Genomic DNA, 56,433 nt, shown 5'->3' with positions numbered 1-56,433 from the left:
TCCGAGGACTTCGTGAAGCGTCGCGGCGCCCTGCGACGCGACAAGCGCGTTGACGTCCACCTTCTCGGTGCCCTGCGGACGTGGAAGCAGGGCGACGCACGCCTCTCGGCCCTCGGCCCAGAGGGCTGCGGCAGTCTCCCGCGCGCCCGCCTCTCCGGCGCCGCTGGCCTCGGCGTCATTGCAAATGACGACGCGCCTCGCGTCGCGCGTGAGCTTCAGCAGCCGAGGAATGTCCTGCTTGCGAAAGCGCGTCGTGGCGGGAGAGAGACAAGGAATGCCCGCCTGCATGGCGCTGATGCAGTCGGTGACGCCTTCCGTAATCAGCAGCGTGTCGGCCTTGCGTGCCGCGTCCTCGTTGTAGAAGTAGTCGTTGCGGACGGTGGGTGAGACGTAGGGGTGCCGCTCCGAATGGGTGAGGAGCTTCTTGTACTTCGCCTTCTCCCACTCTTCGTCGCCCGTATATTGCGTCGCGCGGGCGATGAAGTAGACGACGCGGCCATCCTTCCAATATGGGAAGACGAGGCGCTCCCGGAAGAAGTCCTCGACGTGGCCGCCCGGCAGTTGGACGAAGAGGCCCGTCTTGAGGGCCGCCTCGCGGCTCGCGCCCATACCCTCTCTCAGGTGCGCGAAGAGGCCGCCGTCTGCCCACCCCAGCTTGAAGCTGTCCACCACCTCGTCGGTGAAGCCGTAGTGCTGTTTGAAGGACTCCTCGCGAATGTTCGCGGGCAGGTGGCGGTGGTAGTAGTCGGCGGCGGCCGTGAGGAGTCGCTCGACGTCGCGGCGCTCCACCAGCGCCTCGAGCTCACGCGCGTGGGACTCGTCATGGGGCGCGGGCAGGGGAATGCCGGCGCGCCCTGCCAGTCGGAATACCGCCTCCTTGAAGTCAACCTTCTCCCTCTCCTGGACGAAGGTGAAGACGTCTCCCCCCAGGCTGCCGCCGTTGGAGAAGTCGTGCCACGTCTGCGTGGCGGGCCACACGACGAAGGAAGGCGTCTTCTCGGGGTGAAAGGGTGAGAGTCCCTTGAGGGTGCTGCCCGAAGGGCGCAACTCGACGTGGGCGCCGACGACGTCGGTTATGTCCGAGCGGCTCCGCACCTGCTCCACGAAGACGCGAAAGCTCATGGCGCAGGCACCTGGGGGCTGCGCCTCGCCGCCGCGGAGTCCAGCCCTCGACGCACAACGGGCTGACGCGCACGCCACGCCAGCATAGCGCCGGGCTGCATCTGCCCAATGACTGTTGGGAGGCCGAGGACATGAGAGGCAACGCGCCCCTCGTCCCCGCGGCTCGCGGAGAAGGAGTCCTGCATGGGTTTCTTTCCGGGGACGTGTAGACGTGCTGCCTCGCAGCACGCCCTCGCTTGGAGGCTCAATTCACCTCGGGCTGGCGCTCAGCAGTTTCGTTCCCAAAACGCCCGGTACTCGACGGCAACCGCTTCGACGAAGGTTTGCCACTCCTCGCCGCGCATGGCTGACACGTCCCCAACCTGCTGCATTCCGAGGTGGTGGTGGAGGAGGCGCTCCACCCTCTTGCGCGGCATGGTTTTCAGTACGTCAGAGAGGTACTGCACGAGGCGCGCGTTGGGTGGCCTTGCGCCCGCGTCGCCGCGGCGCGCCGCTTCGGCTTGCGTCGCCGCGTCCACCCGGAGCCTCGCCAAGTCGTGAAGCGGCAGCCCCTGGAAGGCCTGCTGCTGCTCCGGGGACAGGCGGCGCTCGGGCTGCAGGGAGTAGCGCGTCTGCCACCAGTCCTTCGCGGCCCCGTGACGCTGGACTTCAACAGCCCACGTCTCAAGCCCAAACGTGTGCCGCATGCGCAGGGCTTCCTTGAAGAAGGCAATCCCGTACTCCAGCACCTTCACCTCGCGCGTCTCGAAGAGGGCGACGTTGTGGGTGAATCGCAGCACGGGCTTGTGTCCCTCCACCTTCAGCCTCCGGGTGAAGGGGACGAACTTGTTGTCAATGAAAGCCACGTCGCGCGGGTGCGGCTCCCCGAGGAAGACGACGACGGCGCTGTCTCCGTCATTCTCCAGCTTCAGCCAGGCGTCCCCGGCCTCCTTGGGCTGCTTCGCCAACTCCTGCGTGCGGCAGTCCTCCCTCAAGGACTGGGCTGGGGCAGGGCTGGGCGTCTGGGTAACTGGCCTGGGGGAGTCGCTCTCGTCACGCATGTGTGCCTCGGGGCCGGAGGAGGTTGTGGCCGCTGCTGCTGAGAAGCCGCTCCGTCCCTGCAGGGACAAAGGCTCGGGGCCCGCAATCGGGGACATGCTGACGCGCCCGAATTTCCACCGGGGCCTCCGACTCGCCAGGTACTCAGGTTTTGCGGGAGTCCTGGTGGCTTGCCCGGCGTCCGGCAGCACCATGAGGAGGCTGCGGCGGGCCATCCCGCATGGAGGGGCGCTCCTTCATGAGGGCGGCGATGGCCTCTGCTGGGCGGGCCTCATGCCCCTGCCTTGGACACGGGCGGAGTTCCCACCTCCTCCATTCGGACGCCCACGCTGCGCTCCAAGGGAAGAGGCCACGAGCACTCCACGAGGGGCTGGCCTACGACTGCTCGGAACGAATGAGGAGTGCGTGGGCGAGGCAACCTTTGCGCCGAAGGGCCTGGACAGCCGCCTTCCCCAGAAGCCGCTCTCGCTCGAACCAGGGCAACCCCAGCAGGACGCACGGGGTGGTGCTCACCGGTGACGCGCAACCGGCGGCCCCAGCACGACGCGAGGGCAAATAGGACGATGAAGGCGGGGAACAGGAGAGTGAGTCGCCTCACCACCTACATTCTCCCCTCCGACTCTCGCATTCCTGCCGGACTGCCGGACTTCATGCCGGACTTCCCCCGCTGAAGTCCGGCACCAAAAATCGCTGTAACTGCGAGGGGTTAAACCATCCTGCCGGACTTGCCGGACTTCCTCCCCCGTCCCGCCCCTCTACGGGGAAATATTTTCTGCGCGCTTCCCTCCCAAAATATTTTCCCTCGCGTACGTAAAAGTGGCTTTGAAGTCCGGCAAGTCCGGCAGAGTGACTCAACCCCATGAAGTTGTTACGGAAATTACTGCCGGACTTCATGCCGGACTTCTGCCGGACTTTGGAGAAGTCCGGCGGCTGAAGTCGGGGTGTTGGTGCCTTGCTTCAACTGGAGGTACAGGGCGCCTGGGTGAGACCTCGGCACCTCCGGCTTCCCTGCCCTGGTTGCTCTGGACGCCAGGGACCGGCTCAACGGATCGCATCCGGGTCGGCCAACCAGCTCGCGACTCCTGCGCTCTCAGGACTGGCCACTTGCGCCCGGTTGCCCTTCGCCTGCGCGAGGAAGGCGGGGCAAGGGCGAGAACCGTTCAGGCTTCAGCGAAGCGGCCCTTTGACGCTCCTGAGCACCCGGGCTGCTTGAGCGGAGCTGGACTTCGATTCGCGCAGGTGCCCCACAGTAGAGGGCGGCCCATGACAGTTCGAAGGCGCGGCTGTCTCGGCGGCTGCGCGAAGCCCGAAGCTGTTCGTCCAGGTGGGCCCTGGGCCAGCGACACTCCCGCGCTCGGGACGATGCCCCTCCAGCAGGCTCTCTTCCCCCCACGCCCCCCTTTGGGGCGAATCCCAAGAAAGTGAACGGGCTTCATTCCCGAGCTTGTTCACTTTCAGGCCCGTTCACTTTCACCGGACCAAGCCCCACCAGGCCAGGCTCCGCCGTGGAGCTCACCTGGCGCGCGGAAGCACACGCCTGGCGCCGCAGGTCTCGTAGTTTCGCGGGGTTGGGGCGCCAAGCCACCAGGTGCTCGAGCACCGCGGTCCGAGTCCGAGCCTGAACTCGCGCCCGGAAGTACACTCCGTCCAGCGGGCCGGACTCCAGCGCGCCATTCACTTCCCCGGCCCACCTGCCCCCTCCCCGCTGGGGTCCGCTTGCCGCCCCTGGCCCCTAGCGCGCGCCCCCGATTCAGCCCCGCGCACCAACGCCTCCTCTGCGTGGCGCCCCGTTCGTGCGCGCGTGTCCTCCAGCGCTTCGGGCCGCAGGGCTTTGTGCTCTCCGTGAGGCCCACGACTCCCCGCGACCGCCCTCGAAGCACCGGCCCGCCGTCCCGCGCGCAGCTGGGCGCGCGTGCCGTTACCAGGGCCGAGCCGAATGGCCGAAAACAGGTAAAGGCGGCCATTCGGCGTCACGGACCCCACGCTGTTTCGCGCGCTTACGAGGCCTCATAAAGGGCCGAAGCGCCGAGGCCGATTGCCGCTTTCCGCTGGTTGGGGCCGCCTGCCGCGCACCCTCGCGGCCCAGCTCCTCCCCCGTCACCGTCACTGCCTGCCCCTGCCGGGCGCCACCATGCCTACCGACGACGCCAGCACGCCTACCCCGCCTACCCCTGACGCCAGGGTGGGGGGTGGTGCGTTTTTTCGTGCGGGCCTCGCCGCCGGGGCGTGTACCTGGGGCCCTTTTCGAGAGAGTCACCTCTGAAAAAGTGAACACCCCGCGCCTGTTCATTTGCACCCGGTAAGTGAACGCCTCGCGCTGTTCACTTTCGCCGGCCGTGCCTGGGGCAGCCCGCGCGATCTCCGCGCACAACTGCCCTCACCGCCTCCGCGCGGCACCCCGGCCCAGCCAGGGGCTCTCGCGGGCGCTCAGCGCGGAGGCGGCATTCCCCATCAGCAGGGCAAGTCCTGCGTCACGCGCACCAGCTCGTCGTCCGAGGGGTGCGTGTAGATGACCGTGGAGTCGATGCTGCGCTGCCGCGCGAAGCGCTGGGTGAGGCGAATGTCCTTCGTCCGCCGGTACACCCCGGTGCACGCGGTGTGGCGCACGGCGTGGAAGTTGAGGTGCCGCTCCAGGCCCGCGCGCTGCTGCCACACCGCGAAGCCATGGCGCACCTGCCGCGTGGAAAGGCGCAGGCCCTTGCGGCTCAGGAAGAGCGGAGCCTGGGGGCCCACGTCGTGCCCCAGCGAGCGCTTCAGGCGCAACAACTTCTCCAGCTTCGCGCGCACCGTGTCCGAGAAGACGACTTCCTGGGGGCCCGGGTGCCGGCGGCAACCCTTGAAGACGCGCAGCGGTACGTGCCGGCGTGCGCGTCCGCGCTCGTCGAAGATGTCGCCGACGTTGAGGGCCACCAGCTCGTGCTCGCGCAGGCCCGATGCCAGCGCGAGGCTGTAGAGGCAGTGGTCCCTGAATCCCTCCTTGTGCAACCCCGTGGTGCGCAGCAGCAACGCCACCTCCTTCTCCGTGAGAGTGCGGGGTGCGCGCGCGACAGCAGCATAGGCAGACATGGAGACTCCTTCGTGAAGAGGACGCGGCCATGCACGCTCTGTCGCCCCCACAAGACAAGTCATTAACCACGCTGCGCATTCTTGAGTCGGGCCCCGCGCGGCCTCGGCGTTTCCCCGAAAGGAGTCGCTGTGCATCCGCTGGCCCATTTCAACTTCGAGACACACCGCATCCGTGTCTCCATGGACGAGCGGGGTGAGCCATGGTTCGTCGCCGCCGACGTCTGCGCGGCCCTCGGCATCGCCAACAGCCGGGACGCCCTGAGCCACCTGGAGGCGATGAAAGGGGTGTCGGCCCTACCACCCCCCTGGCGCTCTCCAGAGCCATGGTTAAAGACGTCGCAGCTGACCTTGAGCATCGTATGTCCAGCCCCCCATACGGACGCTTGGCCAGAGGACGAGGTCGATACGCACGTGGTGCGTACCAAGGAAGGCGGCTCAAACGGTACCCATCATCAACACCATGCATGATTACGACCACCTCGTCGCGACGTACTGGCTCGGCGCGTACACCGCTCTCGCGTGAGGACTCGAACGGCCCTCTACGAAATCACCTCGACTGAAGTCCTGCAGCGCGGCATCAGGTGCGGCAGAGACAACCGCCTTGCCCTCGACCCTCAGGAGGTGGGCGTCGCCCGGCGAGGGGACGCGGATGACAGCCTCGTCCAACTGCCCCCCTGCCCCGCCTGCCGATCCACCGAGTTCCTCACCCGCGCAGCCGAGCGCGAGCCGGGGCACCCCGTCCCAGGCAGCTTCGGGCACCTGCACCGGCTCCTCGTCGCCCACCTCCATGCCGAGCTGGTCCAGCGCGGGCGCCTGCACACGGTGCTCAAGCCCAAGGGGGGCAGCGCCGGCAAGGTGCTGATGCGGCCCCTTTCTCAGGAGGCTCGCGAGCGCTGGCTCCCCCAGGGCCTCCGAATCGCGGTCCCCGCCGACGAGCAGCCCCGCGCCCCTGAAGAGTCCAGTCAATAGACATACACTGTCGGCAAAACAGTCCCTCGCGCCGCGATGCCCCGGGGCGTCGCGAATCCCTCGTTCCTCGACTTGCTATGTCCCCAAGACAGAGCGTGTATGTCTTCACGCGCCGCCTACTGCGCGCCAGGGAGACACGCATGTTTATCGGCACTGACACCACCTACATCGGCAATGAAATCCCCGGGCTCCGGGGGCAGAGGGTCCGCATCTTCGCGGTGTTGCGAGGCAGCCTCCGCCCCGACGCCAACCCGGACGCGGACGACTACTACGTGAATGACAACGAAAAGCTGGCGCGCCTCGGGGGTGTAACGGCCGAGGACTGCATCGACGCGGCTCCCATTCACCCGGACGGAACCACCTCCTTCGTGCATGTCGACCCGCGCGCCATCGATTTGGAGTGCTTCGCGCACCTGAGCAAGCCCAACGAACAATGACTTGTCATACGCGCAAAACAGAGCGCGTATGTCTCACGCGCGCCTCCGAAAGCGTACGAAAAGACGAAACAATGACACCCCGCAAGCCCCGCCCCGCCACCGCCGCGAAGCCCACCCGGGCGCCCGAAGAAGTCCTTGAGCGCATTGCACGCCAATCGCTCAACATCGAAACCCTGAAGACACGCAACAGCGACAGCCTCGACTTCCACGACGTGGCGGTGTGGGGCCTGAAGGAGGCCCTCGAAGCGGCCTATCAGGCCGGCCTGAGCGCCGCCAACAGCGCCCGCAGCAAGTAGCACCTCCTCTCACCACCCACGCCCCGCCCAGCGGGGCACCAGCGCATGAGGGACACCGGGCCGCCCTCGTGAACGGCAGACGTGTACCCACGGCCCGGAAAGGAAAACAGCACCATGTCCCGCACCACCGCCCCGAAGAAGAAGCTGGAGTCCATGAACCTGACGGAGCTGCGCGCCCGCTACCGCGAAGTGGTGGGCGAGGAGACGCGCAGCCCGAACAAGAAGTTCCTCATCCGCCGCATCGAGGAGTCTCTCGCCGCCAAGAAGCGGCGCAGCCCCTCCCGCCGGGCGACGGCCACCGCCCCCAGCGCGCCTCCGGCGCCTGCCGCACAGCCCCCCACGTCGGTCGAGGGCACGCAGTCTGCCAACCAGCGCGGGCGCTTCGCCGGCATGTCGCTGGAAGCGTTGCAGGCGAAGTACCGCGAAGTCGTGGGGCGCCCGACGGGCAGCAGCGACATCCCTTATGTGGAGCCCGTCGATATGTGGAGTTGCGTCTCCGCGAGGCGTGTTCTCCCTCGGAGCGCGACGCGGATGACTCCACATAATCGTGCCGCGTTCAGCGGTGGAATAACCTTGAGGTTCCTGCGCCCGGAAGCCTGTATGGCGACGGGCGCTGCTTCATGGCGCTCACAAGGAGAGCGAGCATGAGCAAGGTCAAGATGAACGAGGAGTCCCTCAAGGCGTTGCGGCTGCCGGAGCTGCAGGCGAAGTACGCCGAGGTCGTCGGCGAGCCGACGCGCACGCCGAACAAGGCGTGGTTGGTTCGCAAGATTCTCCAGGCTGCGAAGGCGCGCACGGTGACGGCGAAGAAGAAGTCGACCGCGCCGAAGACGATCACGTCGACGAAGGGGCTGTCGGTCGAGGAACTGAAGGCGCGGCACCAAGAGATCATCGGGAGGCCCACGGGCTCGACCGATGTCGCGTATTTGCGATGGCGGTTGCGGCAGGCCGAGCGCGGCTTGCTCCGCGTCGGCTCCGAACCGCGTGTGGCTCACGGTGACGATGACATCTTGGTGCTGCCGCTGCGGATGCCCGCGCCCGTCGTCGAGCGCGTGGACGACGCCCGGCGACGGCTCGGTCTGTCGAGCCGCGCCGAGCTGTTTCGTCGTGCGCTGCACCGCTACTTCGTCGAGTCCGGGGAGCGCGAGGTCGCCGACTTTCTCCTACTGCGCGGCGATGGCGGCACCGGCGCGGGCGCCGTTCCCATGAGCGAGGCGAGGAGCTGATCGGGCGGGCTGAAGTTGCCCTTGCGCAGCGTGGGCAACTTCACCGCGTCGAGCGCCTCCAGCTTCTCGGTCGGGTCGGCCTGCAAGTAGATCTCGGTCGTCTGCTGGCTCGCGTGACCGAGCCAGAGGGAGACCTTCCGAATGTCGCCGGTCGCTTGCAGCAGCGTCATCGCGCACGTGTGACGGAGCACATGAGGAGACACGCGGCGCTTGGCGATCGACGGGCACTTTATCGTCGCGGTCTCGACGTGCTTCTTGAGGACGTAGTCGCAGCCCCATCGAGAGAGCGTCCCGCCACGCGCGTTGAGGAAGACCTCAGGCACGAGCGTGTCGCCGCGCACAGCGAGCCACGCACGCACGGCATCCGCGACCTCCCTCCACAAGGTGAGGCCGCGCTGCTTGCGACCTTTGCCTCGCACACGCAGCTCCAAGTACGCGCCGTCGAACGTCAGCTCGTCGAGGCGCAGCCCGATGATCTCCGAGACGCGGAGTCCACCTGCGGTGCCCATCAGCAAGATCGCGCGGTCGCGAATGCCCAGACGCGTCGTCGGGTCGGGCGCGTCGAGCAGCGCCTTCTCCTCGGCGCGGTCGATGTGGCGCACGAGCATGGTGTCGGTGCGCTGCATCGGGATCGCCAGCACGCGGCGGACCTGCTCGATCGCCGAAGGGACGCGGTACTCGACGAAGCGCATGAACGACTTGATAGCGACGAGCCGCGAGTTGCGCGTGCGCGCGCTGTTTCCTCGCTCGGCTTGGAGGTGCGCGAGGAACTCGAGGAGCAACGGCGCATCGAGCTGCTCCAGCGTCAGCGCCGAGGGAGCCACGCCAAGCCGCTTCGTCGTGAACGCGAAGAGCAGCTTGAACGTGTACGCATATGCGTCGACGGTGTGCCTGCTGGCTTGGCGCTCCTGCGGGAGCCGCTCGCGCAGGTAGGCCGTCAGATGGGGCGCCAGGAGCGTCATCGTGCGCCTCCGTTTCCAAGGGACTCGCGCACGCGATCGGCGATTCCGCGCATCAAGCGCGGCGTCGCCTGCAAGTACCAGTACGTGTCGGTCACGTGCGAGTGCCCGAGGTAGGTCGTGAGCGCGAGCATGTGCTGGGTGACGCGCTCGCGGCCCTCGGGACAGGCTTCGAGCGCACGCACCGCAAAGGTGTGCCGGATGTCGTGGATGCGAGGAGCACGGCCGTTGGCCTTCTTGACGTCGGCGACTTCGAGCATCTTCTTGAACATCGGGCGAACGCTGTTGTGGGCGAGACGACCACCGCGAAAGCCAACGAAGAGGCTCGGCGTCGTCTTCGCAGCGCGGCGGCGCTCGATGTATCGGGCAAGGCCCTGTCGTGCGGTCTCGTGCAGCGGGACGAGGCGGGTCTTCTTGAACTTCGTCTGACGGATCAGCAGGCCTTCAGGCTTCACGTCGTCGAGGTCAAGCGCAAGCGCCTCCGAGATCCGAAGCCCCGTCGCGAACATCAGGGCGAAGAAGCTCTGCGCCGTCAGCACTCGCATCGACTCAGGCGGACCAAGTGCCGTCGTCGCCGCGAGGAGCCGACGAGCCTCGTCGTCGGTGTAGATGTGAGGCACCAACTGGCGGGGCACGGCGGGGAACACGCGACTGCTCGAACCTCGTGGCGAGGGTCTTCCGCGCGCACGTGGCGGGCGAAGAGCGCAACGGCTTGGAGACGATGGTGGCGCACTCCGGCCGTGTTTCCCTTGGCGGCCCAGTCGATCGCGGTCGCCGCGAGCACATGGGACTCACCACGTTCCTTCCCGAACGCTGCGAAGTCGTTGAGCATGCGCTCCGGAGCATGGAGCTCGAAGCCGAGGGCTCGACGAGCCGCGAGGTAGTCATCGACGAGCGGCTTCAGCACGGCGACACCTCCGCGAACCAGGGCCGCAGGAACGTCTGCATCTCGGGCGTCGGTGTGCTCGGCGGCTTTGGTGACGGGGACGGCGCATCGCTGGACAACCAGGGCTGTGCGACCTGCGTGAGCAGACGCTCGTCGACGCGCGCGTAGATGACCGTCGTGTCGATCGACCGATGGCGCAGGATGGAGGCGATGCCGTCGAGCGAAGCTCCCTCGCGCAGCATCGAGGTCGCGGCCGAATGACGAAGGAGGTGCGATCCGAAGGACGGCGCGTCGACGCCAGCACGAAGGATCGCCCGCTCGACGAGCTGCGAGATCGTCGAGTTGTTTCGAATAGGCGCCCAGGGCGCGCGCGCCGTCAGGAACAGGTGCTTCTCGACGATGCGAGGTCGCCCCTTGTCGATGTACGCCAGCAGAGCGTCACCGACCTCCTGCGGCAGAGGAAGCCTCGACTCGTGGCGCCCCTTGCCGACCAGGCGAATTGTCGCCGCCTTCCAGTCCACGTCGACGAGTCGGAGCCTGAGCACATCATCCGCGCGAAGACCGAGACGCGCGAGCAGCAACATCACGGCACGATCGCGAAGACCCGTCGCCGTGCTGACGTCGCAGGTGGCCAGCAGCTTCTCGACGTCCTCCGACGACAGGTGCTTCGGCAACGTCGTCTGCGACCACTGGGCCGGGCGCGGGATGCCGTCGGCGAGATCGATGCTGCAATGCCCTCGCACCGCGAGCTGTCGGAGAAACGACCTCGTCGCCGTGGCGACCTGCTCCGCCGTTGCATCGCCGTGTCCCTCCGAGAGCGCGACGACGGCCTTTCGCAGCGCGTGGCTCGTGTACGTGCTCGGCTCGTTGCCGACACGGGAGAGCAGGCGTCGAACGACGCGCGAGAACGCCTTGATGGTCTGCTCACTCGCTCCGCGCTGGCTCCGCATCCACGTCACGAAGTCGGTGACGAGCGGATCGTCGACGACGGTCAGGGGCGGACGTGCGACCACCCCAACGTCCTGAAGGTAGCGACGGAACACCCGCACCCGCGCGAGGGCACGCTCATGGCTGCCGACGCGCTCGTCGTAGCAATCGCAGGCCGGGAAGTGCCCGACGAAGGACGAGCTCACTTCCTCGTCGAGCGCACTCAGCGGCACGCCGCGTGGATCCATCCAGCGTCCGAGGTGAACAGCGTGGCGGAGGCACGAGCCTCCTGCCTGGAACGAGTACCCCTGCGCGAGCAGCGACGTGGCGAACCCGTCGAGGTGCGAGCCCACGGGGCTCGCGCGAAAGCGCTCCAAGACGAAGCGCTTTTCGAAGAACGTCTCCAACATGTTGTCTCCTTGGTGCTCGACCGGGAGGAGCCCCGGTCGCCGGAGACAACGGCGCGATTATGTGGAGTTGTCGAGCCGCTCCGCGCGCTCAAGTTGCTGAACTTCCACGGCTTCAGGCGGCAACCCGCACCCGACTCCACATATCGACGGGCTCCACATAAGCGACGTTATGGGGAGCACACCATAACGTCTCCTACCTCAAGTGGAAGATTCGGGAGGCGGAGGCCGGACGCGTGCCGGTGGGTCCCCGTCCCGAGCGCGAGGTGAAGGTGCGCGAGGACGGCAAGCGCGTCATCCCCCTCTCCTTCGACGCGGAGGACTTGGCGGCCCTGGACAAGGCCTGGCGCGACGCGGGCATCCCGAGCCGGACTCGTTTCTTCATGCGCGCGGTCCACCGAGAACTCACGGCCATGGGCGCCACCGAAGCCGCCGCGCGCTTCGCCCCGAAAGAGGAGGAGTGAGGCCCGCATCCACTCGCCCCAGCAGGACAGCGAATAGGCCGAGAGGCCCTCCCAACCCGGACGCGCTCCGCCCCGCCGTCCACACGCGAGGCGGGCGCCAACATCGCCGTGAAGTGAAACACCGCCCGAGACCTTCGACCGGCCCCTCCTTCAACGCAGTCCCCACGGGAACAACATGAAGACACGCGAAGAATTGGAAACGATGACCGTCAAGAAACTGCGCCGCTACGTCATCGACACCGGAAACAGCTTCCCCTACTTGGGGGAAACCAAGAAGGCCAAGATCATCGACAAGCTCATGAAGATTCGAGCAGAGCGGGAGGACACGAAGCCCACGCCGACCGCCAAGGGTGCAACCTAGCCGCAGCCCCTCGCCATTCGAGGGCCTTGCCGGGCTGCGACAGGCACGTCCGGCAAGCCACTCGAAGCGGCCGAAATAGGCCCCAAGCGCGCACGCCCAGCCTCACCACCAGACACACGCTCCATCGGGAACAGCGCCCCAGCCAAACGCCAACGCCCCGCCACAGAACATACACCCCAAAGACAGCAGAGAGGACTTGATACACCCGCCCACAAGAGCGTGTATGCCCCTCGCGACGGGCACAAAAAAGCACCGCGCAATCCCACAGGAATACCGACCATGAGCGCGACGGCCATCCCTTTTCACGTTATCCCGATGAAGGTGATTGACTTCAGCAACGCCAAGCTGAGCCTCGACCTCGGCAAAAGCCGGTACGGCACGGCCCAGCCCCAACTGGACATCTTCCTTCCGCCCAGCGCAACCCACCGGCAGATGAGCGCGTTGCTCCACGCCTTCGCCGCCAGCCTGGAGCTGAGCACCCCCGCCAGCGAGCGGTGGATCGTGCAGAGCGAGCGCCTCTCGGAGCCGAACCATGGCCGCATCTACCTGGAGCTGGCCGAGGGGGACCATGCCGAGGCCATGCGCGGGATGATGCTCCTCAACACCCTGCTGGGCTGAGCGGAGAGGTCAGCGGGAGTCCGCGCCGCAGCACCGCGCAGGTTTCCCCGTCCATCCTCACCCAGTCAATCACACACACTGGAATTCCCCCACCAGCCGCAACCCAAGCGCCTGAAACACGCGCCACCCGTCGAGAGCGGACGAGAAACCCCGCATATTCTCGCGAATACTCCAGACGCCCAAATCCGCCCTTCCGGCCGTCGAAGTGGACTTGCTTCATTCGCATACAAGAGCGTGTATGTGTTTCGCAACGGGCGCCACAGCCCCGCGCGAACGCGAGAGGCAAACTCCATGAAGACGCTCCGGTTTGGAATTGAGATTGAGACGGTTGGCGCCAGCCGCCAGAAGCTGGCCCACGCGATTCAGGGCGCGGTGGGCGGGCACGTTTCCGGCGACTACCGGGGCTGGCAGGTGATGGACTCCCAGGGCCGCGCCTGGAAGGTGGTGCCGGACGGCTCGCTGAGCGGGGGCGAGTACAGCGGCGAAATCGTCTCCCCCATCCTCACCTACCAGGACCTGGAAGCCTTACAGCAGGTGGTGCGCGCCGCTCGCGAGGCCGGCGCCCGCGCCGACGCTTCCACCGGGGGCCTCATCCACGTCGATGGCAGCCGCTTCGACGCCAAGGGCGTCACCAACCTCGTCAAAATGGTGCACAAGCAGGAGCGCCTCCTGGAGACCGCCCTCGGGGTGAGCGCCGCGCGGCTGAACCGCTTCTGCAAGCCCATCGACGGGGCCTTCCTCCAGCGGCTGGAGGCCCGGCGCCCGCGCACCCTCCAGGACGTGAATGAGGCTTGGTACGGGCGCCGCAACCTCGCCCCGCAGCGCTACGACTCCAGCCGCTACCACGGCCTCAACCTCAACAGCCTCTTCTTCCGGGGCACGATTGAATTCCGATACTTCAACGGCTCGGTGCACGCGGGCGAGGTGAAGGCCTACGTCCAACTGGTGTTGGCCCTCGCCGCCCGCGCCCTGGCCTCGAAGGCCGCCTCCAGCAAGCGCCGCGACTTCAACCCCGCCACCGCGAAGTACGACTTCCGGGTGTTCTTGCTCCACCTGGGCCTGATTGGAGAGGAGTTCAAAACGGCGCGCCTGCACCTTCTCAAGCACCTGGAAGGCAGCGCCGCCTGGAAGGGCCAGCGTCGCGACGGGCGCGGGCCGGGTGGGGAAGGCACGCCCGGCAGCGAAGGCGCGCAGGGCGGCAGCGGCAGCGCCCAGGGCGGCACGAACGAGGCCCTGGCGGCCGCCTGAAGCGGACTCAACGCCGGGGCCCTTCGGGGCCCTGGTTGGCACTGACAACGGCGGGCCGCGCGCCTGCCACCCACGGGAGAATCCCCATGCTCTACTTCGCCTACGGCTCCAACCTCGACAGGGCCCAAATGCGCGTGCGCTGCCCCAACGCCACTGTCGAAGCCCGGGCCACTCTCTCCGGCCACACCCTGGTGTTCGGCGGATACAGCCGCCGCTGGGGCGGGGCCGTCGCCAGCCTCCAGCGGGTGCGCGGCGCCCACGTCGAGGGACTGCTGTACCGCCTCACTCCCGAGGACCTGCGGGCCCTCGACATCTTCGAGGGCCACCCCTTCGCGTACCGGCGCGCCATCCGGCTGGTGATGGACAGAGCTGGCCTGCGCCGCCGCGCGCTGGTGTACCTCCAGCCCGAGACTGGCTTCGAGGCCTGGCCGCCCGCTGGCCGCTACTTCCGCGTCCTCTGGCACGCCTACGGGCGCCTGGGCTTCAACCGCGCCGCGCTCGCGGGCGCCCTCGGAGGTGTGGCGTGACGCGCGCGTCGACATCGACACGCGTTTTCGTCTACGGAACGCTGCTGTCCGGCGAGCCCAATCACCGCCTCCTGCGCGGCGCACGCCTCATCGGCCCCGCGCGGACGCGTCCGCGTTTCACGCTTCACGACTACGGGCCCTTCCCCGCTCTCGCCTCCGGCGGCAAACACGCCATCGAGGGCGAAGTGTACGAAGTCGACGCGCTCATGCTGGCGGCGCTCGACAGGCTCGAGGGGCACCCTCGCTTCTACGAGCGCACGCCCATTGCCCTCGACGGTGCCGGCCGCGTCGAGGCATACCTGTTTCCCAAGGGGCGGTTGGCTGGCCGCCCCATCATCGAGTCCGGTTGCTGGCGCACTCACCTGAAGGAGAAGAAGTCATGATGATCATCATGCGCGACGGACGTGTCTTCGAGGGCACGGCCGTCCAAATCGTGAAGGGAATGCAGGACATCGCCTTCGGCGTGGAGCGCCTTTCCATTCCCGAGTACATCGACTGGGTGGTTGCCAATACCCAGCGTTTCGAGTCCGTCGCGCTGCGCGTGCAGGGCGCAACCGCCGAGGAGAAGGCCGCGTCACTCGTGGATGAAATGCTGCGCGAGGGCCTGGCGACGCGAGGGTGAGCCGGGCCGGTATGGCATGCCTCTCAGGGTATGCCCATGCGGCCCGGGCCCGTCCGCCTGCCGAAGCGCCCTGTTTCACCTGATGGTTCACGCACGTCCAGGAGGCGCGCCCCTCATGCGTGGTGCTCGCCACTGCGGAGGGGCAACTCTCTCGCCCCGCGAGTAACCCACTCCCGCAGTGCTTCCTGCTCCGGGGCGTGAGCGCACGCCGAGTCATTCGCCTCCACCAGAGCCTCAACGCATCCTCGGCGCCCAGCGCGTGCAGCGCCGCGGCCTCTGCCGTTCGGTACTCCGCCTTCGCCCTGGCCATCCGCGTCCGCGATTCGGCACTCCCGTCCATTGTCGCGTACGCTCGCTGCAACGCCACCTCCACCCGCCGCAGTGCTTCTGCGAGGGCCTCCCGCTCGCTCATCGTCATCCGCACTCCCCATAGCACGCGACGTGCCAGTTCGACGGGCGACGCATGCCAACAACCATTTCCGTGAGGTCGCTTCGTATTGTCACCAGAGGCGGGCGCTCCCTTCCTCCACTCAAGCACTGCTCGACTACGACACATGCCCAGAGGATGGTAATCATTACCCGCCGTCCCAACGCGCATTCGCCCCGAATACACAGCAATGCGAGCAAAGCCACACATGCCCAAAATCCCACGCACTCCTGCTTCGAAGGCTCACGGCACATCCTCTTCCACGAGGGAGCCGCTCCGCTCGTCCGCTCCGAAGCCCACGGGCTCTCTTGAGTCGGCCTTCCGCTCCGCCCTTGATGAGGAGTTGGCGCGCCCACTCGCCAGCCTCGTCGCGAGACTGGCCGGGGTGGCGAGGCGCCTCGCCCCGGAGCCCCAGCAGGAAGTGTCGAGCCAGCGCCCAGGCCCCGACGCGAGGCGTCCTCCCCCTACGCAACAGCAGCGCCGGCCCCCGCTCCCGCCTCCCGCGCAACAACAGCACCGGCCTCCGCTCCCGCCTCCCACGCCTACAGCCAGGGCATGCGCCGTCATCGGCTGCAAGCGCCCCCACCGCAGCCAGGGCTACTGCGGGGCGCACTACCAGAAGCGGCGCCTCATGTTGGCCACGGGGCGCCTGCACGCCGCATGGGTGGAGGACGCCGCGCCCCACAGCATCCCCGAAGTCATCCTGCCGCGCGGGCGCAGGCCCAGGGCTGACGCCGCGCCTGCTACGCCGGCTCCCGCCGTCACCCCTGCCCCTCGCATGTGGGTGCGCAAGAAGGGGGCAACGGGGGCGGACGGCGCCGCCGGCCCTGGGGCGCCCACGCCAGCCGGGCAACCCAACGCGAGTTCGGAGCAGGAGCGCGCCAAGGCCACCGTCCAGCGCTGGGCCAGCGAGTTCCGCTCGGGGAAGCGGCGCGCCTGAAGCGGCCCCGTCCGCGCCAGGCCCCCTCCTGCCCCAGGAGGGGCGCCCTTCCTGCGCGGTGACGTCAGGGCCGCCCGTCCGGTTCGACGGGGGTCAGGCGCCCGTCCATCGTGACGCGCAGCACGTGGGCGGGCGCGGACACACCAGCCCGGCCGCAGAAGACTTCGTCGAGTCGCTGATTCGTCGTCCCCACCACGAGGCTCCCCGCCTCATCCAGCGCGTGTGCCAGCGGCGCGCCTGGGAGTTCCACCCAAGGCGTGGCGCGCCACCGTCCCTCGGACGCGTCGACACGCACCAGACGCCCGTCTCCACCAAACAGGTGCGCGAGTCCCTCCACCACCACGAGGGTGCCGTGCACCCGCACGGCCAGCAGGGGGTTGGCATGTGGTTCCTCCAGCACCGTCACCCGCCCTGCCTCGTGCACTTCCAGCGTGCCGCCAAACTCCCCGGAGTCCCGGCCGACGAGGCAGGCCTCCCCCATGGCTTCGAGGACGGACGCGAAGTCCGCTCCAGGTACGTGCGCGCATGGCCCCTCTCGTGACGGCGCCTTCGGCTTGTCCCAGTGCAAATGGATGGACGTGGGGCTCTGGCACATCTGCCAATCCGGGCCGCGCCCTGGAAGCACACTGGGGGGCTCAGAAGGCGACGCCGGCTGCACCTCATCACCGGAGAGAGCCTGCAGGGCCCACCTCGCGTGGCTCCGCGCCACAGGAGAGGCATGCGTCGTCAGCACCTGATGGAACAGCGGCTCCAACTCTTCCCTATGGGCCCGGAAGGTGGAGCTGCCCAGCGCCCGGACAGCAGCGGCCTGAACTTCGCTGTGCGGCGCATACACCGCCTGGCGCAACGCATCGAGAGCGGCTGGGTCTCCCACGCGTCCAAGAGTCTCCGCCGCCCGCGCGCGCTCCCACCCCTCCTCCCCCGTGGCCAGCAGGCGCAGCAGCGGCCCCGTCGCGACTGGCCGCGCCACCGGCCCCAGGGACGCGAGGCTCGCGAGGGCCCGGGCGCGGCATTCAAGCACGGCGAGCTGCTGGAGGACCTCGGGCACCGCAGCAGGGCTGTTGAAGGCCACCAGCGCCTGCAGCGCCACGGGCGTGAGGCGCACGTCCGCCCGTTGTAGCCCCTGGAGTACCTCGGGCTCGGCCTTCGCCCCCTGGCGCTCGTAGGCCGCCAACACCGACGCCACGTAGGCCGCTCGCGGGGTACACCCGTCGAAGATGGCCTCGCAACTTGGCGCTGGAGCTGCCGGGCAGGACATCCCTGGCGGGCGCCGGAGAGTGGGCTCCGCCAGCTCTCGCGCAAGGAGCGTCCGTAGGCGCGGGACGAAATTCTCAGTGAGCATGGAGGCGCGCCGGGCGAGCACGTAGCGCACCCGCACCAGCGCCTCCCAGCTCGATTCCGGGTTCTCCAGCACGTCCAGCAGCACCGGAACCAATTTCGGCCCGAGGTGCTCCAGTGTCGACGTGGGCGACTCCATGAGGTGTCGCACCATGGCTGGAGCTGCTCGCGCGTCATCGAGTGAGGAGAGCGCGTGCAGAGCCATTCCACCGGGCTCGCGTTCATAGGCTTCGAGGAGCGCAGGCACAGCCTGCCTGGCCTTCTCTTCCATCGACGCCAGCGCGAGTGCTGCACCTCCGCGGACCCGACGCTCCCCATGGCAAAGAAGCGGAATCAGCCGGGGGACGACGTCCTCCCCCTCTCGCCCCAGCTTCCACGCAGCACACTGCTGCTCCGGCGGCAGCCATCGCTCCCCACTGTCTGGGCCGTGGACTTCCTGCAGGAGCGCAAGGCACGCGTCGGCCCCCTTGCAGCAGCCCTCCCACGTCATGACGTCGTCCCGCCTCCACGCCTGCCGGGCACACCCCAGCGACAGCGCCACCACCGCGCACACGAGCCCAGCCAGCCAGCGGGGGCGCCCGGACCTCACCTCTCCCTCCATGTCATCGCCTCTCATTCTCCCTTCGCGGTGAAGGGACTCCGAACCCAGCGCTTCAGCCAGTCACGAGCCGCGCAGCGAAGGAGCGCTGTGCGCGAGGGGCCTTCACGACGCGGGTGCCGGCCATCCAGTCGTGAAGACACCGCCGGTCCTCTCCAACGCAGAAGAGCGCGTCCACGAGGCCGAACCACCCGCAGTAGCCGCAGAGCGCAATCGGGAGCGCGTTCCTCAGCAGGGCGATCCTCCACACCTCCGCTGGACGGCCATCTCTTCGGACGACGCGGATTCCCAGGAGCCTCTTGCCGAGACTCGCCCCCGTCCCTCGAATCAGGCTCGCCTGCACGAACAACACGAGGAGCGCCGGGGCGTAGACGACCGGAGCCTTCATCGCCGCCTCGTCCGGAATGGCCAGACACCGAAGGACGCCCAGGAGCAGGGACGGCAAGAGGAGCGCGAAACCATCGACGAGGCTTGCCGCGAGCCGGGCCCTGCGCGTCGCCAACTCAGGAGCGGCGTGAAGGCACCCGAAGCACCGGCCCGCCCAGGACAAGGCACAGAAGGCACAGACGAAGGTGCCGCAACGGGTACAGGCACCGGCAACGGAGAAGCCTGGGTGCTCGGAGCATTGGGCTTCCGAAATCGATTCAGCGGCCTCGCGGAAGTCGGACATGGGGAGCCGCAGCACAGCTACCCCGCCCCAAGACGGCAAGTTCCTTCAACGAGAAGTTCCCCTTGCACCCACAAATGCAACCCAACAGGTTTAGTCCACTCGACCTTCCCAACATTCTCCTTGCCACCCACGGGTTACCGCGACGCCTGTTTCCACTGATTGGGGGAGCGTCCCGCTCAAGAAATGAACCCTTGAAGCGCACTGCTCCAGGGAAGATCCACGGCGGAGGGACCCTATATTTGGCGGGCGGAGCGACCAACCTCGATTGCTGCGCCTCGATAGCGTCAAGGCTACGCGAGGACCTGTATCATCATGGTCCAGCGAGGCGCGTGGAGAGCATTGTCGGCTTGGCGCGTCCACGGGGGCGACAACATTCCTGCCCCAAAGGGCCACTCGTTGGCACTCGCAAGGCCTCGGTGCAGGAGTCTCGGGGTAAAGAGTCAAATTCTACGCCACGGAGAGGGACACGTTATAGACCGACGTGTCCCGCAAGCCGGTGTCAATGGCGTTACGAGGATGAGCCGGGCTCGACCGGTGCCGGTGCATTCACGTCGATTCCGTCCCGGCGAAGCTCGTCCGTGCCGGCCGCAATCGCCAGTGTACCGGGCGGGTTGTCGTACCAGCCCGGGTCCGCGTAGCTCTCCAACCTTTCGCGAACCTTGAGCACGGTGAACATACCACCTGCGGTTATGTAGTCGTGCTTGCCCCGGGCCCCCAGCATGGGAATGGAGTTGGGTGGAACGGGCATCCCCATTTCGGCCATCTCCGCCATGCCCGTCTGTCCCATCGTCATGTAGCCCGGCAGCAGCGAGCGTACCTTCGCGTCCAGAGTCCCCGGATTCACGCCAATCATGTTGGGGAACTCATGGCCCATCTGGTTCATCATGTGGTGGGTCATGTGGCAGTGCAGGGCCCAGTCACCGGGCGCGTCCGCCACGAACTCGATGACACGTGTGCTGCCCACGGGGACAAGCACCGTCCCCTCCGGCTGCCGCGCAGACTCGGGGACGCGTCCGGCGTCCGTTTCGGTGATTCGGAAGTGGTGGCCGTGAAGGTGGATGGGATGGTGGTTCTGCGGGCTCAGGTTGCCCAACCGGATGCGCACCCGCTCGCCCTGGCGCACCACGAGCGGCTCCGTGCCTGGAAACGCCTTCGCGTTCATGGTGAGCACGTTGAAGTCCGTCATCTCGTTCGGATTGGGCCGCCCCGTGCCGACGTCGATGCGCCATTCATGCAACAGGATTGCGAAGTCCCGGTCGACGCGGGGCCCCGCAGGCTGGCGAGGATGGATAATGAACATCCCCGTCAGGCCGAGGCCAATCTGCGTCATCTCGTCATGATGCGAGTGGTACATGTTCGTACTCGCTTGGCGCAGGGTGAATTCGTACCGGAACGTCTCACCCGGGGGGATGGACTTCTGGCTGAGGCCCCCCACGCCGTCCATGCCGCTTGGAAGCAGGATGCCGTGCCAATGGATGGTGGTGGCCGCTGGTAGCCGGTTCGTGACGTAGATGCGCACTCGGTCACCCTCCACCGCTTCGATGGTGGGTCCGTGGACCCGGCCGTTGTAGCCCCAGCAAAAGGCTTTCAGTCCCGGAGCAAACTCGTGCTCCACCTCCTCGGCCACCAAGTGGAAGACCTTCACGCTGTCCACGACCCTCCATGGCAGCTTGGAGCCATTGGGCACCACCACGGGTCGGTAGTCCCGGTTGGGCATTCCGGGGCGCAGCCAGTCCTGCCGCGTATGGCGCTGGCCGATGTCTGCGGCGGAGCCCTCGCGGGGCCCCTGGGCCCTTGGGACGTCTGACTGAGCGCGAGCCGCAGAGCCGCTCAGCAGCAGCGCGCCTCCCGTGAGCGTGACGCCGGCCGTGGCCAGCATGCTCCGCCGCGTCAGCGTTCCCTCGGCTCCAGTCTCGGGAAGGTTTCCAGGGGGGCCCCTGCGCTCCGGAGTCCGAGGAGCGTCATCCTCGCGGCCCGGTGCGTGCTCGGTCTCAATCGTGCGGGTTCTCATGGGGAGTCTCCGTGCCGTTGGCGGTGTCCTGTCCATGCCCGGTGTGCGTCCCAGGCTGTGCTGGCTGCGAGGGTTGCGCGGGCTGGATAGGCGGCCCGGGCTGCGCTGGTGGGGCGGGCTGCACCGGCTGCGTGGGTGATGGCGTGGATGTCGCACGACCCTCCCGAAGCCGGCCGCCTACGAGCCGCTCGAGTTCGGCCCGCGCCATCCAGTAGTCGCGGACGGCCTCGATGTAGCCTCGGTACGCCTCCACCTGCTCGCGCTTGGCGGAGAGCAACTGGAAGAGGCCAATCTGCATGGCGTTGTACTGGAGTTGCGACTGCTCGACGACCTTCTCGCGCAGCGGCAGGACCACCCGCCGGTAGCGGTCCGCCACCCCGCGGAGCGCCAGCAGCCGGGCGCAGGCGGCGCGGACCTCCGAGCGGGTGTTGACGGACAGCTCCGTGAGCCGCCGCTCGCCCTGGCGGTGCTGGGCCTCCAGGCGGGCAATGAGGGCTTGGCGCTGGTCGAAGATGGGCAACTCCAGGGACAAGGTTGGGCCGAAGAGCCTCGGGCCGTCCGCGTCCTGGTGCGTGTGGACGCCCACTTCCACCCGGCCGAAAAAGCGCGTACTCCGCGCTAACTCCAGCGCGTTCCAGAGCAGCGCGGCCTGCTTCCGGGCTGCGTCGATGTCCAGCCGCTGGCGGATGGCAAGCGACTCCAGGTGTTCCAGTGGGGCTTCCTGCTCGGGCAGCGGCGGGAGCTTCTCGGACACGGTCCACTGCGTGCGTGGGCCCCACAGTCCCATGAGGCGGTTAAGGTGCTCCCGGGCCTCCACCCACGCGACCTCACCCTCCGACAGCTCGAGCCGGGCTTCCTCGGCAGCAGCCTGCTCACTGGCAAGGTCCAGTTCGGTGATGTTACCTGCGGAGCGCAGCCGCACAGCGAGGTCCGCCGCCGCTTCAGCCGCCTGAAGCGCCATGCGTCGCAGTTCCACGAGCTGCTTGAGGGCCTGCACCTCACTGTAAGCCTTCCGCACCTCGGCCGCGGTGGCCAGCGCTTCATGCGCCACGCGCAACGTGTCGGCCATGAATTGTTCCCGGGCGACGCGCTTGCGCAGGGGAAGCGTGAAGAGGTTCACGAAGTCCTGCACCAGCGAGACCTCGTACTCTTTGGAGCCAACTCCGGAGATGGGAAAACCGAAGCTCCCGTCCAACGTCGGGTTGGAGAGCAGCCCGGCCTGCACCATGTCGGCCTGCGAGACACCCAGTTCCTCGTAGGTGCCCTGGAGCGCCGGATTGTTGAGCAGGGCCACCTCCACCGCATGGTCCGAGGTGAGGTCTTCCTTCAGGAGCGCATCGAGATGGCGGGCGACCTCGGCATCCTCCGGGGTGCCCTGGTTCCAGCGCGTCTTCCTGCCCAGCCGCTCCTCGACGAGAGCCGCCACCTCCGCGTGGCCACGCTCCTTCTGGATGGACGCGCAGCCGCCCGCCATCAGCGCCGCGCCAGCGAGTACGGCCAGCCTCACGGATGCCCTCCGTGTCCATGCTCATGGCCCGCAGGCGCTGAGCCTGGCTGCCCCGCATCGGTGGCCTCCGCGCCCGAGGGCTTCTCCGGCACCAGCTTCATGCCGCACTTCGGGCAAGTGCCTGGCTTGCTGGACCGCACCTCCGGGTGCATCGGACACGTGTAGACGGTAGTCCCAGCATCCGAGGCAGAGGCTGGAGAGACGGCCCCGTGCCCGGCGTGCCCCGCGCCTTCTGGCGCCTTGGCGGGCGCGGGCACTTCCGGAGTGGGGGCCGCGAATGCGGTCGGCTGGGCAGCAGGTGGGGCCTCGGGCGCATCCGGATTCGAGGGGTCCATCGCAGCGGGAGGCCTCTTCTGCTCGGAGACGCAGGCCGCGAAGGAAAGGATGCTCGCCAGCACAACAAGGGTTCGGCGCATGGGAGACCTCGGGGACATGCAGCCATGGCATCTAGGAAGAGGCCCAATGTCGATGGCCCAGTGGTTCATGGGGTTCACAACCTCACGGCTCCGTGCAACGAGGCCGCTTCACGTTCCACCTGTGACCGAGCCGGTTACAGCGAAACCCGTCTGGGCACTCCGGACAGGGGCCTCGCCAAGACAACTCCGCCTGAACGGGCGCGTTCAGCTGCCGGCACGCGTTGTGCTCTAGCGAGCCGTACCCACAGGATGCCGGACGTCCCCGAAGGCATCCTCACTCCGGAGCAACCAACCGATGAAGAAGAGCCTGATGGGAGTCCTTGCTGCCCTCCCCCTGTTCGCCGCGGCCCCTGCGGTCGCGTGTGAGGAGCACGCCAAGCAGAGCGAGCACGCCAAGCACGGCGAGCATTCCGCACACGGAGGCACGGCCAAGGCCGCAGCGTCTACGCAGAAGCCCACCTCGGCCCCTGCCGCCAAGAACGGCCTCCAGACCGTGGCTCTCACGGTGACCTCCAAGGGCTTCGAGCCCGCGAACGTGAAGGTGAAGGCCGGCCAGCCAGTCCGCCTCGTGGTCACCCGCAAGACGGACAAGACATGCGCCACGGAGATCGTCGTGGCCAACCTGGGCATCAACCAGCCGCTCCCCCTGGACACGCCAGTGACCGTGGAGTTTACCCCCAGCGAGTCGGGCACGCTGCGCTACGCCTGCGCGATGGACCACATCAGCGGGCTCGTCACCATCCAGTAGTCCGCCGCGCCGTGGCGCGGGCCTCGCGTAGGGCCGCGCCGCAGCTAGGCATCCAGCCGTTCCGGGACGACGTTGCGCCGGGAGAACATGGTCTCCAGACAGCGTCCCCGCGCCGGTTCAGCACGCAGCTCGCGGTGTGATTCCCGGAGTTACACCGTGACTCCACGGGCTCCGACTTCCTCGGGCCCGCACGCGAATCTCCCCTGGCGCTCCGTCTCACCCACGAGGGCCTACCCATGGCACAGGCCCTGCAGCCCTCTCTATCGTGCAATCAACTCTCGACATGTCCCAGCCAGCCCTCTCCCCTGTGTGGCGATGCGGCTCGATGAGGCACGTGGCTCTCATGCTGGCGCTGCTCTCTCCGGTGGCGGCGCTGGCCCAGGAGGACGCCCGCGCGCCAGCCATGCAGGCCACCTCCATGCCGGCGCTGTTGACTGACCCAACGCTTGCGCAGCTCCTCACGGAAGCCCTTGAGGCGCGCCCTGAGCTGCGTCAGGCCAAGGCACAGGTCCAGGCGGCACAGGAGCGCGTTCCTCAGGCGGGTGCCCTTCCGGACCCGGTCCTGCAACTGGGCATCCAGAACGACGGCTTTGGCGAGCTGATGATCGGCGAGATGGAGGGCAGCTACTACAGCATCATGGCCTCACAGGCCGTGCCCTTCCCTGGCAAGCGTTCGCTGCGTACCGAGGTCGCACGCCTGGGGGCCAAGGCCGCGTCAACGCAAGTCCTGCGAGCGCGGCTGTCTATCGAGGCTGAGGTGTGCCGTGGCTACCTCGACCTGGTGCTGACGCGCGAGCGGCTCAGGCTGTTGGACCGGCTTGAGGCGCTCTGGAAGCAATCCGCCGAGACAGTCCGCATCCGCTACGAAACCGGTGAGGGCGCCCAATCCGACCTGCTGCGCTCCCAACTCGAACTCAACCGGCTGCGTCAGCGCCGGGTGGCACTGAACGCCGACGAGCGCACCCGGGTGCAGACCCTGAACCGGCTGAGTGGCCGGCCTCTTGATGCGCCCCTGCCCACCACTCTGCGCGTGCGCGACCTGGGGGTGCCGGAGTTCGGTGACGCCGAATCAGCGACGAAGGACGCGCTCGCCCGCAGCCCCGAGCTAGCCCAGGCGCGCGCAACGGTGGAGCAGGCCAGCCAGCAGGTGGCGCTGGCGCGACGTGAGCGCCTGCCCGACTTCACCGTGAGCGCGGGAGTCATGCCCCGTGGCGGCGACTTCCCACCCATGTGGCAGGCCAATGTCGGCGTCACCCTGCCCATCTTCTCCGGGAGGAAGCAAAACCGCGCGGTAGCGGAGAGCCGCGCCAATGCCGAGGCCACCACTCAGGCCACGGAGGCAGTGGAGCAGGTGCTGCGGCTGCGGGTGCTGGAGCGCCTTACCGCCCTGGCCGCGCTGCGCGACACGGTGACCCTCTTCCGCAGTGGCATCTTGATGCAGTCGTCAGCGACCGCCGAGAGCACCCTGACGCAGTACCGCGTCGGACGCGCCTCGTTCGCCTCGGTGCTGGAGGCCAACACCGGCATCATCCGCGACGAGGAGGAGTACCTGCGGACGCTCGTGGATGCGCAGCGCCTCGCCATCGCCCAGGCCGAGGTGAGCCTGGAGCCCGTCGGCTCCATCGCTGCGGGCGGCCTCGGCTCGGGCGGCATGCCCGGAGCGGGCAGCACCCCGTCGGGCCCCGCCCCCGCCGCCTCGTCTGGTGGCACTGCCGGCGCCGCTCCCGCCGCCGCCTCCTCGTCTTCCATGTCCGGAATGTAGTTCTGGAGAACCCATGTCTCTTGAGAACCCTTCGCCGTCCCCCGCGCGCCGCCGCTTCGGAGCCGCCGCGCTCGCCGCCGCGGCGCTGGCCAGCGCCGTCCTGGGCGGAGGCGCCGTGCACCTGCTGTCCCACCAGGATGAGGCGCATGAAGCCCTCGCGCCGGCTCCCTCGGCCAGCTCCACCCCATCCGCCTCCGAGCCAGCCGCCACTCGCTACCAGTGCCCGATGCACCCGAGCATCGTGCAGGACCACCCGGGCAAGTGCCCCATCTGCGGCATGGATCTGGTGGCGCTTTCGCCGGCTGCTCCCGGAGGCGAGGGAGCCGCAATGGTGCAGGGGCTGGCCCCCGTCACCATCGACGCCTCGCGCCAGCAGCTCATCGGCCTGCGCACCGCTCCGGTGACGGAGGGCAAGGTCGGGGGCACCTGGCGGACCAACGGCCGCGTGGCCGTGGACGAAACCCGCGTGCGCCGCGTCAACATGAAGGTCGCCGGCTTCGTCGAGCGCGTGCACGCGGACTTCACCGGCAAGCCCGTGCGCCAGGGTGAGCCGCTCCTCTCCCTCTACAGTCCCGAGTTGCTCGCCGCGCAGGAGGAGTACCTGCTGGCCCTGCGCACCCGCCAGGCCCTGGGCGAAGCCGAGGGAATGGCCACGGACGGCGACACGCTGGTCGCGGCGGCCCGACGCAAGCTGCTGCTGTGGGACGTGCCGCCGGCCGCCCTGGAGCGGCTCGCCCGCGCGGGCGAGGCCACCCGCACCCTCACCCTGGTGTCGCCCATCTCGGGCGTCATCACCAAGAAGGATGTCGTGGAGGGAGCGCGCCTGGAGATGGGTGCCACGCCCTATGAGGTCGTCGACCTGTCGCGCGTGTGGGTCCTCGCGGACGTGTACGAGAGCGAGCTGCGCCACGTAAAGGTGGGCATGCCCGCCAACCTCCAGCTCAAGGCCTTCCCCAACCGGGTATTCGCCGGGAAGGTGGCCTTCCTGGACCCTGTGCTGGAGCCGGCCACGCGCACCGTCAAGGTGCGCCTGGAGTTCCCCAACCCTGACGGCGACCTGCGCCCCGAGATGTTCGGTGAAGTGGTGCTCCGCGGCATGACGCGGGACGCGCTGAAGATTCCGTCCGACGCCGTCGTTCCCACCGGCACCACCCAGGTCGTCTTCCTGGCGCTCGGCGACGGGCGCTTTCAGCCCCGCGAGGTCCGCCTGGGCGAGTCGGATGGAAAGAGCGTGGAGGTGACGTCGGGCCTGAAGGCCGGCGACCAGGTCGTCACCGGCGCCAACTTCCTCGTCGACTCCGAGTCGCGCCTGCGCGCGTCGCTGGCCGTGCTGGCCTCCTCTTCATCCGGCAGCGCCACGGCAGAGCCTCCCCCCTCCTCGCCTCCGGCGAATGCTCCCCCGGCCCCCTCCGGCCACGAAGGTCACTGAGCCATGATTCGCGCCATCATCCGCTTCTCGGCGGAGAACAAGTACCTGGTCATCGCAGCCACCGTGGTGGCGCTCATCGGCGCTTGGTGGACCATGCGGAACATGCCGCTGGACGCGCTGCCCGACCTGTCCGACACCCAGGTCATCGTCTACGGCCGGTGGGACCGCAGCCCCGACATCATCGAGGACCAAGTCACCTACCCCATCACCACCGCGCTGCTGGGCGCCCCCAAGGTGAAGGCGGTGCGCGGCTTCAGCGACTTCGGCTTCAGCTACGTGTACGTCATCTTCGAGGACGGCACGGACATGTACTGGGCACGCACGCGGGTGCTTGAGTACCTGTCGAAGATAACGCCCCAGCTTCCGCAGGACGTGAAGGTGGAGCTGGGCCCGGACGCCACCAGCGTGGGCTGGGTGTTCCAGTACGCGCTCGTGGACAAGAGCGGCAAGCACCGGCTGGACGAGCTGCGCTCCTACCAGGACTGGTTCCTGCGGTATCAGATTCAAAGCGTACCCGGCGTCTCCGAGGTGGCCACCGTGGGCGGCCAGGTGCGCCAGTACCAGGTGACGGTCAACCCCAACACCCTTGCCAGTTACGGGCTGTCGCTAGACGCGGTGGTGCGCGCCGTCCGTCAGGGCAACAACGACGTGGGTGGACGGCTCGTGGAGGTGGCCGGGCGCGAGTACATGGTCCGGGGCCGTGGCTATGTGAAGAACGTGGAGGACATCGAGAAGCTCGTCCTCAAGGCCCAGGGCGGCACCACCGTCACCATCAAGGACGTGGCCAGCGTGGCGTTGGGCCCCGAGCTGCGCCGTGGCGTGGCCGACCTGGACGGTGAGGGGGATGCAGTGGGCGGCATCGTGGTGATGCGCCAGGGAGAGAACGCCCTCAACGTCATCGAGCGCATCAAGGCGAAGCTCGAGGAGCTCAAGCCTTCGCTGCCCGAGGGCGTGGAGGTCGTCACCACCTATGACCGCTCGGACCTCATCGAGCGCGCCATCGACACGGTGACGCACAAGATGGTGGAGGAGATCATCATCGTCTCCATCATCATCCTCATCTTCCTGTGGCACGCGCCTTCGGCCCTCGTACCCATCGTCACGATTCCCGTGTCGGTAGCGCTGGCGTTCATCCCCATGTACGCGATGGGGCAGAACGCCAACCTCATGTCGCTGGCCGGCATCGCCATCTCCATCGGCGTGCTCGTGGACGGCGCCATCGTCGAGGTGGAGAACGCGTACAACAAAATCCACCACTGGATTAAGGACGGGAAAAAGGGCGACTTTCACCAGGTGCGCCTGGAAGCGCTGATGGAGGTGGGGCCGGGCGTCTTCTTCAGCCTGCTCGTCATCGCCGTGGCCTTCATGCCCATCTTCACGCTGGTGGACCAGGAGGGCCGCCTCTTCCGCCCGCTGGCGTACTCGAAGAACCTGGCCATGGCCATCGCCGCGCTGTTGGCGATTACGCTCGACCCCGCGATGCGGATGCTCTTCGCCCGCGTGGAGCCCTTCCGCTTCCGCCCGAGGCTCCTGGCGTCGGTGGCCACCACGGCCCTGGTGGGCAAGTACTACTCCGAGGAGCGGCACCCCATCAGCCGGCTGATGCACCGGCTCTACGAGGGCCCCTGCCGCTTCGTGGTGCGCCACGCCAAGGCCACCATCGCCGTGAGCGTGCTGCTGGTCGCCACCACCATCCCCGTGTACCTGCACCTGGGCAGCGAGTTCATGCCGCCGCTCAACGAGGGCACCATCCTCTACATGCCCTCGGCGGTGGAGCCCGGCATGTCCGTCGCCGAGGCGCAGCGCGTGCTGCAAGTCCAGGACAAGCTGCTCATGCGCTTCCCCGAGGTGGAGCGCGTCTTCGGCAAGGCCGGCCGCGCCAACACCTCCACCGACCCCGCCCCCTTCACCATGATGGAGACGACGGTGCTGCTGCGCCCCGAGTCCCAGTGGCGCGAGGTGCCACGCTGGTACAGCAATTGGGCTCCCGAGTGGCTGAAGAGCGTCCTGCGTCCCTTCTGGCGTGACCGCATCACCCAGGCGCAGTTGGAGTCGGAGATGAACGCCGCGCTCCAACTACCGGGCATCTCCAACGCGTGGACCATGCCCATCAAGGGCCGGCTGGACATGCTGACCACCGGCATCCGCACCCCCGTGGGCATCAAGATCATGGGCGCCGACCTGGCCACCGTGGAGCGCATCGCTCGCGAGACGGAGGCCGCGGTAGCGAAGGTGGAGGGCACCCGCAGCGCGTTCGCCGAGCGCGTGGCGGGCGGCTACTTCCTGGACTTCGTCCTCAAGCGCGACGAGCTGGCTCGCTACGGCCTGAGCGTGGACGACGCGAACATGATGGTGATGACCGCGGTGGGGGGCGACAACCAGTCCACCACCGTGGAGGGTCGGGAGCGCTACGGCATCAACGTGCGCTACGCGCGGGACTACCGCGAGGACCTCCAGGCATTGAAGCGCGTGCTGCTGCCCCTCCCCGGCGGCCAGGGCCAGATCCCCATGGAGGCCATCGCGGACGTGGTGCTCGCCCATGGCCCGTCGATGATCCGCAACGAGAACGGCATGCTCACCGGCTACGTCTACGTGGACTTCGATACCTCCAAGTACGACGTGGGCGGCTTCGTGGAGCGCGCCAAGGAGGCGGTGGCCAGCGTGAAGGTGCCCCCGGGCTACTCCATGACGTGGAGCGGGCAGTACGAGAACATGCTGCGCGTCCGCGAGCGGCTCCAGCTCGTCATCCCGCTGACGCTCGTGCTGATTTTCGGGCTGCTGTACATGAACACGAAGTCAGCCTTCAAGGCGGGCCTGGTGATGCTGGCGGTGCCCTTCTCGGCCATCGGCGCGGTGTGGCTGCTCTGGGCGCTCGACTACAACGTCTCCATCGCGGTGTGGGTGGGCATGATTGCCCTGATGGGACTGGACGCGGAGACCGGCGCCTTCATGCTCCTCTTCCTCGACCTCTCACATGACGAGGCGAAGAAGCGCGGGATGCTTCGCACCGAGGGCGACCTGGTGGAGGCCATCATTCACGGGGCCGTGAAGCGCGTGCGGCCCAAGGCGATGACAGTCATGGCGGCGATGCTCGGCCTGCTGCCCATCATGTGGTCCACTGGCACGGGCGCGGACGTGATGAAGCGCATCGCAGCGCCCATGGTAGGCGGCCTCGTCACCAGCTTCCTGCTGGAACTGCTCGTCTACCCGGCCGTCTACTTCCTGTGGAAGCGCCGCGAGGTGGTTCCAGGGCCGGCAACTTCCGAGCCGGAGGTCCCTGGAACCGCAGCGGTCGCGGCCTGACGCTGTACCCGTCACAGTGTGACCATCCCAGTTACGCTCCCCACATCCCTCTCCACAGGGCCGGGGCCTGTGTCAGGAACGAATTCAGGCACTTGCTGCGAGCGCGGTGTTGGCCTGCGCATTGCTAAACTTTCATCTTCGTTCGCTGGGGGACGCTGTGTCCGGAACTGCTCGCAGGCTCCTATACGCCTTCTCGCTCCTCGTCCTGGCCTTCGGCGCAGCGGCCTATGCCGCGCTCGAAGGCATGGCGGAGATCCACGAGGCCCTGCACAGCGTGCGGAGGCAGGAGACCGCCGTGCGCACCACGTTGTCGCTCGCGACCGCAGTGCGAGACCTCTACGCTCACCTGGCCCATACCCTCATCCTCGGCAATGCCAGCCACCTGCCGCTCTACGACGGTGCCCACCGCCGCGCTCTGGCGCTCCTTGAGCAGGTCCAGGCGCAGGCGATCACCCCCGAGGAGCGAGCCCAGGTAGACACGATGCGTCGCACCACTGCGGAACTGGACCTGCTCTTCCGGGAGGCACTCGTCCCGGCCGTCCTGAAAGGGGACCGCACCACAGCGGTCCGTGAGCACTCCCGGGCACTGGAGCTCGTCGGCGTCATCCAGGAGAGCGCGGACACCCTGGCTTCGCACTACGAGCGCGCCATCGGGAATTATGAGGAGCACGCGAGCACAGTCCAACACGGCAGCTTCCAATGGACCGTCGTGATCCTGGCCGCCGCGGCCCTCCTTGCGGCGGGTGTGGGCCTCTATATCGGCCGTTCGGTAGCCCGTCCTGTCTCCCTATTGGAGGCCGGCGCGGCCCGCATCGCTGCGGGCGACCTCACCACCCGCATCGCGCTGAACCGCCCGGACGAGTTCGGAAGACTGGCACAGCAATTCAACCGGATGACCGCCGCGCTTCGTGAGCACCAGGAGCGTCTGGTGCAGAGCGAGCGGCTGGCGGGCATTGGCCGCCTGGCAGCGGGCGTGGCGCATGAAATCAACAACCCCCTGGGTGTTATCCTGGGCTACGTGCGCCTGCTTCAGCGCAAGGCGGAAGGCGCGCTGGCCGATGACCTGCGCATCATCGAAGAGGAGACGCTGCGCTGCCGTGACATCGTGGAGGGGCTGCTCGACCTGTCGCGACCGCTCCAGGTTCCGGGTGAAACGCTGGAGCTGCGAGAGCTGGTGGAGGAGGTCATCTCCCGGCTGCGAGAGTCCGCCCAACTCTCCGACGTCTCCTTGACGGTGGAAGGCGAAGCCCAGGTGGCCGGCCACCCGCAGCGGCTTCGCCAGGTGGTCACCAACCTGCTCAAGAACGCCGTGGAGGCCGCAGGGCCTTCGGGACAGGTGACGGTGGCCATTCATGCGCGCGAAGGTGAGGTGGCGCTCACGGTCCGCGACACCGGACCAGGCCTTGCTCCCGAAGCGCACGAGCGGCTCTTCGAGCCCTTCTTCACCACCAAACCTCAAGGCACCGGGCTGGGGCTGGCCGTGTCACAGGCCATCGCCCAGGCCCATGGAGGCCACATCCAGCCACGCAATCTCCCCGGACATGGCGCGGAGTTCACCCTGCATCTCCCCCGGAGTACGCCGTGACGAACAGACCGAGCGTTCTCGTCGTCGACGACAAAGAGAACATGCGTCACCTCTTCACCCGGATTCTGGGTGACGCCTACCAAGTGAGGACGGCTGAAGACGGCGGCCGTGCGCTCACTCTCATCCAGACCCAGGAGTTCGACCTCGTAGTGACGGACATCCGCATGCCGGGGGCAGACGGCTTCGAGGTGCTAAGGGCCGTCAAGCAGCACTCGCCGGCCACCGAGGTCATCATGATGACGGCGTATGCCTCCGTCCCCAAGGCAGTGGAGGCCATCAAGGAGGGGGCCTACGACTACCTGCCGAAGCCCTTCGACCCGGACGAGGCATCCCTGGTCGTGGCTCGCGCTCTTGAGCGCAAGCGGCTCAAGGAGCAGGCGGCCACATTGCGGCGCGAGTTGGAGGGCATCTACAGCTTCCAGAACATCATTGGCAGGAGCCCACCAATGCGCACGCTCTACGGCCTGCTGGAGCGCGCCGCCGAGTTGGACATCACGGTGCTCATCACCGGAGAGACGGGAACGGGCAAGGAGTTGGTGGCCCGGGCCATCCACCACCACGGCCCGCGGAAAGACCGGCCCTTCGTCGCCGTCAACTGCGGCGCGCTGCCCTCGGAGCTCATCGAGAGCGAGCTGTTCGGTCACGCCCGGGGGGCATTCACCGGCGCGGTGGAGACCAAACCCGGCCTTTTCGAATCCGCGTCGGGGGGGACCATTTTCCTGGACGAGATTGGCGAGCTGCCCCTGGCTGTCCAAGTAAAGCTCAACCGAACTCTCCAGGATAAAGAGGTCCGACGTGTCGGTGACTCGGTGGCGCGCCGCATCGACGCACGCGTCATCACCGCCACCCACCGCGACCTCAAGGCCGACGCCGCCGCAGGCCGATTCCGCGAGGACCTGTACTACCGGCTCAATGTCTTCCCAGTACATCTGCCGCCCCTGCGCGAGCGGCGCGAGGACATCCCGTTGCTGGCGATACACTTTGTGCAGAAGGCGGCGAAGACCTACCACCAGTCGGTGGACGGCTTGGAGCCGGACGCGCTACGCGCGCTGACCGGGTACAGCTGGCCCGGCAACGTGCGCCAGTTGGAGAATGCCATCGAACGCGCGGTTGCCATCGCCACGGGCTCCCGCCTGGGCCAGGGCGACCTTCCACCGGAAGTCGCGGGGGCGCCCCAGGGGGCACTGCCCGCGAGCCAGCTGGTAAAGATGCCCTTCCGTGAGGCGGTGGACCTGGCGCGGGACCACGCGTCCCGGGACTATCTCATCGCCCTGCTGAGGGAGTTCGGGGGCAACGTGACTCGAGCCGCGGAACGGGCGGGCATGGAGCGCGAGAGCCTCCATCGACTCCTCAAGCGCTATGGCCTGCGTTCCGATGACTTCAAGGAGCCAGATTGAACGTCCAGCTCACGCACGCCAAGGAACGCTTCGCCTCCAGCAACGCCACAGCAGAAATTAAATGCAACCGAGTTGCACAAACACGCAAGCACGTCTATTAGGTCCCCCCTGGTCTGACTCTTCACGCGGACATTCCGAAAGGCTCGACTGATGGAACTCCTCAAGCGGACGCTGTGGGCACTCCCTTCCCTGGCGTTACTGACCATAATCGGCTGTGACGACGACTCGGACACCTTCCCCTCCGCCGAGAAGGACGTCGTGTTCGTTGTGAATGGCGGGAGCCACTCTCTCAGCGTCATCGACGTGGAGCAGTTGGAGGTGGCGAGCACCCTCCAACTGGAAGATGTGAGTTATCCGCACCACGTCAACCTGAGCCCGGATGGAACCTCGCTCGTGGTGGCCGTCCCTGGCATGGACCTGAGTGGAGGGCACGGCGGCGGCCACGCGGGCCACACCATGCCGGGCAAAGTCCTCCTCCTGGACGCGAAGACGGGCGAGACCCGGGCCATACGGCAGTTCGACGCGATGCCCCACAACGGCGCCTTCTCGCCAGATGGCACCGAAGTCTGGACGGCGTTGATGTCGGAGCCGGGCACGGTCCTCGTACTCGACAGCCGGACGCTGGAACCAAGGCAGACGGTCACCGTGGGGGACATGTCCGCGGAGGTGACGTTCTCACAGGATGGCCGATATGCCTTCGTTGCCAACGGTGACTCCAACAGCGTCACTGTCATCAACGTTGTGACCAAAGCGGTGGAGAAGACAGTGCCCGTCGGTGCCAACCCCGTGGGGGCCTGGCCGGGGAACGACGGCCTCATGTACGTGGACAACGAGGACGGGAAGAGCCTGACCGCTATCAACTCCGGGACGCTGGAGGTCGCGCGCACCTACGGATTGGGCTTCACGCCGGCCATGGCCGCCACGGCCCCCAACGGCGACCTCTGGGTGACGGACACTGACAATGGCAAGCTCATCTTCTTCGCGGCGGGAACCACGACGCGCCAGGGGGAACTCGCCACAGGTGCCGGCGCTCATGGCATCACCTTCTCCGCCGACGGTGCCACCGCCTTCGTCACCAACCAGGCAGCGGGGACGCTGAGCGTCGTGGAGGTTGCGACCCGTACCATTCGGAAGACGCTCACTGTGGGCACCAAGCCCAACGGTCTCGTCTTCCGCAAGAACTGATTTCTTCCAACAGCAGCCCTGGCCTGAAGTCGCAGTGCGCGTTGGCTCGCCAAACCGCACAAGTAAGCCTCGCGGGCCAAGCCTGTAACCTCGCCGCTCACAGCTGACAAGGAACTGCTCCGTGCTCAGTTTCTGGTCCTGCGAGCGTTCCTAGTGCCTCGGCTCGGCGAGGCGTACAGGGCGTCGAGCGTGGAGGTTGCGAACATATGAGTTCCCCTATGCTGTGCCGCGCACTGACGGTCGTATTGCTCATGGTGGTGGCAGGCTGCGGAGACGACGAGTCGAGTTCCCATGGCATGTCCATGGGCGATGACGTCGCCCCCGAACAGCTCGTCGTGGACGGCAACTACTCCGACGAGCGGTTCATCGACATGATGGCCGCGCACCACCAGATGGCCACCGAGATGGCCATGGTCGAGGAGCAGCGCGGGACGCGCCAGGAGCTTCGGGCACTGGCGACGAAGATGATCCAGGATCAGCGGCAGGAGATTGACGAACTGAAGGCCCTCAAGCAGGCCCATTTCGGCTCCTCGGACGTGCCGACCATGATGAGCGAGTCCGAGATGCAGAACAGCGGCATGCTGATGCCCGACGAGCTTGCGCAGAAGCCGGACGTCGACAAGGCGTTCATCGACTCGATGATGCCTCACCACGCGGGCGCCATTCAGATGGCGACTGTCGCGCTCCAGCGGAGCAGCATCGCGGAGATCCGCGCCATGTCCCGGAGAATCATCGACGCGCAGGCGGAGGAGGTCGGCCAGCTGATTGAGTGGCGTAAGGCGTGGTACGGCAGTCAGCCATAGGAGAGCCGGGCGTGCTCAGGGTTGTAGGCGGCAAGCCACCGCTTACACCGCCATCCCACTTTGGCTCGGCCAAGCCATCCTCCAGCTCCGGCAGCAGCTTTTCTTTGGGGAAGCTCGAGTCAGGGAGGAAATGCCATGAGGAATTTTGGGTACAGCCTGCTCATCACCACGGGACTGCTCTTCGGACCACTCGCTGGAGCCCAAGGCACCAGTCAGGCGCCGAAGGCGGAGCGCCAGACGGACGCATCCGCGCAGCAGCAATCCGGCTGTCCCTGCGAAATGATGGGCGGCGGAATGATGGGTGGCGGCATGATGGGCCAGGGCATGGGCGGCGCGGGAATGAACTGCTCCATGCGCGGAATGGCGGACGTGAAGGTGGAGCAGACGCCGACAGGGGCCATTCTGCGGCTCACCGCAAAGAACGCCGGCCAAGTCGAGGAAGTTCAGCGCATGGCGCAGGGGATGCAGCGCTGCATGAGCGGAAGCGGCACCCAGCAGCAGGGCCAACCGGCCTCGCCCGGTCAGTAGCAGCGCTGACGACAGCGTGCTGTCTCGGTCTGGAATGTAGTGTTCCTGAGAGGCACGCTCACGGATGGAGGCGGCGAGCCACCGCCTGCACGGCCTTGAGCCCCTGCCCGAAGCGGCCCATCGCCTCGCGGTGGCGCTCCAGCTCACCGTAGGGAAGGTAGCGCACGTCGAGGTCCGCGACTCGGCGGAAGGCTGGGCGCGCGAGTTGCTGCCGGACATCCTCCTCGCGGCCGTCTGGCGCGACGAGGAACAGGCCCCTCGTGGCGGAGCCCGGGGCCCCCAGCGCCAAGTCTAGCAGCCGCACGATGCCGGAGTAGATGGACGTCGTGTGCTCCACCTCGAACGCCGCGGCCACCGCGGCGCGTCCCTTCTCCAGCCAGAGCACGTCGATGAGACGGACCGCTTCGCCCCCTGGTGCCGTCGCCACGACTGACGGCAGCTCCGCGAGGCACCCATCTCCGAGCAGGCCCGTGCCGCAGCGGCGTCCGCGGTCATTGGCGGCCACCCACACGTCGTAACCGAGTGCGGCGCCCAGGTCTCTCAGCCAGCCCTGGACCTCGGTGTGGGTGAGGTCCTCGGCCTCGGCAGCCTCGCGGGCCTTGCGTGCCCCCGCTGCCTCGGTCCGCACCTTGGCCAGGTCCGCCTCCCAGGCAGCTCGCGCCTCGACGTCCTCCTCCCCGGGCGGTGGCGCATACCGGCCACTGCCGATGTCGAAGAGCAGCCCGCCCACGGCGCCCAGGTCATTGGAGAGCAACTCGCGGTGGGTCGCATTGAGCCGGAGGACGCCCTCGCGCATGGCGAGGTACTCCTCCCACTTGCCCAGCTTCACCTTCGCACCGGTGAGCGCGTTGTAGCCGTTCACGATGGCCGTGTTGAACGGCGGCATCAGCGTGGGATGCAGGAAGTAGAGCAGGTTCGCCGCGGCGGGCCCGAGCCCCTTGATTTTCCGCTCATCGAGGGCGCGGATGGCCGCCACGAGCCCCTCACCGTCACCACAGCAGGCACACGCGGACAGGAAGCGGCCGAAGGCGCGCTGGTTCTCCGGGGACTCGTAGATGTCCGGGATGCGCAGCTTGGGCTTCCACAGAAAGGCGTGGTCCGCGCCCTTGAAGATCTGCCGCTGCTCGGACACCGAGCCCACCACGGTCTCCAGGGACGAGCCCTTGTACACGTTGCCGAAGGTGCCCTTCTCGATCTCCTCCACCACCGTGGCCAGGCCGCGGCGGATGGAGCGGAAGTTCTTCAGGCGCTCCTCCCAGAGGAACCAGGAGCGGTAGGTTCCGCCCGGGTCTTCGCGCCACCGAGAGATGAGGGAACGGAGCGGTTCGGACATGCCCTCATGTTCCAGCGCGCCCGCGGGGTTCGCAAACCGGGTGTGACCGACCTCATCAGGGTGTAACAGCACCGGTTACGCCGCGAAAGCGTACGCCTGAGCAGAATTGCGGACTTACCTCTCAGGCATGGCTGGCCTCCGGGTTGCTTGTTACCGGGATGGGGAGGCCTCCTCATCGAGAGCATCCCTCCGAAGCGGGCGGGCAGCCGTGGGCCGCCTCCAGATTCACCCGGAACTGTAAGAGGGGATGGGGTGCTTCGTGAGCACCGGTGAAAGGAAGCGCGACGATGACGACGCATCACCCCCCAGATGTCCACGCCGGGCACCACCCTCCGCACCTGCCGGAGGACAAAGTGAAGGACCCCGTCTGCGGGATGTTCGTGGACCCCCATGCCGCGAAGGGCGGTAGCCACGTGCACGAGGGGCACACCTACTTCTTCTGCAACCCGAAGTGCCGCGAGAAGTTCAAGGCGGAGCCGCAGAAGTACCTCTCCCCCGAGACCCAGCCGCCACCGGCACCTGCCCCTGCTGGCACCGCGTACATCTGCCCGATGGACCCGGAGGTGCGGCAGGACCACCCGGGCACCTGTCCGAAGTGTGGAATGGCCCTGGAGCCCGAGCAGCCAGCCGTCCAGACACGCACCGAGTACGTCTGCCCGATGCACCCTGAGATTGTTCGGCCCGAGCCCGGGACGTGTCCCATTTGCGGCATGGCGCTTGAGCCACGGACTGTCACCCTTGAGGAAGCGCCGGACCCGGAGTACCTCGATATGCGGCGGCGCTTCTGGGTGAGCCTTGCCCTCTCGCTCCCCCTGTTCGTGCTGGGTATGTCCGAGATGATTCCCGGGCAGCCCGTGCAGCGCCTCGTTCCAGGGCCGCTCATGGCCTGGGTGCAGCTCGCCCTGGCGACGCCCGTTGTGCTGTGGGGCGGCTTCCCCTTCTTTCAGCGGGGTTGGGCGTCGGTACGCAACCGGCACCTCAACATGTTCACGCTGATTGCACTGGGAACGGGCGCGGCCTACGGCTTCAGCGTCTTCGCCACCCTCTTCCCCGGCCTCCTGCCCCATTCCTTCATCGGCCACGGGGGCCACGTGCCCGTGTACTTTGAAGCCGCAGCGGTCATCACCACTCTGGTGCTGCTGGGCCAAGTGCTGGAACTCCGGGCTCGTCATGCCACCTCGGGAGCCTTGAAGGCGCTCCTCGGGCTGGCTCCGAAGACGGCACGGCTGCTGCGCGAGGACGGGCGCGAAGAGGACGTGCCGCTGGAGCGGGTCCACGTGGGTGACCGCCTCCGGGTCCGCCCTGGTGAGAAGGTGCCCGTGGATGGCATCGTCCTGGAGGGCGAGAGCGCCGTGGACGAGTCCATGGTGACGGGTGAGCCCATTCCCTCCGAGAAGGCGCCCAATAGCCGGGTGACGGGCTCGACTGTCAATGGCACGGGCAGCTTCGTGATGCGGGCGGAGCGCGTCGGCCGCGACACCCTCCTCTCACAAATCGTGCAGCGGGTGGCCGAAGCCCAGCGCAGCCGGGCCCCTATCCAGCGCATCGCAGACACCGTCTCCGGCTGGTTCGTGCCCGCAGTGGTGGGAATCGCCGTCCTGACGGCGTTCGTCTGGGGGCTGTGGGGGCCGGAGCCCCGCCTCGCCCACGCGCTGGTCAACGCGGTGGCCGTCCTCATCATCGCGTGCCCGTGCGCCCTGGGCCTGGCCACGCCCATCTCCATTGTGGTGGGCATGGGTCGCGGCGCGCAGGTCGGCGTCCTCATCCGAGACGCGTCGGCACTCGAGGAGTTGGCGAAGGTGGACACTCTCATCGTCGACAAGACGGGCACGCTCACGGAGGGCAGGCCAAGCCTCGCCACGGTGGTGCCGGCCCCCGGCTTCGACGAGGCGCGGCTGCTTCACGTGGCCGGCAGCATCGAGCGCGGGAGCGAGCACCCGCTCGCGTCCGCCATCGTGAAAGGCGCACAGGAGCGCGGTGCCGTCCTCACGGAGGCCACCGGCTTCAAGTCCGTGACGGGCCAAGGAGTGACAGGCCACGTGGGCGGTGCACAGGTGGCGCTGGGGAATGCCAGGCTCCTCGCGGGGCTCGGCATCGACGCCGAGCGACTCGTGCAGAAGGCGGAGTCCATGCGGCGGGAGGGCCAGACGGTGATGTTCGTCGCCGTGGATGGCAAGCCTGCGGGGCTATTGGGCGTGACCGACCCGGTGAAGGCCACCACGCCCGAGGCCATACAGCAGCTGCGGGCCGACGGGCTGCGCCTCGTGATGCTTACCGGCGACAGCCGGACGACGGCGGAAGCGGTGGCCCACCGCCTGGGCATTGACGAAGTTCATGCCGAGGTGCGCCCCGAGGAAAAGAACGCGTTGGTGAAGCGCCTGCAGGCCGAGGGGCAGGTGGTGGCCATGGCCGGAGACGGCGTAAATGACGCGCCCGCGCTCGCCCAGGCCAACGTGGGCATCGCGATGGGCACGGGCACCGATATCGCGATGGAGAGCGCTGCTGTCACGCTGGTGAAGGGTGACCTCCGCGGCATCGTCCGCGCCCGGCACCTCAGCCGCGGTACCGTGCACAACATCCGCCAGAACCTCTTCTTCGCGTTCATCTACAACGTGCTCGGCGTCCCCATCGCCGCTGGGGTCCTCTACCCGTTCTTCGGTCTGCTGCTGAGCCCCATGATTGCCAGCGCGGCGATGAGCATCTCGTCCGTCTCCGTCATCACCAATGCCCTGCGGCTCAGGCGGCTCGACCTCTGACCACCGCCCCCGCCAGCTTCAGGAGGAGAAGCTACCGTGAGCATGCGCCGCAACGTGGTGGGAGGACTGGCCGTGATAGGCGCTCTGGCGCTCGCCCTGGGCGTGGGTGGCGGGGTGTATGGGCTGGCCATGGCGCGACGCGGCTTCTCGGCCCGAGACGAACCCTCGGCGCTCGAAACAAAGGTGGCACGTGCGGCACGGAGCCTCAGCATGCCTGCCGGCGCACGGGAGGTGAACAATCCACTCGTTCCCGTCCCGTGGCAGGCGCTCGCCGACGCACGTGCTCATTGGGGTGACCACTGCGCCATCTGCCACGCGGCGGACGGCAGCGGACAGACCCCCATCGGGCAGGGGCTCTATCCACGCGCCCCCGACATGCGCGCGGCCCCGACCCAAGACCTGAGCGATGGCGAGTTGTACTGGATCATCCAAAACGGCATCCGCCTGACGGGTATGCCCGCCTGGGGGCAAGCCCACGACGAAGTGGGCAACAACGACAGCTGGGCTCTCGTCGGGCTCATCCGCACGTTGCCGCGCCTCAGCCCGGAAGAGTTCGACGAAATAAAGGCCGCCATGCCCCAGTCCCAGCACGAGTTCAACGAGAAGCGCATGGAGGACGAGTTCCTCGACGCGGAGTAGCGCCCAACTACGCAAGGAGAGCAATGCCATGAGAACTAAACTCCATCGTCCTCCCCTCACCGTCCTCACCGTACTGAGCCTCGCCCTGCTGATGCCGGCCATAGCACTCGCCCACGGCAAGGACGGGGCGCACGTCATGGGAACAGTGAAGGAGGTGAAGCAGAACACTCTCGTAGTGGAAACGAGCGACGGGAAGCAGCAGGAGGTGATGACGGACCCCAACACTCGTTACGAGAAGAGCGGCGTGGCAGTCACCGCTGCCGACCTCAAGGCAGGTGAGCGCGTCGTCGTCCACGGCATGAAGATGAACAACGGACAGGTGCATGCGCAGTTGGTGAAGTTCGGCAAGCCGCACGCCAATGGCCCTGAAAAGCAGAAGGGCGATACCAAGAGAGCCGAGCCAGCCCCCACTCCGCCGGCGCAAGGTGAAAGCCACGAGCACTCAGGACACTGAGGCCTGCGTCTATCTGGCGCTCGCGACTTCGAAACCTGGGCCGAACCTCGCAACAGACCATGAGGGGGCCGACCGTCCCTCCCCCCATTCAATCGCTGCGTCAAGAGCGCGGCATAGCCACCTTCGGCACCGCGTCAATGCGAGTGAGCGAGGCGCGCAAGGGGCCAGCGAGTTCCTCTGCAAGCGCGGTGGCGCCGGAATCACCAAGCGCACTGCAAACAGCCTTGAGGGTGGGGCACCGGCCCTCACCCCGCCCGAGCGAATTCGAAGCAGCGTTGAAGTCCGCGTCCTCGCCCATGGGACCAGGCCACAGCCCCAAGCCTGCCAACCGAACCGCACCCGCTCACCCCCCCACGGGCTCTGAGGCGGCAGGGAGCGCGGGCGGCCGGCCGAAGCGCCGGAAGAGGACTGGCACCACCAGCATGTTGAGGAAGGTGGAGGACAGCAGTCCCCCGAGGATGACCACGCCCATGGGCGCCTGAATCTCATTGCCCGGCTCGTTACCCGCGATGACGAGCGGCACCAGGGCCAGCCCCGCGCACAGTGCCGTCATCACCACGGGCGCCAGCCGCTCCAGCGAGCCCTGCACCACGGCCTCGGCGAGCGTCTTCCCTTCCTCCTTCATCAGGTGCTCGTAGTGGCTCACCATGAGGATGCCGTTGCGCGTGGCGATGCCAAATAAGGTGATGAATCCCACCAGCGACGCCACGCTCACCACGCCGGAGGTGAGCGCCACCGCCACCACACCACCGATGAGCGCCAGCGGGAGGTTGATGAGCGTGAGCAGCGAGTTGCGCACTGAGCCGAAGGCCACCACCAGCAGCAGGAATATGCCAACCACCACCCCTACGCTCAGCCAACCAATGGTCCGCGAGGCCTCCTCGGCGCTCTCGAACTGGCCGCCGTAGTCCACGTAGTAGCCAGTCGGCATGGGCACTTCGCGGGTGAGGCGGGACCGCAATTCGTCCACCACCGAGGTCAAGTCTCGGCCCGCAACGTTGGCCTGCACTACCATCTTCCGCTGCACGGCTTCGCGGCTGATGGTGTTGGGACCTGACTCGCGCGTGAGGCTCGCCAGCATCTTCAACGGGATGCGTTGGCCGCTGGGTGTGTCAATGAGCGTGGAGGAGATAGCGTCCAGGTCCGCACGCGAGGCGTCATCCAAACGCACGGCGATTTCCACCACCCGCTGTCCCTCCAGCACGGTGCCCACTGTCTCCCCGGCAAAGGTCCGCTCCACCGACTCGGCCACCTCGCCCGCGGTGAGCCCGTAGCGAGCGACCGCATCCCGGTCCATGCGAATCTCCAGCTCGGGGATGTCCACCTGCTGCTCAATCGCCACGTCCACCGCGCCAGGGGTGCCCTCGGCCACCTTCTTCACCTGCTCCGCCAGCGTGCGCAGTCGGTCCAAGTCATCGCCATAGATTTTCAATGCGATGTTGGCCCGCGTGCCCGACAGCATGTGGTCGATGCGGTGGCTCAGTGGCTGGCCGATGGTGACGATGACACCGGGCACCTGGGCCAGGGCCTTGCGCATCGCCTCCAGCACCGCTTCCTTGCTCCGCTCTCCCTTCGAGAGGTCCAGCCCTACGTCCAGTTCAGCGGCGTTGACGTCCTGCGCGTGCTCGTCCAGCTCAGCGCGGCCGGTACGCCTGGAGGTAGATGCCACCTCGGGAAAGGACAGCAGCACTTCCTCCACCCGTCGGCCCAGTTTGTCCGACTCCTCCAGCGACGTACCCGGCAGCGTGACGACATTCAGCGTGAGGGTGCCCTCGTTGAACTCGGGGAGGAAGGAGCGTCCGAGGAACGGGACAACGGCCAGCGTGGCAAGCAGCGCCAGCGCTGCCCCGGCGAGGATGGCGCGAGGCCGTGAGAGTGCCCACAGCAGCACCGGCCGATAGCGCTCCTTCAGCCAGCGCAGAACCGGCCCCTCATCCGCGCCCAGTGCCTTGGCCTTGGGCAGCAGGTACGCACACAGCGCGGGCGTCAGCGTTACCGCCACCACCAGCGAAGCGGCGATGGCCACGATGTACGCCAGGCCCAGCGGCGCCAGCATCCGCCCCTCGAGTCCCGACAGGAAGAAGAGCGGCAGGAAGACGAGGATGATGATGAGGGTGGCGAAGACGATGGCCTGGCGTACTTCCACCGAGGCCCGATAGATGACCTCCAGGGCGGGACGGCGCTGACCTTCTGGCAGGTGAGCATTCTCCCGCAGGCGCCGGAAGACGTTCTCCACGTCGATGATGGCGTCGTCCACCAAAGCGCCGATGGCGATGGTGAGGCCGCCAATCGTCATGGTGTTGAGCGTCACACCCATGACCTTGAGCGCCAGCACCGCGGCGACCAGTGACAGGGGGATGGCGGTGAGGGAGATGAACGTCGCCCGCGCGTTCATCAGGAAGACGAGCAGGATGAGCGCGACGAGAATGGCCCCGTCTCGCAGCGCCACGGACACATTGCGCACCGCAACGGAGATGAAGTCCGACTGGCGGAAGATGTTGCGGCCCACCACCATGCCCTGCGGCAACGTGGCCTGCACCTCGTCCAACGCCGCGTCCAGCCGCTCCGTCAGCTCCAGCGTATTGGCATCCGGCTGCTTCATCACCGCGAGGATGACGGCGGGCTCTGCGTTGGCACTGCCCTCCCCGCGCTTGAGGCGAGGCCCTACTTGAACGTTGGCAACCTGCCCCACGGTGATAGGCACACCCCCACGGACGGTGACAACCGTGCCCGCCAGGTCCTCGACACCCTTGGCGCGCCCCACGGCTCGCAGCAGGTATTCCTGCCCGCCTTGCACGTAGAAGCCGCCGGAGGCGTTGTGGTTCGTCGTGCGCAGGGCGGTGGCCACCTGCTCGAAGGAGACATTGAGCGATTGCAATGCCTCCGGGCGCAGCAGGACCTGGTACTGCTTCACCACCCCACCAATCGGCACCACCTGGGAGACGCCCGGAACGGACAGCAGGCGCTTGCGCAGCACCCAATCCGCCGCCCCTCGCGCTTCCATCATCTGCGCCTCGCGGCCCGCCGCGTCCGCCGCCAGCGCGTCCTTCTGCCAGGAGACGGAGAGGAAGAGGATTTCCCCCATGACGGAGGAGATGGGCGCCATGGAGGGCGGGGGCACGTCCGGCGGGAGCTGCGCGGCGACGAGTTGGAGCTTCTCGTTCACCACCTGCCGGGCCGTGTAGATGTCCGTCCCCCACTCGAACTCCACCCAGACGATGGAGATGCCCACGCCCGAGGCCGAGCGCACCCGGCGCACACCCGTGGCGCCGTTGACGGCCGTCTCGATGGGGAACGTGACGAGCGTCTCCACCTCCTCGGGCGCCAGGCCATGGGCCTCGGTGAGGACAGTCACGGTAGGTGCAGTGAGGTCTGGGAAGACGTCCACCGGCATGCTCCGGGCTACCTGAAAGCCCAGCACCAGCAGCAGTACGGAAGCGGCAACCACCAGCAATCGATTGTCGATGGCCCAGCGAATGAGGCGATTCATCGTCGTCGTGCCTTTAGTGCTGGTGGCCATGCTCCGGGATGGCCCCGGTGGCGGTAGACAGCTTGAGCTCGTAGGCGCCACGCGAGACGACGCGCTCGCCCTCTTTGACTCCGTCCAGCACCTGCACCCAACCGCCGGAGCGCACTCCAGGGCGGATGACGCGCTTGAAGAAGGACTCACCACCCTCCATGACGAAGACAGTGGGACGCCCGTTGTCGTCCACCACCGCTGCCTCCGGCACGGCCAGCGCGCGCACCGTCTCGCCCGTGAAGAGCGTCACCTTGGCGAACATGCCCGGCTTGAGGGCGCCATCCGGGTTGGGCAGCTCGAAGAGCACGGGCACTGTGCGCGTAGCCGAGTCCACGACGCTACCCACCGCCACGCGGCGGCCTGACTTCTCATCCACGGTGAACTCGCGCGTGAAGCCCGCCACCGTGAAGGCCGCGCCGGGCGAGCGCTCCACCTTCGGCGCGTCCGCCTCGTACACCTTCGCCTCCAGCCACAGTCGCGAGGGGTTGATGACGGACACGAGCCGCGTCCCCGCGACCACCACCGCGCCTGGCATCACCTCCGCGAAGGACACCACTCCGTCCAACGGAGAGCGCAACTCGAAGGCGGCTCCGCCCACCCCACCGCCCGACCCGCTCTGCGTGCTGCGGTACAGGGTGAGCTGGCGCTCTGTCGCGGACACCCGCGCAATCGCCATTTCCCGCGCCACCCGGGCAGCATCGAGCTGCTTCTCGGGGATCGCCTTCGCCGAGAACATCTCCTCGGCCCGAGCCACCTCGCGCTCCGCCAACCCCTGCTCGGCCCGGGCCCGCGCGGCCTCCATCTCCACGGTAGCCAGGTCCATCGCTCCTGCCACCGTGGTGGGGACCACCCGCACCAGCACCTCGCCCTTCTTCACCACCTGCCCCAGGTGCGGCACCGGCCCGCCCACGGGGATGCGCCCGGCTACAGGCGCGGACAGCTCCGCGGCCTGGCCCGCCACCGGCTTCAACTCGCCGTTTGCGCGCACGCCTCCCTGGAGGACGCGCACCTCAGCGGGCGCCGTGGCATATTGCGTCTTCCACTGCTGCTCTTTGAGGAATGGAACCGAAGACTCACCAACCGCTTCGGGAGGAGCGGCAGACACGGCTGCGGCCACGGTGGGGTACACCGTCACCTTGCCTGCCCCCACCGTCCCGGCGACTTGCTCTCCCTCCAGCCGCAGGGTGAGCGTGGCTTGGCCTGATTTCGTGGGACGCACCTCTGGCTTGAAGATGCCGTCACGCAACAGCTTCTCGGCAACGAAGCGCTCCTCGGTGCCATCGGCGTAGCGGAGGGCGGCCGTCACCTTCCCCTTCGTCACCACCTTGAAGCCGTCAGGGGCGCGTGCGTCTGTGAAGTGAGCCACCAGCGCGGAAGGCTGCCCCACCACCAGCGCCGGGTATTCCATGAACAGCTCCAGGCCGTCCTGATAGGCAGTCACGGAGAGGTCCGGACGCTCCGCCTCCGCGGCACCATGCGCGCCACCCTCGTCGTGGCCGTGGGCGGCCTCCCCCTCGTGGTCATGACCGTGCTCCTTGCAGGACACCGCGAGGACAGACGCGAGGACCAGGGAGAGAAGATGCAGGCGACTCATGGCTGGACACTCCGAAGTTCGGCGCCGTCCCAGGCACCCAAGAGAAGGAAGAGGTCTGCTTCGCCCTCAGCGACGCCGAGGGACAGGTCCACTGCCGTCAGCTGCGCCTCGCGGGCAGTCCGCTCGGCATCCACCAGGACAAGGAGGTCCGCGCTTCCACCCCGGTAGGCCACCTGGGCGATGCGGCGCAGTTCCTCCGCGCGGGTGAGCACGCCCTGGCGCTGCCTCACGCGCCGCTCCCGCCGGCCCGCCACCTCCTCCAACACCGTGGTGAGGCGGGAATGCGCGGTGTGCAGCAGCGCGGCGCGGCGGGCCTCGGAGAGCCGCTGTCGTGCTTCTGCTTGGGCCTCCTGCCCCTGTCTCCGCTCGAAGAAGGGCAGCGGGATGGCGAGCCCCACCACGTACCCTCCTCCTGCCCCGGGCAGGCCCACGTCGAGGAGTTGAATGCCAGCGTTCACCGTAGGGTCCGGAATCCACCCACGCGATGCCGCCTGGCGGGCCAACTTCGCGCCTTGCGCCTCCAGCTCCAGCGCACGCGCATCTGCACGGCGGGCCTCCAATTCAGCCTGCAGTTGGCTCGAGGCGGGCAGCGAGCGTTCCGGAGCCAGGGGACCCTCGAGCGGAGGCAGCACACTCACCCCGGGCCCCAACAAGCGCAGCACCTCGGCCCGCGCCCGACGCTCTTCGAGAACAGCGCCACTCAACCCGTCCTCCACTGCGGCGGTCTCCGTGTCGATGCGCAGTCGGTCATAGCCCGCGGCGTCGCCCGCGCGCTCTCTCGTAGCGATGGCTTCCGCCAGGCGCCGCAAGGCGGACAAGGACTCCTCGAAAATGGCCCGTCGCTCCTGTGCAGCCAGGGCCGTGGCGAAGGAACGGGCTGCCTCGTGGCGCAGTTCTCCCCGAGCCCGCGCAAGGTTTGCCTCCACGGCCTGGGCACTGCGCCCAGCGGCCTCTGACTCCAGGGCCAGACGGCCAGAGAGCACCAGGGGAATGGAAACGCCCACGATGTCCTGGCTCGCCCCATCCGCCACGCCGGAGGTGGCCTTCTCACGCTGCCACTCCAGTGTCGGATTGGGCCAACGTCCGGCCCCCACAGCCGCAGCCCGTCCTACCGCTGCCTCCGCGTCGGCGACACGCGCCTCCAGGCTCGCGGCGACCACCTGCTCCACGTACCGCGACTCAGTGAGCGGCGACTGGGCCGCCGCACCACCGGCCATCAGCACCAGCAAGATACTACTTGCGATAGTAGGTGAGGACGAAGAACAGCAAGGCGCGCGCATGAGCATGGCCATCGTTCAGGAGAGGATGTGAAGGGCGGTCTCTACCGCATGGTGGAGGAAGGCCGCGTGGAGCAGCGCGAGAGTCAGCACCCCAGACGCAGCGCCCACCGCGAACAGGAGCGCGCGCGAGGGGAGCGAGGGCGGTGCGTCCTCGTCCAAGAGGCGTCGCACCCGCTGCTCGAGCGCCAGTTTGCCGAAAGCAGGCACGCCAGCCACGTCGCGCGCCCTCCGCTGCAGAGCCGCCATCTTCACCAGCGCCCCCGCCACCACCGTCCCGTCACCGACGATGCGCACCGCTTCCGCGTCGCAGGCCTCCTCGGCCGCCGTCTGGTAGGCAGAGAGGAAGACGCGCGCCAAGGGCGGAGGCACAAAGAGGCCCGAGACAGCGAGCAGCAATGCCGCCAGGGGGTCTCTGCGTCGCAGGTGCGCCTCCTCATGGGCTAGCGCTCCGCGCAGCTCCTGAGGGTCCAGGGCTCCTTCCAAGCTGGCGGACAGGAGGATTCGCCGGTGGAACACCCCAGCGGCATGGCAAAGCCGCGGCGCTCCCGGAACGGCCACCACTGGGAACACACCTGGGCGAGCGGAGCCCAACGTTTCCAGCGCGGCCAGCCGGGCCCTCGTATGCCGCACGCGCCACAGCAGCGCACCCGCGCGGAAGACGAACACGGCGAGCGCCAACGCCCCCACCACCGCGAGCACCGGCCTCAACCCCGACGAGTGCAGGATGCACAGATGGAGATGGTGCCCATGACTGCCACAATGGTCATGGCTCCAGCCCAGCATTGCGGACAGGGACGGCGCGGCAGCGGCGGACACCACCGCCAGCGCCACCACTGCGGGGAGGGTGCCCACGACAAAGGCCGCATCTGCACGGAGCGCCGGGCGCATCCGTGACGCGGGCCACGGCAACAGGGTGGCGACTCCCACCAGAAGCGAGGCCAGCACTCCGGTGGCAGCGGCCACGGCTGCACACTCCAGGAGGAACGCCAGGGCCGCTATCACTTGTGCCCTCTGCGCCGCTCGGCGATGAGCTGAGAGAGCCTGTCGAGCAGCGATTCGTCCACCTCAGCCGCGGCGTCCACGAACGCGGCCAGCGCCGCATCGCCATGCGACTGGAGAATGTCGGCCGCGAGCCCGTCCGCCAGCGCCTTCTCAAACTCAGGCTGGGAGAGGGCCGGGTTGTAGCGCCAGGCTAGGCCGTCCTTCTCGCGCACCAGCAGGCTCTTGCGGTGCAACCGGTCCATCGTCGTCATGATGGTCGTGTATGCCCGCTCCTCGCGGCCAGTCATCCGGTCGCAAACCTCTCGGGCTGTAACGGGCGCCTGCGTCCAGACGACCTTCATCACGGCCGCTTCCAACGTGCCCAGCGGCTCCCAGGTGCGCTTCTTCACGAAGACGGTTCTATCCTCAGCCATCTACTATCGTCAATAGTACCTACCAACAGTCCAGGCGCAGGCATGATTCGAGAGGAGGAAGCGTGACGGTGTCTCCACGTGTGAAGGGCGCGGTGCTTGGACTGTCCGCCGCGGCCCTCTTCGGGGTCAGCGCGCCCGTGGCGAAGCTGCTGCTGCCCTCCAGCACTCCTCTGGTGTTGGCCTCGCTCCTCTACCTGGGAGGCGGGCTGGGGATGGCCTGTCTGGAAGCGCTGCGCCGACTGCGTCCGGTGGGAGCCCCCAGCCGCGAGGCACGCCTGGGGCGCAACGACGGCGCCCCGCTGCTGGGGGTCATTCTCTGCGGCGGGGTGCTTGGCCCGGTGCTGATGCTGATGGGCCTGCAGCGGCTCTCCGGAGTGGCAGCCTCACTGCTCCTCAACCTGGAGGGCCCCTTCACCATCCTCCTGGCGCTGCTCGTGTTCGGCGAACATCTGGGCCGGGCGGGCGCCTTCGCCGCTGGGTTCATCATGGCGGGCGCCGCGGTTCTCGGCTTCCAGCAGGGCGAGTTGCACGGGGACGTGCTCGGCGTGCTGGCCCTGGCCGGCGCGTGCCTGGCGTGGGCCGTGGACAACAACCTCACGCAGCGACTCTCCCTCAAGGACCCGCTCGCACTTGTGCGCATCAAAGCGCTCGGCTCCGGCACGTGCACCCTCGTACTGGCCTGGCTCACCGGGCAGCCCTTCCCCTCCTTGCACATCTTGAGCGCGGCCCTGCTGCTCGGCTTCGCCAGCTACGGGCTGTCCATCGTCCTGGATGCCTATGCCCTCCGCCTGCTGGGCGCGGCCCGCGAAGCCGCCTACTTCGCTACGGCTCCGTTCGTGGGAGCCCTCGTAGCGGTGCCCCTGCTTGGCGAGCGGATGCAGCCACTGGACCTGCTGGCGGGCGCACTGATGGGCGCGGGCGTCTTCCTTCTGCTGCGCGAGCGGCACGGCCATGTGCACACGCACGCTGCACTGGAGCACGAGCACCTGCACACCCATGGCACGCACCACCAGCACTCGCATCCCCCTGGCGTTGATGTGACCGAACCACACAGCCATCCCCACCGGCATGTGCCGCTCACGCACGACCATCCGCACGTGTCGGACCAGCACCACCGCCACAAGCACTGACTGCCTCGGCTCGTTGTGCCCACCCGAAATTCGCCCGCTGCATCATCGGTGCGTCAAAGCCACGCCAAGCAGTGCGTCAAGGCGAGCGAGCGATGCGCGCGCAGGGCATCGTCAGCTCGGTGCGTCCGCCGAGCCGACTACTTCCCTGATACAAAGGGCGAAGGCTGGCGCCCCATGACGCGGCACATCACGACCGCGCTCGCAGGGCATGCTCCACGGAGTTCCTCGGAGGCATGCAACTCTGGGGGGAGGGCAGCGCGGTCGATGCGGACAAAGCCGAAGCGCGGGAAGTAGTCCGCAGCAGTGGTGGTGAGGAGGAACAAGGCCTCGAGCCCATCTGCGCCGGCTCGCTCAACGAGCCGTTGGACCAACTCTGCCCCCACGCCCTTCCCCTTCTGGTTCTCGTTCACGACAACGGAGCGAAGGAGGGCGCACGTCCCGTACAGCTCCAACCCTGCTGCAGCCACGAGCGTGCCTTCGCTCTCTGCCACGAGGAAGTAAGGCAGGTGGTCGGCCACTCCTTGTCGGGGCAGGTCTGCGCCAGCGAGGAGTGCTTCAACTGCGCCGAGGTCGGCGGGGCGGGCGGGCCGAAGGGTGGGCATCATCGCGTCCACCCTTCGCTGGTCAGGAGTTCAACCACCCGGGCGCGCACGTCGTCGCGAATCTCGCGCACGCGCTCCACCGACTTGCCCTTCGGGTCTTCCAGAGGCCAGTCGCCGCGCTTCAGCCCCGGCACGTACGGGCAGGCATCGCCACAGCCCATGGTGATGAGCCACTGAGCGCCCTGGGCCAGCTCATCGGTGAGGCGCTGAGGCTTGGCGCCCGACAGGTCGATGCCCACCTCCGTCATGGCAGCCTGCACTTCGGGGTGAACGCGCTCTCCCGGCTGGGTACCAGCAGACACGGCGCGCGCCTTGGCTGGGTCCGACAGGGCGTTGAAGAAGGCCGCCGCCATCTGCGAGCGGCCGGCGTTGTGTACGCAAGCGAAGATGACCGTCTTCATCGTGACGACTCCTTGGAAAGCCGGCTACTGCTCACCAATGCCGCGGGTGAGCGCCGTCAGGCGCAGCCGGTCTAGCTTCTCGATGGGTAGTGCGAGGAATAGCTCCAGCCTGCGGGAGATCTCCATGGACACCTTGAGGAAGGCCGACTCCTTCTCCGCCTCGCCACCCTCTACTGCCGCCGGGTCCGCACTTCCCCAGTGAGCGATGACGGGCTGATACGGCCACACCGGGCAGGACTCACGCGCCTTGTCGCAAAGGGTGATGACGAAGTCGAAGCGCACGTCCCGGAACTCCTCCCAGGACTTGCTGCGCGCGTCGGCAGCGGGAATGCGGAAGCGCTCTCGAAGCAGCCGGAGGACGAGGGGATGGACGTCACCTTTCGGCGCAGCACCCGCGCTGTGCACCTCGAAGCGCTCGCCCCCCAAGCGCTTGAGCAGGAACTCGGCCAGGATGCTACGGGCAGTGTTGCCCGTGCAGAGGAAGAGCACTTTGAAGGGCGTTGGAGGAATCACGGGGCCTCGAGAAGGAGCACCTAGGGGACGACGTCGGCAGCCGGGTCCTACGGGTGCGCTTCGCCAGGCCCGGACGCAGGCGCCTTCCCCTCGAAACGACGAGGCAGCACAGCTTCACCGGCTCCGGGGAAAAGCCGACGCCTGAGCCAAAGCGACAGGTAGACCAAGGCGATGAGGGCGGGAACCTCGATGAGCGGCCCCACTACGCCCGCCAGCGCCTCTCCCGAGGCCATACCGAACACGCCCACCGCCACGGCGATGGCCAACTCGAAGTTGTTGCCCGCGGCGGTGAACGACAACGACGCCGTTTCCTCATAGGAGAAGCCCAGCTTCCTGGAGAGGAAGAAGGCACTGGTGAACATGATGACGAAGTAGACAATCAGCGGGAGGGAGATGCGCACCACGTCCAGCGGGAGGCGGGTAATCTTCTCCCCCTGCATCGCGAACATGAGGACGATGGTGTAGAGCAAGCCAATGAGCGCGGTAGGCCCCAAGCGCGGCAGGAAGCGCTGCTCGTACCATGCCTCTCCCTTGAGCCGAGTGAGGCCGATGCGCGTCAGCGCGCCAGCCACCAGGGGCACGCCCAGGAAGATGAGCACGCTCTTGGCGATGCTCCACATGGATACGTCGAACGCCGCCACATCCGCGCCGAGCCAGCCAGGAATGACGGTGAGGAAGAGCCAGCCGAGCACCGAGTAGAAGAGAATCTGGAAGACCGAGTTGAGCGCCACCAGCACGGCGGCCACCTCATTGCTCCCGCACGCGAGCATGTTCCAGATGAGGACCATGGCGATGCAACGGGCCAGGCCGATGAGAACCAGACCGTTGCGGTAGTGCGGAAGGTCCGGAAGGAAGAGCCAAGCCAGGGCGAACATCAACACCGGCCCCACAACCCAGTTCAGCACCAGGGACGTGGTGAAGAGCTTGCCCCGCGCGCGCAACCGGCCCAGTTCGCCGTAACGCACCTTCGCTAGCACCGGGTACATCATCCACAAGAGGCCAATGGCGATGGGCAGGGACACGGTGTCCAGCCTCACCGTGTCCAGCCTAGCGCCCAGGTCCGGGAAAGCTCTGCCCAGGCCGATGCCCAGGCCCATGGCGGCGAAGATCCACACCGGCAGGAACCGGTCGATGACGGAGAGCTTCTTGACGATGCTGTCTGGAGCAGTGGTTGCGGTCATGAGAAGGCTCTTGGGTCTACTTGCAGGCGTTGGGGCCGCGGGACTTGAGGAGGCGCGCGACGTCTTCCCGGAGGACATCCCTCTTGGTGAAGGCGGACACGAGCGCCTTGAGCTGGGCCTTGCACACCTCGTCCAGTTGCGGAGCCAGTCGGTAGTACACCCAGCTTCCGTCTCGGCGGGCCTCGACGATGCCTGCGTTCTTCAGCACGCCGAGCTGCCGGGAGGTGTTGGACTGGGTCAGGTCCAGGGCTGACTCGAAGTGGCAGACGCACAGCTCCCCATGACTGAGGAGCGCGACGATGCGTAGGCGAGTCTCGTCTCCCAACGCCTTAAAGAGGCGGGAGGCGGACCGAACATCTAAAGAGGCGGCGGCAGGTGCCATGAGGATATTACGATATTCGAATATCCTATGGCCCACCACAACATCGGCCTCTGCAAACTTCCTGTGACACCCCAGAAGCGATGACCAGGAGGAGGGTGGCAGGGCGGCGAGCGCAGGCCTGGGAACAGACCTCAGCGCGTCAAGGCGGGTGGGCGAGGCGCGCACGGTCATCGCTTTGCCTGGGCTGACTAGAAAGGGGGGAAGTTGCCCCGGTTTCGTGGAGTCCCACCCGCTGTGCGAAAAGGGTCCCACGATGCCGAAGTCACGCCCTCCATACCCGCCGGGGTTCCGTGAGCGGGTCGTCGATTTGGCTGCTGAGCCGCACACATCGTGGCGCCCTAACGTCGGACCGTGAGATAGCGTCTGGAGTGATGCGCATCCATCGTCCCCCATGTCTGCTGGCGCTCATTCTTCTGGCAATGACCTGTGCCTGCCGGAACGAACCTCCGCCCAGCTACATCCGGATTGATGGACCTGCACCGATGCTCGCAGATGCACCGGGCCCACTCGCACTGCTGGTAGTCTTCTGGGCTTCCTGGTGCCCTCCATGCCGGGAGGAGACGCCCCATCTCCTCTCCCTGGCCGAGTCGCCTCCCGAGGGACTTCGGGTCGTCGTCTTCAGCCACGATGCGGACCTCAAGGCAGTGGAGTCATTCTTCGAGGGCCCTCCCCCGCCGGAACTCCGCCTGCGCCTGGATGTGGGCGAGAAGGTCGCCCGCGAGTATGGGGTGGAGCAGCTCCCAACGAGCATCCTCGTCGTCGAAGGGCAGCTGGTCGCCCGCTTCCCTGGCCCACGGGACTGGGACTCCAGAGCCATGCGACGCCTCCTGGAAAGGTTGACCCGCGAGCGTGCCACCCGGGCGACCGGCTCGGCGGATTGACTCTTCCCCTGGGCCTTTGTAAGCCACCTACTGGATGCAGCTCCTCTTGCGACTCATGGTCGTGCTCCTCGTCCTGACGACGGGCGGCGTCTTCCAGACGCTGGCCTTCGCTTCGGACACGCACGCCGACTGCATGGAGGATGAAGGCGATGACTGCACGGACTGCGCCCCCAGCTGCGTCCTGTGCCCATGCTGCCCGCTGAGAGCAGCCCCCGCTCCGGTTCCCGTCATGGGGGACCTCGCGGCCGCGCCCACACCGCCGCTGGTGCCCAGCCACGTGGACGAGCCGGTCCTCTCCGGGACCGCTACCGACATCTTCCAACCGCCTAGAGCCTGACGCCTCCCTTCACGGGAGACGTGTGCCGTGCGCGAGCCCTGCCGGGTCCGTGCGTGCGCATGCGCGTCCTCTTCGCCTGAAGCCCTGTCCATCCTCCCCGCGCACTCTCGCGCGGGAATTCACCGCCATGGGCGACTGCCCCGGCTGGAGTTTCCTCATGCGTTCGTTGCGCACCCTGTCCATCGTCGTCTCGCTTCTCACCCTTCCCGTCATCCCCGCGCTGGCCGAGGAGACCAAGCCCACCGAGAAGGCCCAGGCCGCCGAGGCCGAGAAGCCCAAGTGTGAGCACGGCATCCAAAAGTCCCTGTGCACTCGCTGCAACCCGAAGCTCGCGGCCGTCTTCAAGGCCAAGGGCGACTGGTGCGCGGAGCACGAGCGACCTGAGTCCCAGTGCTCTATCTGCAACCCAGAACTCTCCAAGAAGGGCGTGAAGTAGATGATGCCAGCCTCCCGCGTCGGTCCGGTGATGCTGTTGGCCCTGCTCGCCCTGGGCACAGCCAACTGCTCGAAGGGGTCGAAGCCCGCCGTGGCGGAGAAGTCCTCCGCGCCTCCGGCCGCCGCGGGAGGCGCTTCCGGCCCCTCCCAGTCCCTACATCTGTGCGAACACAAGGTGCCGGCGGAGCTGTGCACCCGGTGCAATCCGGACCTCATCGACGTCTTCAAGGCGCAAGACGACTGGTGCGAGGAGCACGGAGTGCCAGAGTCCCAGTGCCTCCAGTGCAACCCGAACCTCGCCTTCACCGCACAGGCCACCGCGCCAAAGGACTGGTGCAAGGAGCACTCGGTCCCCGAGTCGAAGTGCACCAAGTGCAACCCGGCGCTCGTCGCGAAGTTCATCGAGGCGGGCGACTACTGCCGGGAGCACGGCTTTCCGGAATCCGTCTGTCCGTACTGTCACCCTGAGCTGGTGAAGGCGGCGGGCGCGGAGCCGCCCACCTTCCCCGAGCCAGGAACGCGCGTTCGGCTCGCCTCCGCCGAAACCGCTCGAGAGGCCGGCATCCAGACACGTCGCGTGGAGAAGCGGCCCTTTTCTCGCACCCTGGACGTTGTTGGTCAGCTCGCCTTCAACAACAACCGGCTGGCTCAGATGTCGGCCCGAAGCGAGGCGCTGGTTCTGGAAGTCCGTGTGGACGTCGGCGACGAGGTGAAGGCCGGGCAACCCCTCGTGGTGATGACCTCCGGCGCCGTAGGCACAGACCAGGGGCGCCTCTCATCGGCCCAGGCACGGCTTGGAGTCGCGCGCGCCGCGCTCACACGCGAGCAGTCGCTCGTCGAGCGGGGCATCAGCGCACGCAAGGACCTGGAGCAAGCCCAGGCGGAGGTGGCCGAGGCCGAGGCCGAGCGCGACGCGGCCCGCGCATCCCTGACCGCCGCAGGGGCCTCCGTCCGCAGCCAGCAGGGGACCTACGTGATGACGGCGCCTTTCTCCGGCACCGTGGTGGCACGTGACGCCGTCCCCGGCAGGCAGGTGGGTGCGGGGCAGACGCTCCTCCAAATCGCTGACCTGGACACCATGTGGGCCCTCCTAGAGGTGCCCGAAGCCGACGCGGGAATGGTGCGCGCGGGCCAGCGCGTCACGCTCTCATTCGAGAGCATGCCCGGCGAGACGCGTGAGGCAACCCTCACCCGCGTGGGCGCCTCCGTGGACCCGGCCACCCGCACCGTGCGCGCCCGCGTGGAGCTGCCCAACCCGGACGGCGCCCTCAAGGCGGGGCTCTTCCTCCGCGCCAGGGTGCAGGTGACCGCCGAGCAGGAGTCCGTGCTGGTCCCCCGCGAGGCCATCCAACGCGCCGAGGGCCGCGCGCTCGTCTTCGTGAAGAAGGGCGCGGGCCTCTATGAGCCCGTCGTGGTGGAGCTGGGTGCCGGCACCCGTGAAGAAGTCGCCGTGGTGAAGGGACTCTCGGCTGGTGCGGAAGTCGTCACCACTGGCGCGTTCCTCCTCAAGACGGAAATCCTCAAGGAGTCCATCGGTGCGGGCTGCTGCGAGACAGAGGGAGGCGAATAGTCCCATGCTGACCCGAGTCATCGACTGGTCCCTAGCACACCGCTGGGCCGTCCTCCTTGGCACCCTGGCCCTCGTCATTTCGGGCCTGCTGGCCTTCCGGGCACTTCCCATCGACGCCATCCCTGACACCACGCCCACGCAGGTGCAGGTGAACACCATGGCCCCGGCCCTCACCCCTATCGAGGTGGAG

53 protein-coding genes and 2 pseudogenes (2 of these 55 running past the window's edge) are annotated in these 56,433 nt (G+C 67.6%); 32 read left to right on the top strand and 23 right to left on the bottom strand.

Translation table 11 applies throughout. The features are described 5' to 3' along the window. The 4 genes and pseudogenes from K8625_RS33775 to K8625_RS33760 form a co-directional block, all read right to left on the bottom strand. Positions 1-789, bottom strand: partial view of a hypothetical protein gene (locus K8625_RS33775; RefSeq protein ID WP_223785006.1) — the 5' portion only. 1,833 nt of this gene lie to the left of the window's left edge; only the first 789 of its 2,622 coding nucleotides appear in the window; it begins with the start codon at positions 787-789; the stop codon falls past the left edge of the window. 102 nt (positions 790-891) lie between these two features. Then, positions 892-1,122, bottom strand: a pseudogene (locus tag K8625_RS44665) (CHC2 zinc finger domain-containing protein); the annotation flags it as partial. 266 nt (positions 1,123-1,388) lie between these two features. Continuing rightward, positions 1,389-2,069 (bottom strand): hypothetical protein, encoded by a 681-nt coding sequence (locus K8625_RS33765; RefSeq protein ID WP_223738441.1) that lies wholly within the window; start codon positions 2,067-2,069, stop codon positions 1,389-1,391. Positions 2,070-4,611: 2,542 nt separating this feature from the next. Next, on the bottom strand, positions 4,612-5,226 hold the full coding sequence (locus K8625_RS33760) for a tyrosine-type recombinase/integrase (RefSeq protein WP_141648973.1): 615 nt from the start codon (positions 5,224-5,226) through the stop codon (positions 4,612-4,614). Positions 5,227-5,406: 180 nt separating this feature from the next. Between K8625_RS33760 and K8625_RS44660 the strand changes: the two genes are divergently transcribed. The 6 genes from K8625_RS44660 to K8625_RS33730 all read left to right on the top strand — a co-directional run bounded on the left by K8625_RS44660 (position 5,407) and on the right by K8625_RS33730 (position 8,154). Further along, the gene (locus K8625_RS44660; protein WP_141648983.1) at positions 5,407-5,694 is read left to right on the top strand and encodes a BRO family protein; all 288 of its coding nucleotides are present in this window, start codon (positions 5,407-5,409) and stop codon (positions 5,692-5,694) included. Positions 5,695-5,745: 51 nt separating this feature from the next. Then, entirely contained in the window at positions 5,746-6,195 is a 450-nt protein-coding gene (locus K8625_RS33750; RefSeq protein WP_223784996.1) for a hypothetical protein, read from the top strand. Between the two features lie 140 nt (positions 6,196-6,335). After that, the gene (locus K8625_RS33745; RefSeq protein WP_223738440.1) at positions 6,336-6,632 is read left to right on the top strand and encodes a hypothetical protein; all 297 of its coding nucleotides are present in this window, start codon (positions 6,336-6,338) and stop codon (positions 6,630-6,632) included. 71 nt (positions 6,633-6,703) lie between these two features. Beyond that, the gene (locus tag K8625_RS33740) at positions 6,704-6,928 is read left to right on the top strand and encodes a hypothetical protein (RefSeq protein WP_141648975.1); all 225 of its coding nucleotides are present in this window, start codon (positions 6,704-6,706) and stop codon (positions 6,926-6,928) included. Between the two features lie 114 nt (positions 6,929-7,042). Further along, positions 7,043-7,576, top strand: a complete 534-nt coding sequence (locus K8625_RS33735) for a hypothetical protein (RefSeq protein WP_223784995.1) — start codon at positions 7,043-7,045, stop codon at positions 7,574-7,576. Then, positions 7,573-8,154: a ribbon-helix-helix protein, CopG family gene (locus tag K8625_RS33730; protein ID WP_223784994.1), complete on the top strand. Its 582-nt coding sequence runs from the start codon at positions 7,573-7,575 to the stop codon at positions 8,152-8,154. The genes K8625_RS33735 and K8625_RS33730 overlap by 4 nt, the downstream gene beginning before the upstream one ends. On the opposite strand, the gene K8625_RS33725 is transcribed toward K8625_RS33730, so the two are convergent. From K8625_RS33725 to K8625_RS33715, 3 genes are all read right to left on the bottom strand, one after another. Beyond that, positions 8,049-9,116 (bottom strand): tyrosine-type recombinase/integrase, encoded by a 1,068-nt coding sequence (locus tag K8625_RS33725; protein ID WP_223784993.1) that lies wholly within the window; start codon positions 9,114-9,116, stop codon positions 8,049-8,051. The genes K8625_RS33730 and K8625_RS33725 overlap by 106 nt on opposite strands. Further along, positions 9,113-9,760, bottom strand: coding sequence for a tyrosine-type recombinase/integrase (locus K8625_RS33720; protein ID WP_223784992.1), 648 nt, complete (start codon positions 9,758-9,760; stop codon positions 9,113-9,115). Before K8625_RS33720 ends, K8625_RS33725 begins: the two co-directional genes overlap by 4 nt. 253 nt (positions 9,761-10,013) lie before the next feature. Further along, entirely contained in the window at positions 10,014-11,336 is a 1,323-nt protein-coding gene (locus K8625_RS33715; protein ID WP_370642010.1) for a tyrosine-type recombinase/integrase, read from the bottom strand. 185 nt (positions 11,337-11,521) lie between these two features. Between K8625_RS33715 and K8625_RS44655 the strand changes: the two are divergent. The 8 genes and pseudogenes from K8625_RS44655 to K8625_RS33675 form a co-directional block, all read left to right on the top strand. Continuing rightward, a pseudogene (locus K8625_RS44655) lies at positions 11,522-11,797 on the top strand (DUF2924 domain-containing protein); the annotation flags it as partial. Positions 11,798-11,972: 175 nt separating this feature from the next. Beyond that, on the top strand, positions 11,973-12,158 hold the full coding sequence (locus K8625_RS33705; RefSeq protein ID WP_223738438.1) for a hypothetical protein: 186 nt from the start codon (positions 11,973-11,975) through the stop codon (positions 12,156-12,158). A 279-nt stretch (positions 12,159-12,437) separates the two neighbouring features. After that, a complete protein-coding gene (locus K8625_RS33700) occupies positions 12,438-12,776 on the top strand; it encodes a hypothetical protein (RefSeq protein WP_141648405.1) in 339 nt (112 codons plus the stop codon). Between the two features lie 291 nt (positions 12,777-13,067). Continuing rightward, a complete protein-coding gene (locus K8625_RS33695) occupies positions 13,068-14,024 on the top strand; it encodes an amidoligase family protein (RefSeq protein ID WP_223784991.1) in 957 nt (318 codons plus the stop codon). Between the two features lie 86 nt (positions 14,025-14,110). Continuing rightward, entirely contained in the window at positions 14,111-14,551 is a 441-nt protein-coding gene (locus K8625_RS33690) for a gamma-glutamylcyclotransferase family protein (protein ID WP_141647213.1), read from the top strand. Beyond that, positions 14,548-14,934 (top strand): gamma-glutamylcyclotransferase, encoded by a 387-nt coding sequence (locus tag K8625_RS33685; RefSeq protein ID WP_223738433.1) that lies wholly within the window; start codon positions 14,548-14,550, stop codon positions 14,932-14,934. Before K8625_RS33690 ends, K8625_RS33685 begins: the two co-directional genes overlap by 4 nt. Before the next feature lie 8 nt (positions 14,935-14,942). Beyond that, on the top strand, positions 14,943-15,173 hold the full coding sequence (locus tag K8625_RS33680; RefSeq protein WP_223738810.1) for a hypothetical protein: 231 nt from the start codon (positions 14,943-14,945) through the stop codon (positions 15,171-15,173). 1,058 nt (positions 15,174-16,231) lie between these two features. After that, positions 16,232-16,540, top strand: coding sequence for a cell wall protein (locus K8625_RS33675; protein ID WP_223738432.1), 309 nt, complete (start codon positions 16,232-16,234; stop codon positions 16,538-16,540). A gap of 64 nt (positions 16,541-16,604) precedes the next feature. Here K8625_RS33675 and K8625_RS33670 read toward each other — a convergent pair whose 3' ends face one another. The 5 genes from K8625_RS33670 to K8625_RS44650 all read right to left on the bottom strand — a co-directional run bounded on the left by K8625_RS33670 (position 16,605) and on the right by K8625_RS44650 (position 22,999). Continuing rightward, positions 16,605-18,479 (bottom strand): HEAT repeat domain-containing protein, encoded by a 1,875-nt coding sequence (locus tag K8625_RS33670; protein WP_223738431.1) that lies wholly within the window; start codon positions 18,477-18,479, stop codon positions 16,605-16,607. A 52-nt stretch (positions 18,480-18,531) separates the two neighbouring features. Continuing rightward, positions 18,532-19,146 (bottom strand): RDD family protein, encoded by a 615-nt coding sequence (locus tag K8625_RS33665; RefSeq protein ID WP_223738430.1) that lies wholly within the window; start codon positions 19,144-19,146, stop codon positions 18,532-18,534. A 508-nt stretch (positions 19,147-19,654) separates the two neighbouring features. Next, positions 19,655-21,025, bottom strand: a complete 1,371-nt coding sequence (locus tag K8625_RS33660; protein WP_141648416.1) for a multicopper oxidase domain-containing protein — start codon at positions 21,023-21,025, stop codon at positions 19,655-19,657. A 112-nt stretch (positions 21,026-21,137) separates the two neighbouring features. Beyond that, entirely contained in the window at positions 21,138-22,583 is a 1,446-nt protein-coding gene (locus tag K8625_RS33655) for a TolC family protein (protein WP_223784989.1), read from the bottom strand. Between the two features lie 77 nt (positions 22,584-22,660). Then, a complete protein-coding gene (locus tag K8625_RS44650) occupies positions 22,661-22,999 on the bottom strand; it encodes a heavy metal-binding domain-containing protein (RefSeq protein WP_370639878.1) in 339 nt (112 codons plus the stop codon). Between the two features lie 376 nt (positions 23,000-23,375). Here K8625_RS44650 and K8625_RS33645 point away from each other — a divergent pair, with 376 nt between their 5' ends. The 9 genes from K8625_RS33645 to K8625_RS33605 all read left to right on the top strand — a co-directional run bounded on the left by K8625_RS33645 (position 23,376) and on the right by K8625_RS33605 (position 35,820). Further along, positions 23,376-23,828, top strand: coding sequence for a cupredoxin domain-containing protein (locus tag K8625_RS33645; protein ID WP_223784988.1), 453 nt, complete (start codon positions 23,376-23,378; stop codon positions 23,826-23,828). 343 nt (positions 23,829-24,171) lie between these two features. Continuing rightward, positions 24,172-25,590, top strand: coding sequence for a TolC family protein (locus K8625_RS33640; protein WP_223738428.1), 1,419 nt, complete (start codon positions 24,172-24,174; stop codon positions 25,588-25,590). A 13-nt stretch (positions 25,591-25,603) separates the two neighbouring features. Further along, on the top strand, positions 25,604-27,019 hold the full coding sequence (locus K8625_RS33635; RefSeq protein ID WP_223738427.1) for an efflux RND transporter periplasmic adaptor subunit: 1,416 nt from the start codon (positions 25,604-25,606) through the stop codon (positions 27,017-27,019). A 3-nt stretch (positions 27,020-27,022) separates the two neighbouring features. After that, on the top strand, positions 27,023-30,322 hold the full coding sequence (locus tag K8625_RS33630; RefSeq protein WP_223738426.1) for an efflux RND transporter permease subunit: 3,300 nt from the start codon (positions 27,023-27,025) through the stop codon (positions 30,320-30,322). 157 nt (positions 30,323-30,479) lie between these two features. Further along, on the top strand, positions 30,480-31,907 hold the full coding sequence (locus tag K8625_RS33625) for a HAMP domain-containing sensor histidine kinase (RefSeq protein WP_223738425.1): 1,428 nt from the start codon (positions 30,480-30,482) through the stop codon (positions 31,905-31,907). Then, positions 31,904-33,304 carry a sigma-54 dependent transcriptional regulator gene (locus tag K8625_RS33620; RefSeq protein ID WP_223738424.1) on the top strand — a complete coding sequence of 467 codons (1,401 nt, stop codon included), beginning with the start codon at positions 31,904-31,906 and terminating at the stop codon, positions 33,302-33,304. Before K8625_RS33625 ends, K8625_RS33620 begins: the two co-directional genes overlap by 4 nt. A 150-nt stretch (positions 33,305-33,454) precedes the next feature. After that, the gene (locus K8625_RS33615) at positions 33,455-34,489 is read left to right on the top strand and encodes a YncE family protein (RefSeq protein WP_223738423.1); all 1,035 of its coding nucleotides are present in this window, start codon (positions 33,455-33,457) and stop codon (positions 34,487-34,489) included. Positions 34,490-34,707: 218 nt separating this feature from the next. Continuing rightward, positions 34,708-35,292: a DUF305 domain-containing protein gene (locus tag K8625_RS33610; protein WP_223738422.1), complete on the top strand. Its 585-nt coding sequence runs from the start codon at positions 34,708-34,710 to the stop codon at positions 35,290-35,292. Between the two features lie 135 nt (positions 35,293-35,427). Continuing rightward, a complete protein-coding gene (locus K8625_RS33605; RefSeq protein ID WP_223784987.1) occupies positions 35,428-35,820 on the top strand; it encodes a hypothetical protein in 393 nt (130 codons plus the stop codon). A gap of 58 nt (positions 35,821-35,878) precedes the next feature. On the opposite strand, the gene K8625_RS33600 is transcribed toward K8625_RS33605, so the two are convergent. After that, positions 35,879-37,153, bottom strand: coding sequence for a type II restriction endonuclease (locus tag K8625_RS33600; RefSeq protein ID WP_223738420.1), 1,275 nt, complete (start codon positions 37,151-37,153; stop codon positions 35,879-35,881). 287 nt (positions 37,154-37,440) lie between these two features. Between K8625_RS33600 and K8625_RS33595 the strand changes: the two genes are divergently transcribed. The 3 genes from K8625_RS33595 to K8625_RS33585 are packed head-to-tail and all read left to right on the top strand — an operon-like array spanning position 37,441 to position 41,002. Continuing rightward, positions 37,441-39,909 carry a heavy metal translocating P-type ATPase gene (locus K8625_RS33595; RefSeq protein ID WP_223738419.1) on the top strand — a complete coding sequence of 823 codons (2,469 nt, stop codon included), beginning with the start codon at positions 37,441-37,443 and terminating at the stop codon, positions 39,907-39,909. Positions 39,910-39,951: 42 nt separating this feature from the next. Next, entirely contained in the window at positions 39,952-40,548 is a 597-nt protein-coding gene (locus K8625_RS33590) for a c-type cytochrome (RefSeq protein ID WP_223738808.1), read from the top strand. Positions 40,549-40,576: 28 nt separating this feature from the next. Continuing rightward, positions 40,577-41,002 (top strand): DUF5666 domain-containing protein, encoded by a 426-nt coding sequence (locus K8625_RS33585; protein WP_223738418.1) that lies wholly within the window; start codon positions 40,577-40,579, stop codon positions 41,000-41,002. A gap of 343 nt (positions 41,003-41,345) precedes the next feature. On the opposite strand, the gene K8625_RS33580 is transcribed toward K8625_RS33585, so the two are convergent. The 5 genes from K8625_RS33580 to K8625_RS33560 form a co-directional block, all read right to left on the bottom strand. Then, entirely contained in the window at positions 41,346-44,492 is a 3,147-nt protein-coding gene (locus K8625_RS33580; RefSeq protein ID WP_223738417.1) for an efflux RND transporter permease subunit, read from the bottom strand. Positions 44,493-44,505: 13 nt separating this feature from the next. Beyond that, the gene (locus tag K8625_RS33575; RefSeq protein WP_223738416.1) at positions 44,506-46,116 is read right to left on the bottom strand and encodes an efflux RND transporter periplasmic adaptor subunit; all 1,611 of its coding nucleotides are present in this window, start codon (positions 46,114-46,116) and stop codon (positions 44,506-44,508) included. Continuing rightward, positions 46,113-47,339, bottom strand: coding sequence for a TolC family protein (locus tag K8625_RS33570; protein ID WP_223785004.1), 1,227 nt, complete (start codon positions 47,337-47,339; stop codon positions 46,113-46,115). The genes K8625_RS33575 and K8625_RS33570 overlap by 4 nt, the downstream gene beginning before the upstream one ends. Before the next feature lie 72 nt (positions 47,340-47,411). Continuing rightward, positions 47,412-48,359 carry a M56 family metallopeptidase gene (locus K8625_RS33565; protein WP_223738415.1) on the bottom strand — a complete coding sequence of 316 codons (948 nt, stop codon included), beginning with the start codon at positions 48,357-48,359 and terminating at the stop codon, positions 47,412-47,414. 35 nt (positions 48,360-48,394) lie between these two features. Further along, positions 48,395-48,787 (bottom strand): BlaI/MecI/CopY family transcriptional regulator, encoded by a 393-nt coding sequence (locus tag K8625_RS33560; protein ID WP_223738414.1) that lies wholly within the window; start codon positions 48,785-48,787, stop codon positions 48,395-48,397. Between the two features lie 86 nt (positions 48,788-48,873). On the opposite strand from K8625_RS33560, the gene K8625_RS44645 reads away from it, so the two are divergent. Beyond that, positions 48,874-49,941 carry an EamA family transporter gene (locus K8625_RS44645; protein ID WP_370642009.1) on the top strand — a complete coding sequence of 356 codons (1,068 nt, stop codon included), beginning with the start codon at positions 48,874-48,876 and terminating at the stop codon, positions 49,939-49,941. A gap of 137 nt (positions 49,942-50,078) precedes the next feature. Here K8625_RS44645 and arsN2 read toward each other — a convergent pair whose 3' ends face one another. From arsN2 to K8625_RS33530, 5 genes are read right to left on the bottom strand one after another with little or no spacing between them, the layout of a single operon-like run. Beyond that, complete coding sequence (gene arsN2, locus K8625_RS44640; RefSeq protein WP_223738806.1) at positions 50,079-50,543, bottom strand: arsenic resistance N-acetyltransferase ArsN2; 465 nt, start codon at positions 50,541-50,543, stop codon at positions 50,079-50,081. Then, the gene (locus K8625_RS33545) at positions 50,543-50,944 is read right to left on the bottom strand and encodes a low molecular weight phosphatase family protein (protein WP_223738412.1); all 402 of its coding nucleotides are present in this window, start codon (positions 50,942-50,944) and stop codon (positions 50,543-50,545) included. Before K8625_RS33545 ends, arsN2 begins: the two co-directional genes overlap by 1 nt. A 24-nt stretch (positions 50,945-50,968) precedes the next feature. Next, entirely contained in the window at positions 50,969-51,454 is a 486-nt protein-coding gene (locus K8625_RS33540) for an arsenate reductase ArsC (protein WP_370639883.1), read from the bottom strand. A gap of 50 nt (positions 51,455-51,504) precedes the next feature. Next, the gene (gene arsB / locus K8625_RS33535) at positions 51,505-52,638 is read right to left on the bottom strand and encodes an ACR3 family arsenite efflux transporter (RefSeq protein ID WP_223738410.1); all 1,134 of its coding nucleotides are present in this window, start codon (positions 52,636-52,638) and stop codon (positions 51,505-51,507) included. A 16-nt stretch (positions 52,639-52,654) separates the two neighbouring features. Further along, a complete protein-coding gene (locus tag K8625_RS33530) occupies positions 52,655-53,020 on the bottom strand; it encodes a helix-turn-helix transcriptional regulator (protein ID WP_141642832.1) in 366 nt (121 codons plus the stop codon). Between the two features lie 371 nt (positions 53,021-53,391). On the opposite strand from K8625_RS33530, the gene K8625_RS33525 reads away from it, so the two are divergent. From K8625_RS33525 to K8625_RS33505, 5 genes are all read left to right on the top strand, one after another. Beyond that, on the top strand, positions 53,392-53,901 hold the full coding sequence (locus K8625_RS33525) for a TlpA disulfide reductase family protein (RefSeq protein WP_223784986.1): 510 nt from the start codon (positions 53,392-53,394) through the stop codon (positions 53,899-53,901). Between the two features lie 55 nt (positions 53,902-53,956). Then, the gene (locus K8625_RS33520; RefSeq protein ID WP_223785003.1) at positions 53,957-54,238 is read left to right on the top strand and encodes a hypothetical protein; all 282 of its coding nucleotides are present in this window, start codon (positions 53,957-53,959) and stop codon (positions 54,236-54,238) included. A gap of 157 nt (positions 54,239-54,395) precedes the next feature. Beyond that, positions 54,396-54,674, top strand: a complete 279-nt coding sequence (locus K8625_RS33515; RefSeq protein ID WP_223738408.1) for a hypothetical protein — start codon at positions 54,396-54,398, stop codon at positions 54,672-54,674. A gap of 3 nt (positions 54,675-54,677) precedes the next feature. Then, complete coding sequence (locus tag K8625_RS33510) at positions 54,678-56,243, top strand: efflux RND transporter periplasmic adaptor subunit (RefSeq protein ID WP_223738805.1); 1,566 nt, start codon at positions 54,678-54,680, stop codon at positions 56,241-56,243. 4 nt (positions 56,244-56,247) lie between these two features. Then, positions 56,248-56,433, top strand: partial view of an efflux RND transporter permease subunit gene (locus K8625_RS33505; protein ID WP_223738407.1) — the 5' portion only. It continues 2,952 nt past the right edge of the window; only the first 186 of its 3,138 coding nucleotides appear in the window; it begins with the start codon at positions 56,248-56,250; the stop codon falls past the right edge of the window.

It is taken from the genome of Myxococcus sp. AS-1-15 (genome assembly GCF_020037055.1).
GTDB lineage: Bacteria > Myxococcota > Myxococcia > Myxococcales > Myxococcaceae > Myxococcus > Myxococcus fulvus.
The sequence above is the reverse complement of the archived record's forward strand: the minus strand, read 5'-3'. Positions and strand labels throughout refer to the sequence as shown.

What these genes read in the sequence shown, in the direction of transcription:
- K8625_RS33760 (WP_141648973.1), bottom strand. Translation starts at nt 5,226, where the DNA reads ATGTCTGCCTATGCTGCTGTCGCGCGCGCACCCCGCACTCTCACGGAG.
- K8625_RS44660 (WP_141648983.1), top strand. Translation starts at nt 5,407, where the DNA reads ATGGACGAGCGGGGTGAGCCATGGTTCGTCGCCGCCGACGTCTGCGCG.
- K8625_RS33745 (WP_223738440.1), top strand. Translation starts at nt 6,336, where the DNA reads ATGTTTATCGGCACTGACACCACCTACATCGGCAATGAAATCCCCGGG.
- K8625_RS33740 (WP_141648975.1), top strand. Translation starts at nt 6,704, where the DNA reads ATGACACCCCGCAAGCCCCGCCCCGCCACCGCCGCGAAGCCCACCCGG.
- K8625_RS33735 (WP_223784995.1), top strand. Translation starts at nt 7,043, where the DNA reads ATGTCCCGCACCACCGCCCCGAAGAAGAAGCTGGAGTCCATGAACCTG.
- K8625_RS33730 (WP_223784994.1), top strand. Translation starts at nt 7,573, where the DNA reads ATGAGCAAGGTCAAGATGAACGAGGAGTCCCTCAAGGCGTTGCGGCTG.
- K8625_RS33725 (WP_223784993.1), bottom strand. Translation starts at nt 9,116, where the DNA reads ATGACGCTCCTGGCGCCCCATCTGACGGCCTACCTGCGCGAGCGGCTC.
- K8625_RS33715 (WP_370642010.1), bottom strand. Translation starts at nt 11,336, where the DNA reads ATGTTGGAGACGTTCTTCGAAAAGCGCTTCGTCTTGGAGCGCTTTCGC.
- K8625_RS33705 (WP_223738438.1), top strand. Translation starts at nt 11,973, where the DNA reads ATGAAGACACGCGAAGAATTGGAAACGATGACCGTCAAGAAACTGCGC.
- K8625_RS33700 (WP_141648405.1), top strand. Translation starts at nt 12,438, where the DNA reads ATGAGCGCGACGGCCATCCCTTTTCACGTTATCCCGATGAAGGTGATT.
- K8625_RS33695 (WP_223784991.1), top strand. Translation starts at nt 13,068, where the DNA reads ATGAAGACGCTCCGGTTTGGAATTGAGATTGAGACGGTTGGCGCCAGC.
- K8625_RS33690 (WP_141647213.1), top strand. Translation starts at nt 14,111, where the DNA reads ATGCTCTACTTCGCCTACGGCTCCAACCTCGACAGGGCCCAAATGCGC.
- K8625_RS33680 (WP_223738810.1), top strand. Translation starts at nt 14,943, where the DNA reads ATGCGCGACGGACGTGTCTTCGAGGGCACGGCCGTCCAAATCGTGAAG.
- K8625_RS33675 (WP_223738432.1), top strand. Translation starts at nt 16,232, where the DNA reads ATGTTGGCCACGGGGCGCCTGCACGCCGCATGGGTGGAGGACGCCGCG.
- K8625_RS33670 (WP_223738431.1), bottom strand. Translation starts at nt 18,479, where the DNA reads ATGGAGGGAGAGGTGAGGTCCGGGCGCCCCCGCTGGCTGGCTGGGCTC.
- K8625_RS33665 (WP_223738430.1), bottom strand. Translation starts at nt 19,146, where the DNA reads ATGTCCGACTTCCGCGAGGCCGCTGAATCGATTTCGGAAGCCCAATGC.
- K8625_RS33660 (WP_141648416.1), bottom strand. Translation starts at nt 21,025, where the DNA reads ATGCTGGCCACGGCCGGCGTCACGCTCACGGGAGGCGCGCTGCTGCTG.
- K8625_RS44650 (WP_370639878.1), bottom strand. Translation starts at nt 22,999, where the DNA reads ATGGACCCCTCGAATCCGGATGCGCCCGAGGCCCCACCTGCTGCCCAG.
- K8625_RS33645 (WP_223784988.1), top strand. Translation starts at nt 23,376, where the DNA reads ATGAAGAAGAGCCTGATGGGAGTCCTTGCTGCCCTCCCCCTGTTCGCC.
- K8625_RS33640 (WP_223738428.1), top strand. Translation starts at nt 24,172, where the DNA reads ATGCTGGCGCTGCTCTCTCCGGTGGCGGCGCTGGCCCAGGAGGACGCC.
- K8625_RS33635 (WP_223738427.1), top strand. Translation starts at nt 25,604, where the DNA reads ATGTCTCTTGAGAACCCTTCGCCGTCCCCCGCGCGCCGCCGCTTCGGA.
- K8625_RS33630 (WP_223738426.1), top strand. Translation starts at nt 27,023, where the DNA reads ATGATTCGCGCCATCATCCGCTTCTCGGCGGAGAACAAGTACCTGGTC.
- K8625_RS33615 (WP_223738423.1), top strand. Translation starts at nt 33,455, where the DNA reads ATGGAACTCCTCAAGCGGACGCTGTGGGCACTCCCTTCCCTGGCGTTA.
- K8625_RS33610 (WP_223738422.1), top strand. Translation starts at nt 34,708, where the DNA reads ATGCTGTGCCGCGCACTGACGGTCGTATTGCTCATGGTGGTGGCAGGC.
- K8625_RS33605 (WP_223784987.1), top strand. Translation starts at nt 35,428, where the DNA reads ATGAGGAATTTTGGGTACAGCCTGCTCATCACCACGGGACTGCTCTTC.
- K8625_RS33600 (WP_223738420.1), bottom strand. Translation starts at nt 37,153, where the DNA reads ATGTCCGAACCGCTCCGTTCCCTCATCTCTCGGTGGCGCGAAGACCCG.
- K8625_RS33595 (WP_223738419.1), top strand. Translation starts at nt 37,441, where the DNA reads ATGACGACGCATCACCCCCCAGATGTCCACGCCGGGCACCACCCTCCG.
- K8625_RS33590 (WP_223738808.1), top strand. Translation starts at nt 39,952, where the DNA reads ATGCGCCGCAACGTGGTGGGAGGACTGGCCGTGATAGGCGCTCTGGCG.
- K8625_RS33585 (WP_223738418.1), top strand. Translation starts at nt 40,577, where the DNA reads ATGAGAACTAAACTCCATCGTCCTCCCCTCACCGTCCTCACCGTACTG.
- K8625_RS33580 (WP_223738417.1), bottom strand. Translation starts at nt 44,492, where the DNA reads ATGAATCGCCTCATTCGCTGGGCCATCGACAATCGATTGCTGGTGGTT.
- K8625_RS33575 (WP_223738416.1), bottom strand. Translation starts at nt 46,116, where the DNA reads ATGAGTCGCCTGCATCTTCTCTCCCTGGTCCTCGCGTCTGTCCTCGCG.
- arsN2 (WP_223738806.1), bottom strand. Translation starts at nt 50,543, where the DNA reads ATGCCCACCCTTCGGCCCGCCCGCCCCGCCGACCTCGGCGCAGTTGAA.
- K8625_RS33545 (WP_223738412.1), bottom strand. Translation starts at nt 50,944, where the DNA reads ATGAAGACGGTCATCTTCGCTTGCGTACACAACGCCGGCCGCTCGCAG.
- arsB (WP_223738410.1), bottom strand. Translation starts at nt 52,638, where the DNA reads ATGACCGCAACCACTGCTCCAGACAGCATCGTCAAGAAGCTCTCCGTC.
- K8625_RS33530 (WP_141642832.1), bottom strand. Translation starts at nt 53,020, where the DNA reads ATGGCACCTGCCGCCGCCTCTTTAGATGTTCGGTCCGCCTCCCGCCTC.
- K8625_RS33525 (WP_223784986.1), top strand. Translation starts at nt 53,392, where the DNA reads ATGCGCATCCATCGTCCCCCATGTCTGCTGGCGCTCATTCTTCTGGCA.
- K8625_RS33520 (WP_223785003.1), top strand. Translation starts at nt 53,957, where the DNA reads ATGGTCGTGCTCCTCGTCCTGACGACGGGCGGCGTCTTCCAGACGCTG.
- K8625_RS33515 (WP_223738408.1), top strand. Translation starts at nt 54,396, where the DNA reads ATGCGTTCGTTGCGCACCCTGTCCATCGTCGTCTCGCTTCTCACCCTT.
- K8625_RS33510 (WP_223738805.1), top strand. Translation starts at nt 54,678, where the DNA reads ATGCCAGCCTCCCGCGTCGGTCCGGTGATGCTGTTGGCCCTGCTCGCC.